The sequence below is a fragment of the Streptomyces sp. NPDC024555 genome (assembly GCF_055559335.1).
Map to the genome: position 1 here is coordinate 1 of NZ_JBVHKV010000036.1, position 42139 is coordinate 42139.

Genomic DNA, 42139 nt, shown 5'->3' on the forward strand with positions numbered 1-42139 from the left:
CCGGGTGCGGGTCCTCGTACTGGACGTACTCGGGCCTGTGCCCGGTGCGGCGAGAGCGCGTGCATGGCCCCGCGGGGCAGGCGGCAGTGTGACGACAGGACCTAGCCGACGGCCAGCAGCCGCTCGTACGCCCCGCGCAGCCCGTCGGACGCCTCGTGCCCGGCGGGCTGCAGCGGTTCGCGGACCGGCCCCGCGTCCAGCAGCGCCTTGGCCGTGACCGTGCCGGGCAGGCCCGAGGCCATCATCAGTTCCGTGAGCGGCGTCAGCCGCGCGTTGAGCCGCGCCGCCCCGGCCGTGTCCCCGGCGTCGAAGGCGTCCAGGACGGCCCGCAGCGCACCGGGCGCCACATTGGCCACGGTGCTCACAAATCCGGCCCCGCCCACCGCGTACAGCGGCAGGTTCCACTCCTCGCACCCCGAGTAGTACGCGAGCGAGGTCGCCGCGATCACCTTCGTGCTGCCGAGCAGATCCATCGCGCAGTCCTTCACCGCGACCACGCGCGGATGCTCCGCGAGCCGCAGCATCGTCTCCGGCTCGATCCGGGTGCCGGTGCGGCCGGGGATGTCGTACAGCATCACGGGCAGTCCGCTCGCGTCGGCGACCCGCCGGAAGTGCGCCTCGACGGCGGCCTGCGGGGGCCGGCTGTAGTACGGGGTGACGACCAGCAGCCCGTCGGCACCGGCCTGTTCGGCCGCGCGGGCCTGCGCCACGGTGTGCCGGGTGTCCGCGGTGCCGATGCCCGCGATCAGCGGCACCCCCGGCCCCACCGCCTCCCGGACCGCGCGCAGCAGTGCGGTCTTCTCGGTGTCGGAGGTGGTCGGGGACTCCCCGGTGGTGCCGTTGAGCACCAGCCCGTCGCAGCCGGCGGCGACCAGACGGGACGCGTGCGCGGCGGCGGCGTCCGGGTCCAGGGCCCCGTCGGCGGTGAAGGGCGTGACCATGGCGCACAGGGCGCGGCCGAAGGGGCGGGGGCGGGAAACGTCGTGCGGTGTCATGTCCGCAGTCTCGGGCCCATCGACCATGAAGGTCTACTTAGATCTGCTCTGGATGAAGGTGAAGCAGAACTCAACTATCGCGCTGTTCTGGCATGATCGGCCGCAGACGCGGGGCGGGGCGACCAGGGGCGGGTGCGTGGGGATGCGGACGGCGGCGGACACGGGTAGGCGCGGGGCGGCGGCGGCGCTGGCGCTCACCGGAATGCTGGGACTCTCCGGGTGCGCCGGATTCCTCGTCCCGGCCGGCGAGGGCGAGCCCGGCCCCAGTCCCTCGCCCACCTCCTCCGGGGCGGTGCGCGCGACACCCCCGAGCCCGATCGACGTGGCGACACCCGGGGCGCCCCGTCCGGGAGCCCCCACCCCGCCCGCCCCCACGCCCACGCCCACCGCCACCGGCTGCCCGTCCTCGGGCCTCGTCGTCACCATGGGCCCCGTCGAGGCCGCCATGATGCACCGCGCCGTCGGCCTCACCCTGACCAACTGCGGCAGCGAGCCCCGGCGCGTCGACGGCTACCCCTCCGTCCAGGCCCTCGACGAGAACGGCGACCCGCTCCCCGTCAAGGTGAACCCCGGCGGCTCGTACTTCGGACCGGACAAGGGCCCCGAGTCGGTCATGCTCGCGCCCGGGAAGACCATGCGCTCCCTGCTCGTCTGGGTCTCCACCCCGACGGGCGGCGACCTGATCGAGGGCGACGCCCTGGAGATCGCCCCGGCCCCCGGCCTGGAAGCCCGGACCTTCCCGCTGGAGGGCAGCGACGTACGGCTCCTCGACGAGTTCAACATGACGGGCTGGCGCACGAAGATCGCCGGCTGACCGTCAGGAGGCGGGTGCACGCGGTCCGCCGGGCGCTCAGCGCCTGGCCATGTACAGCCCGAACGCCCTGTGCAGCACCCTGTTCACCGGGAAGTCCCACTCGCCGACGTACTCGGCGGCCTCCCCGCCCGTTCCCGCCTTGAAGCGGAGCAGGCCCACCAGATGGCTGCCCTCGTCCAGGGTGTCGGTGATGCCGCGCAGATCGTAGACGGCGGCGCCCCGCTCGTGCGCGTCGCTCATCATCCGCCACTGGACCGCGTTGCTGGGCTGCACCTCGCGGCGGCGGGCGGTGGACGCGCCGTAGGAGTACCAGACGTGGGAGCCGACCGTCAGCATCGTCGCCGCGGACAGCACCTCCCCGTCGTGATGGGCGAGGTACAGCCGCATCCGGCCGGGGTCCTCGGCGCGCAGCTCCGTCCACATGCGCTCGAAGTACGCGAGCGGACGGGGGATGAAGCGGTCGCGCTCGGCGGTCTCGCGGTACAGCTCGTAGAAGACCGGAAGATCCTCGGAATCCCCCTCGACGACCTTCACACCCGCCTTCTCGGCCTTCTTGATGTTCCGTCGCCACTGCTGGTTCAGCCCCTCGCGGACCTCGTCCAGCGAGCGGCCGGCCAACGGCACCTGGAACACGTACCGCGGCTGCCCGGCGCTGAACCCCGAGCCGTCGCCGCCGTCCGACACGGGCCGCCAGCCCAGAGCGCGCAGTTGCCTCTCGACCTCGGCGGCGCGCGGGTCCGTCGTGTCCGCCGGCACGTCCCGCAGCCGCACCGCCGCCGGATCCGCGATCGCCTCCTTGACCGTCCGCGCCTCCCAGCGCCGCCCGATCACCGGCGGGCCCATCCGGACCGTGAACGCGCCCCGCGTCCTGGCATGCGCCACCAGCGGCTCCAGCCACCGGCCCAACCCGCCCTCGTGCCACGGGACGACCGGCCCCTCCGGCAGATACGCCAGACAGCGTTTCAGCCGGGGGACCGGGCGGTACAGCACCAGCCCCGCCCCCACGATCCTTCCGTCGGGACCGGTCCAGCCGATGCTCTCCGCCCGCCAGTCCGGCTTCACCCCGCCCCACGACGGGACCTGCATATGGCTGGCCGAACCCTGTCCGGCGACGAACGCCAGATGCTGTTCGCGCGTGATCTCCCCGACCCTCAGCGTCATACGGTGCTCCGTTCCTCGTCCGGCCGGCCGGCCGGTCCGCCGGTGGTCCCAGTCTGGTTCGGCACACCCGGATGAGAGCGCGGACGCACCGCAGGGGTCCGCCGGTTGCGCGCACCACCGCCTTCTCCTCCGGGTGCCGGGCGGCGAGGGGCGAATTGCGTCTACGCTGGGGGGCCGCCCGACCCCGTACGCGACCGGGCCGCGGCCCGGTGACGCGTACGTCCCGCACGTTCCGAGGAGACCCCCCTGATGTCCGCAGAGCGCCCCACCCTGCCGCCGGTACGGCTGCACACCGAGGCCGAGCTGGCACGGGACGCGCTCGCCGCGCCGCTGCTCGCCCGCGCCGCCCGGCTCGCCCGCTGGGCCGGTCCCGGGACGAGGGTCGGCGCCGGCGGCGAACTCGTCGACGCGCAACTGCCCGCGGCGGCCGAGCACCTCGGCCTCGCGGCGGACGAGGACGGCGCGGCCGAGGCCAGCGAGGCCTGGCGGCTCGCGGTCGACACCGGCCTCGTCGAGGTCGAGGACCCGTCGCCCGACGCGGACCGGGACGAGGACGGCTTCGACGCGCAGGCGGAAGGGACCGTCACCGCGGGCGAGAACCTGGCGCTGCTGACCGGCGGTTCGCCCCAGGACGTCCTGTCCATCTGGCTCGACGGCCTGGAGGCCGCCCACGCCGACGCCACCGCCCCGGTCTTCGACGACCTCACCGACCTCGTCGGCGAGGACGGCTCCATCGACTTCGAGGCCCTGGACTGGGACCCGGAGAGCGAGGCCGAGTTCCTCGACGGGGTGCTCGGCAACCTCTACCTCCTCACCGTCGGCGAGGGCGCGGGCGACGCCCCCGTCCCGCTGCCCGCGCTCGCCGCCTCGATGATCGTGCCCGACGACATGGGCGAGCCCACGGACGACGTCCTTGAACAGGTGTCGGACGCGATGATGCGCCTGGACGACCAGTTCCGGGTCCTCGAACCGATCGGCATCGTCGAGTACCGGCCGGTGGACGAGGCCCTGCTCGTCGAGGAGAGCGAGGGGGACGCCCCGCCCGCCGACGACGAGGACGTCTCCCGCTACGGCATGGTCCGGCTCACCCCGCTCGGCGTCTACGGCATCCGGGCCCGGATGCTGGAGGCCGGAGTGGACGCCCCGGCCATCGGCGACCTCGCGGACAAGGGCGCCGACGCCCTGCTCGCCGGGATCGCCCGGTACCCCGAGGCCGCCGCCCGGGGCGAGATCGAACTCTGGCTCGCCCGGCACGGAGCCGAAGGCGCCGCCGCCGGACTCCTGGAGGCCGCCCGCGGCAACGACCCCGAGGCCCCGCTGCGCCGGCTCCACTGCCAGCAGGCCCTCGCCCTGGTCGGCGCGGAGGCCGAGGACGCCGTACGCGGGGTGCTGGGCGATCCGGAACTGGGCGGCCTCGCCCGCGTCTGGCTCGCCGAACGGGGGGCGAAGGACGTCCCCGCCCCCTCCGAGACCATGATCTTCTGGCTGGCCATCGACACGATCGCCGCCCAGCTGGAGGCCGACGGCGACCTCGACGAACTCCAGGGCCTCGTCGAGGGGCTCTCCGGCCAGCACAGCGGCTTCTTCGACGAGGCCTGGCGGGTGGACCACCCGGCGACCGCCGACGTCCTGGAGGCCGTGGGGCGCCTGCACAGCGACAAGAAGCAGGCCAAGGACGCCCGCAAGGCCGCGTTCAAGGCCCGCTCCCGGAGCGGCTCGGCCGGCTGAGCACGCCAGGGCCCCGACCGGGGAGACCGGCCGGGGCCTCCGGCCCGGGGCCGGGTGCGGAACCGGGGATGTTCACGGAAGGGCTTCCCTCGAAGTCGTCCGCAGTTCAACTGGTGTTGGGGCGGGGACGGGACCGTGATCGGGCCAACAACCCGCCCCAGCAGCACCAGGAGTACGTGATGGCCTTCACGCGCAGGGAATTCACCAGACAGTCCGCCCTCACCGGCGCCGGTATCGCCCTCACCGGAACCGTCTCCGCCCTGGCCACCGCACCCGGCGCCCTCGCCGCCGAGGACTCGAAGCACGGCCACGGACACGGTCACGACGAGCACGGGCACGGCCACGGTCACGACCGCGAGCCGGGCTACGGCCCGCTGCTCCCCGACCCCAAGGGCCTGCTCGCGCTGCCCGCCGGCTTCTCCTACAAGGTCATCACCCACTGCGGCGTCACCAAGCTGGAGAGCGGCGAGTACACCCCCTCCAACCACGACGGCACGGCCGCCTTCGAGGGCGCGCGCGGCGTGACCCTGCTCGTCAACAACCACGAGCTGAGCGGCACCCGGGCCGGCTGGGACCACCCGGTCCCGCTCACCGACGGCCTGGTCTACGACCCGATAGCCGCCGGCGGCTGCACCGTCGTGGAGACCCGCCGCGACGGCCGCACCGCCGAATGGGTCGGCATCGCCGGCACGTCCACCAACTGCGCCGGTGGCGCCACCCCGTGGGGCACCTGGCTCACCTGCGAGGAGACCGAGGACAAGGCCGGCAAGAACGGCCTGCTCAAGGACCACGGCTACGTCTTCGAGGTCGACCCCTACGACAAGCGCGCCAACCGCGACCCGCGCCCGATCAAGGCGTTCGGCCGGTACGCGCACGAGGCCGTCGTCATCGACCCCAAGCAGGGCCACGCCTACCTGACCGAGGACGCCTCCGGCCCCAACGGACTGCTCTACCGCTGGGTCCCGCCGCACGGCTTCAAGCACGGCCGCGGCAAGCTCCGCACCCTCGCCGACGACGCCGGTGTCCTCCAGGCCTTCAAGTGCTTCGACAAGGGCGGCCGGTTCGTCGACGACCTCTCCCGCGCCACGGCGATCGGCACCGTGTACGGCGTGGACTGGGTCGACGTGCCCGACCGCGACGCCAGGACCGTCTCCACGCGCAAGCAGTTCGGCGACAAGGAGATCACCCGCGCCCGCAAGCTCGAAGGCATGTGGTGGGGTGACGGCGGCACGTACATCGTCTCCTCGTTCGCCCGCGCCGAGAGCCCCGTGCAGCACGACGGACAGGTCTGGTTCTACGACCCGAAGCGGCGCACCCTCACCCTGAAGGTGCTCCTCGGCGTCAACGCCGACCCGTCCAAGGACGGCGCCTTCGACGGACCGGACAACATCACGGTCTCGCCCTACGGCGGGCTCGTCATCGCCGAGGACGGCGAGGGCGTCCAGCACCTCTTCGGGGCGACCGAGAGCGGCCGCACCTACCCGATCGCCCGCAACGAGCTGAACATCGGCTCGGCGGACGACCCGGAGTACAGCGAGTTCACCGGCGTCACCTTCTCGCCCGACGGCAGGACGCTGTTCGCCAACATCCAGACCCCCGGCATCATGGTGGCCATCACGGGGCCCTGGAAGCGCCAGCACAACAAGTAGGACCCCGCGCGGTCCGCGGGCGCCCCGGCGGCGGGCGGGGCCGGGCGCCCGCGGACCACGCGCGTCCCTACAGGGACTGGGCGGCCGGCTTCACCATGCCGCGCACCGTCCGCGACTTCACGAACTCGCCCATGGCCGTCATCTCCCACTCGCCCGAATACTGCCGGATCAGCTTGGCCATCATCACGCCGGTCTGCGGCTCGGCGTTGGTCAGGTCGAAGCGGACCAGCTCCTCGCCGGTGGCCGCGTCGAGCAGCCGGCAGTACGCCTTGGCGACCTCGGTGAACTTCTGGCCGGTGAACGAGTTGACCGTGAACACCAGCCCCGTCGCCTCCGGGGGGATCCGGCCCAGATCGACGACGATCACCTCGTCGTCCCCCGCGCCCTCGCCCGTGAGGTTGTCCCCGGAGTGCTTGATCGCCCCGCCCAGAATGGTGAGCTTGCCGAAGTAGCAGCTGTCCAGGTGGTTGCGGTTGGGGCCGTAGGCGATCACCGAGGCGTCGAGGTCGATGTCCTTGCCCCGGAACGCGGGCTCCCAGCCGAGCCCCATCTTGACCTGGGAGAGCAGCGGACGGCCGCCCTTGACCAGGGACACCGTCTCGTTCTTCCGCAGATCGACCCGGCCCTTGTCCAGATTGATCCGCCCGGGGGCGGCGGCCGGGGCCGGGGGAGCGGGCGGGGCGGCGGGCGGTGCCTGCGGAACCGGCGGGGCGGCGATCCTCGGGTCCACCGGGGCGGGCGCCGGCACCGGGGGTGCGACCGGGGCGGGCGCCGCCGCGGGCTCCTCCTCCACCGAGACCCCGAAGTCCGTGGCGATCCCGGCCAGCCCGTCGGCGTAGCCCTGGCCCACCGCCCGGACCTTCCAGGCGCCGCCGCGCCGGTAGACCTCCATGACGACCAGCGCCGTCTCCGCGCCCAGCCGGGGCGGGGTGAACGTGGCCAGCGGGCTGCCGTCGTCCGCGTTGCGCACGGTCGCGGTCGGCTCGATGCCCTGGAAGGTCTGGCCCGCCCCGTCCGGGCTCGCCGTGACGACGATCTTCTCGATGGCGGGCGGCACCGCGGCGGTGTCCACCACGATCGCGTCCGGCGCGGTGCCGCCGCCGGAGCGGTACGTCACGCCCGCACCGGCCGGCTGGTTGTAGAAGATGAAGTCGTCGTCGGAGCGCACCTTGCCGTCGGCGGTGAGCAGCAGGCCCGAGACGTCGAGCCGCACGGGGGCGGCGACGTCCACCGCCACGCGGACGGCGGGGAGAGGGAGGTTCGAGCCAGGTGTCATTGCGGTCATGTCCGACGTAACGAACGACCCGGCTTTGCCGTTCCCTTACCTTCCGGCTCCTTCGCCCGGACGGAGGCAGCGGTCGCGGCGGCCGTTCAGTACGGCCAGACCGGCGGATGGGTGCAGAAGTGCCCGCCGAGGTGGGCGTGATCCGGATTGTCCGGGTCCAGTTCGCCCTGCTCGGCGATCAGCTTCTCCGCGAACTCCTCGGAATCGTCCCTCGGCGCGTACCCCAGCGACCGGGCCGACGTCAGGTCCCACCACAGCCGGGTGTTGTCCGACGAGCCGTGGACCACGGTGTGCCCCACGTTCTCGGCGGTGAGCGCGGCGTCGAAGAGCCGGGCCCCGTCGCCGGGGCTCATCCACACCGACAGCATCCGCACCGAGGTCGGCTCCGGGAAGCAGGACCCGATGCGCACCGAGACGGTCTCCAGTCCGTGCCGGTCCCAGTAGAGCTGCGCCAGGTCCTCCCCGAACGACTTGGACAGTCCGTAGAAGGTGTCCGGGCGGCGCGGGGTCCCGATCGGGATCAGCGGGTCGCCCGGAAGCGGCCGGGGCGTGAAGCCGACGGCGTGGTTGGAGGAGGCGAAGACGATCCTCCGCACGCCCTCGGCGAGCGCGGCCTCGTACAGGTTGTACGTGCCCTCGATGTTCGCCCGGAGGATCTTGTCGAACGAGGCTTCCAGGGAGATGCCCGCAAGGTGGATGATCGCGTCGACGCCCCGTACGGCCTCGCGCAGTGCCTCCTTGTCCGCGAGGTCGGCGGTGATCGCGTCCGGTTCGCCCTCGATCGGCATCATGTCGAGCAGCCGGAGCGTGTAGCCGTGGGCGGGCAGCAGGTCCCGCATCAGGGTGCCTAGGCCGCCGGCGGCGCCGGTGAGCAGGACGGTGCGGGGGGCGGGCATACGGGGGCTCCTCGGTACGGGGGCGGCTTGGCTCGCCGGGTCCTTGGATGGGGTTCACATGCGTGGACAAATTAGGGAGCGGTGAGGGTCGGCGTCAAGGGGGGTTCGCGGCGCGTACCTCGACCGTTGGGCGGTTGGTATCCGCCTTGACCCCGCCGACCCTCTGCTCTAGCGTGAAGGCGTTCATGAATATGGACGCTAATCAGAAACGTGCACGCCTGAAGCCGCTCAGGGAGCGCCCCGTGACCTCAGCCCCTCTCGCCGCCCGGCTCACCGCCGTCGCCGGGCCCCTCTTCTTCCCCGTCACCGCGTACGGACCGGACGGTTCCGTCGATCTCGAAGCCTTCCGCGCGCATGTGCGCGCCGGTGTGGACGCCGGCGCGGCGGCCGTCTTCGCCTGCTGCGGCACGGGGGAGTTCCACGCCCTGACCCCGGAGGAGTTCCGCCTCCTGGTCGCCGCCGCCGTCGAGGAGACCGCGGGCGAGGTCCCCGTCGTCGCCGGCGCCGGCTACGGCACCGCGCTGGCCGTGCAGTTCGCGCGGCTCGCCGAGGAGGCCGGTGCCGACGGGCTGCTCGCCATGCCGCCGTACCTGGTCGTCGCCGACCAACGGGGACTGCTCGCCCACTACACGGCGCTCGCCGGGGCGACCGGCCTGGAGACGATCGTCTACCAGCGCGACAACGCCGTGTTCACGCCCGAGACCGTCGTCGCCCTCGCCCGGACCCCCGGCATCATCGGGCTGAAGGACGGCTACGGCGACCTGGACCTGATGCAGCGGATCGTCAGCGCCGTGCGCACCGGACTCCCGGACGGGGACTTCCTGTACTTCAACGGGCTGCCGACCGCCGAACTGACCGGTCTCGCCTACCGGGGCATCGGCGTCACGCTCTACTCCTCGGCGGTCTTCGCCTTCGCTCCCGACATCGCGCTGGCCTTCTACCGGGCGCTGGAGTCCGGTGACGACGACCGTGTCAACGCCCTGCTCGACACCTTCTACCGCCCGCTCGTCGAACTGCGGGCCAAGGGCCGCGGGTACGCCGTCTCGCTGGTCAAGGCCGCCGTCCGGCTCCAGGGCCTGGACGTCGGGGAGGTCCGCAGCCCCCTCACCGAGCCGCCGGCCGCGCACCTCAAGGAGCTGACGGAGATCATCGCGGCAGGCCGGGCCCTGCTGGACGGCGGGGAAGCGGAGGCGCGCGGATGAGGGCGTCGGCCTTCCTCTACCCCTGGGACGTCGTCGGGGACCCGGGCGCCGCCGCCCGGATCGCTGAGCTGGGCGTCCAGCAGGTGACGCTGGCCTCCGCCTACCACTCCACCCGGGCGCTGACCCCGCGTCACCCGGACCACCGCATCGTCACCGCCGAGCACGCGGCGGTGCTCTACCCGCCGGATCCGGCGCGCTGGGCGGGGCGGGCGCTGCGCCCGTACACCTCGTCGTGGGTGGCGTCGCAGGACGCCTACGCGGAGGCCGCCGAGGCACTGGCCGGGGCCGGTCTGGACGTGCACAGCTGGGTGGTGCTCGCGCACAACTCGCGGTTGGGCGCCGAACATCCGGACACCTCCGTGGTGAACGCCTACGGCGACCGCTATCCGTGGGCGCCGTGCGTCGCCCGGCCCGAGGTGCGGGCGTATCTGGTGGAGCTGGCCGCTGAGGCGGCCCCGCGCGCCGGGGCGCGGGGCACCGAGCTGGAGTCCTGCGGCTGGTACGGCTTCGCCCATCTGCACGCGCACGACAAGGTCGCCGGCGTCGGACTCGGCGACGCGGCCCAGTACCTGATGTCGCTGTGCTTCTGCTCCGTCTGCCGGGACGGGTACGGCGCGCGGGGGCTGGACGCCGGGGAGGCGGCCCGTGCCGTGCGCCGGGCGCTGGAGCCGGTCTGGGCCGGCGGGGCCGACCCGGGGGCCGGCTGGGACGCGGTGGAGAAGCTGCTCGGCGCGGATCTCGCGGCCGCCACGCTCGCCTTCCGCACCGAGGTGGCCCGGGGGCTCCAGGAGTCGGTGGTCGCCGCGGTGCGGGCCGCCGCCGCGCCGGACTTCCAGGTGCTGCTGCACGCGGACCCCGCCCCGTACCGCTGTGGTGCCAACGCCGGGGTGGACGCCGGGCACATCCTGTCCGTGGCCGACGGCGTGGTGCTGCCCTGCACGGGCGGGGACGCCGCCCGCGAGGCGGTGATCGGCCCGTTCGCCGGCCGGGAGGGCGTCGTCGCGGCCAACTTCACCGTGGTCGGGGGGATGGGCGGCAGCCCGGACACCCTGGAGCGCGACGCGGCGCACGCCGTCTCGCTCGGCGCGAACCAACTGCGCCTGTACCACGCGGGCCTGGCCCCGGACCGTGATCTGGAGGCCGTGCGCGCGGCGCTGTCACACCTCGGCGGCTGACGGCGGGCCGGCGGCGGCGCGGTCCCGCCGGCCCGTGACCAGCAGCGCGGCGGTCAGCAGGGCCGCCGCGCCGATCAGGGACAGCAGGACCGGGAGGTCCGTCACGGCGACCAGCCCCGCCCCGAGGGCCAGCGCGGCGGCGTTCGGGGCCATCATCAGGGTGCCGGCGGTGGCGGACGTCCGGCCGAGGAGCGCGTCCGGGGTCTCCCGCTGGACGGCCGTCATCGCGGCGATCAGGACGCAGGGCAGCCCCGTCCCGACGAGCCCGCAGGCGACCAGGGCCACCGTGTCGTCCGGGACCGCGCGCGCCACCACCGCCACCCCGAACACGGCGATGCCCGCCGCCGCGAAGACCCGTTCCCGCATCCGGCGCATGAGCGGTCCGGCGAGCAGCCCGATCGCGACGGAACCGGCGCCCTGGGCTACGGAGAGCACCCCGGCGTACGAGGGGGAGCGGTCCAGGGTGCGGTCCAGGACGGCGTACAGGGTGGCCCCGTTGAGACCGGCGCAGAGCATCGTGGCCCCCGCGGCGAGGACCAGCGGACGCAGGCTCGGCGACTCCCGGATGTGGCGCAGGCCGGCCGCCCAGCCGCCGCGCCGGTCCGTACGGGCCTCCTCGGCCCTTCCGCGGGTCCTGAGCAGGGCGTACAGCCCGGCGGCCAGCGCGAAGGACGCGGCGTCCAGGAGGGCCACCGCGCCGCCCCCGTAGCGGGCGTAGAGCGCGGCGCCGGTCAGCGGCGCGATCAGTTTCATGCCCTCGTTGGCGGTCATCCGCAGCCCGTTGAAGTCGCCGAGCAGCCGGCTCTCCACGGCCTGGGCGACCAGGGCCGATTCGGCCGCGTCCGTGAGCACGAAGCTCGTGCCGTACACCACGAGGACCGCGAACAGCAGCCAGATCCACCCGGCCGAGTCCACGGCGGTCAGGGTGGTCAGCAGCACGGCCATGACCAGGTTCGACCCGACGAGCAGGGCCTTGCGGGGCAGCCGGTCGGCGAGCGCGCCGAGCGGGGGCCCGAAGAGGACCGGCAGCCAGACCGCGAAGAGGGCGAGCGCCGCCAGACTGCTCGAACCCGTCAGCGACTTGACCCAGACCCCGGCCGCCAGCGTCATCGCCGAGCTGCCGAATCCGGAGACGACGATCGCCGTCAGGAACAGCGCGGCCGTCCGGTCCCCCAGGACCCGCCGTGCCGCCGACTCCGCCACCGTACCCACCCGAACCTCCCTGACCTGCACGTCCGTTACGCAGTCAGGCTGCGGGCTGAGGCCCGGGGCGGGCATCGGGCGGATGCCCTAGCCGGCCGGGGCGGCCGGGTGCGGGTCCGGGGGCCGGATAGGGCAGTTGCCGCGTTCCGCGAAGTTCTTCTGCGAGAAGCGTTGACGAAACATTCCCGGCGCCTCTAGCTTCATCGCGTCGTACTTCGTACGTCATATATGAGACGCGATACGCGAGATGCGAGAGCCCTTCACCCATGACCTTTGCGCCCACCCCGATTCCGTCCCGCACCCAGTACGTGCTGGAGGCGATCAAGCACGCGATCCTCACGGCGCAGCTGAGACCAGGGCAGGCGCTCGTCGAGACCGAACTCGCCGCGCGGTTCGGGGTGTCGAAGACCCCCGTCCGCGAGGCGCTCAAGACGCTCGCCGGCACCGGACTCGTCGTCATGAGCCAGTACAAGGGCGCGACCGTACGCCTCGTGGACGCGACCATGGCCCGCGAGGTGTACGACGTACGGCTGCTCCTCGAACCGGAGGCGCTGCGCCGCTCCATCACCCGCAGGGCCTCGCTCGACGAGGCCCAGGAGGCGCTGGAGCGGGCCGACTCCTCGGGTGACCAGGCCGACCGCTCGCTGGCCAACCGGGACTTCCACCGGGCGCTCTACCTGCCCTGCGGCAATCCGCTGCTGGCCCGGATGCTGGACGAGGTCCGCGACCAGGCCGCCCTGGTGTCGACCGTGGCCTGGTCGGCCAACCCGTCCTGGGAGCGGGAGGCGGCCGAGCACCGGGAGATCCTGCGGCTCGCGCTGGCCGCCGACGCGGACGCGGCGGTCCGGGCTCTGCACGACCACATCGCGTCGTTCGTCCGCCGCGCGTTCCCCGACGACGAAGACGGGGGTGACGCGGCGTGAACCGGCACACCGACGAAAGGCCTGTCCGCATGGACCTCACCCCGCTGAAGGCGGCCCTCGCAGATGTCGTGGCGATCCCGGTGACCCCGTTCGCCGAGGACGGCACCATCGACACGGACCGGCACCGCGCCCTGCTGCGCAGGCTCCTCGACGGCGGCGTGCGCATCCTCACCCCGAACGGCAACACCGGGGAGTTCTACGCCCTCACCCCCGAGGAGCGGCGCACCGTCACCGAGCTGACCATCGACGAGGCCGGGGACCGCGCCACGATCCTGGTCGGGGTGGGGCACGACGTGCCGACCGCGGTCGCCGCCGCCGAGCACGCCCGGGACGCCGGCGCGGCGATGGTGATGGTGCACCAGCCCGTCCACCCGTACGTCTCGCAGGACGGCTGGATCGACTACCACCGGGCGATCGCCGAGGCGGTCCCCGGACTCGGGGTCGTCCCCTACATCCGCAACCCGCAGCTCGACGGCTCCTGTCTGGCGGTGCTCGCCGACAGCTGCCCCAATGTCGTGGGCGTCAAGTACGCCGTCCCGGACGCCGCGCGCTTCGCCGCCTTCGCCCGGGACGCGGGACTGGAACGGTTCGTCTGGGTGGCCGGCCTCGCCGAGCTGTACGCGCCCTCGTACTTCTCGGCCGGCGCCACCGGCTTCACCTCCGGCCTCGTCAACGTGGCGCCCGGCGTCTCCCTGGCGATGCTGGAGGCGCTGCGGGCCGGCGACCACGCGGCCGCGATGAAGGTGTGGGAGCGCATCCGCCGCTTCGAGGAGCTGCGCGCCGACCGGCAGTCCGCCAACAACGTGACTGTCGTCAAGGAGGCCCTGGCCTCGCTCGGACTGTGCGACCGCGCGGTGCGCCCGCCCAGCCGGGTGCTGCCCGAGGCCCAGCGCGCCGAGGTCGCCGACGAGATCGCCGGGTGGTCCATATGACCGCCCGCATCGCCCCCGAGGAGCTGCGCAGCCACCAGTGGTACGGCACGGACGGGCTGCGCTCGTTCAGCCACCGCGCCCGCACCCGCCAGCTCGGCTACCTCCCCGAGGAGCACCTGGGCAAGCCGGTCGTCGCGATCCTCAACACCTGGTCCGACATCAACCCCTGCCACGTCCATCTGCGCGACCGGGCCCAGGCGGTCAAGCGCGGGGTCTGGCAGGCGGGCGGCTTCCCGCTGGAGTTCCCCGTCTCCACGCTCTCGGAGACGTTCCAGAAGCCGACCCCGATGCTCTACCGCAACATGCTGGCGATGGAGACCGAGGAACTGCTGCGCTCCTACCCGGTGGACGGGGCGGTGCTGCTGGGCGGCTGCGACAAGTCGACCCCGGCGCTGCTGATGGGCGCCGCCTCCGTCGACCTGCCGGCCGTCTTCGTGCCGGCCGGTCCGATGCTGCCGGGCCACTGGCGCAACGAGGTGCTGGGCTCGGGCACCGACATGTGGAAGTACTGGGACGACAAGCGGGCCGGACTCATCGGCGACTGCGAGATGGGCGAACTGGAGAACGGCCTCGCCCGGTCGCCCGGCCACTGCATGACGATGGGCACCGCGTCCACGCTGACCGCCGCCGCCGAGGCGCTGGGCGTCACCGTCCCCGGCGCCTCGTCCATCCCGGCCGTGGACTCCGGCCACGACCGGATGGCCGCCGCGTCCGGACTGCGGATCGTCGACCTGGTGTGGGAGCAGCGGAAGCTGTCGCGGATCCTCACGGCGGAGGCGTACGAGGACGCCGTCGCCACCGTCCTCGCGCTCGGCGGCTCCACCAACGCGGTCATCCATCTGATCGCCATGGCGGGCCGCTCCGGGGTGAAGCTCACCCTCGACGACTTCGACCGCATCGCCCGCACCGTGCCGGTGCTGGCCAATCTGCGCCCCGGCGGGAAGTACCTCATGGAGGACTTCCACTTCGCCGGCGGACTGCCCGGCTTCCTGGCCCGGATCGCCGATGTGCTGCACCTGGACCGGCCCACCGTCGCCCACGACACCCTGCGCGAACAGCTCGACGGGGCGCTCGTGCACAACGACGACGTCATACGGGAGCGCTCCGACGCCCTGGCCGAGGAGGGCGGCGTGGCGGTGCTGCGCGGCAACCTCTGCCCGGACGGGGCCGTCATCAAGCACATCGCCGCCGAACCGCACCTGCTGCGCCACACCGGTCCCGCGGTCGTCTTCGACGACTACCGGGAGATGCAGCGGACCATCAACGACCCGGCGCTGGCGCTGACTCCGGACCATGTGCTGGTCCTGCGCAACGCCGGCCCCAAGGGCGGTCCGGGGATGCCGGAGTACGGCATGCTGCCGATCCCCGACTACCTGCTGAAGCAGGGCGTCCGGGACATGGTGCGGATCTCCGACGCCCGGATGTCCGGCACCAGTTACGGCGCCTGCGTGCTGCACATCGCCCCCGAGTCCTTCGTCGGCGGCCCCCTCGCCCTCGTCCGCACTGGCGACTCGATCACCCTGGACGTCGGGGCGCGGCTGCTGAGCCTGGACGTGACCGAGGAGGAACTGGACCGCCGCCGGGCCGCGTGGACCCCGCCGCCCGCCCGGTACGGGCGCGGCTACGGGGCGCTGTACCAGGACCAGATCACCCAGGCCGACACCGGCTGCGACTTCGCCTTCCTGGCCCGGCCGGGAGAAGTCCCCGATCCGTACGCCGGCTGAACGGCCCCACGGAATTCGGGCGCCCCGCCCTGTTCGGCATACCGAACACCATGCGGCAAGCGCTTGCGCACTACACGCATCACCCCGCACGACACCCCCTGTGAACCCCCGGCACCACCCCGCACCCCCGTACCAGAGAGAACGGAGACGTGTCATGGCCCAAGCCTCCGCCGCGGCCACACCGCCCAAGGTGCCCAGGCGCCGCTCCGCGAACCCCCGCAGCCTGCCGTATCTGCTGATCGCCCCGGCGGGGCTGCTGATGCTGGGCTTCATCGCCTACCCGGTGCTCAGCGTCTTCTACTACAGCCTGCAGAACTACAACGTCACCAAGCCGTGGCGGAACGGCTTCGCGGGCCTCGACAACTTCACCCGGATCTTCACCGAGGACGACCAGTTCTGGACGACCCTGGGCTTCAGCGCCCAGTGGGTGGTCACCCAGGTCGCGCTCCAGCTCGCCCTCGGCCTCGGACTCGCCCTGATCGTCAACCAGACCTTCATCGGCCGGGGCATCTCCCGGGCCATGGTCTTCTCGCCCTGGGCCGTCTCCGGCGTGCTGACCAGCACCATCTGGATCCTGCTGTACAACTCCTCGACCGGCTTCAGCCGCTACCTCGCGGACGCCGGGATCGGCGAGTACGGCACCTCGGTGCTCTCCGACACCGGCACCGTCTTCTGGGCCGCCACCGTCGCCGAACTCTGGCGCGGCGTCCCCTTCTTCGCCATCCTCATCCTCGCCGACCTCCAGTCCGTCTCCAAGGAGCTGTACGAGGCGGCGGCGGTCGACGGCGCCGGGCGGCTGCGCCAGTTCTTCCACATCACGCTGCCCCACCTCAGGGACGCGATCATCCTCTCCACCCTGCTGCGCGGGGTCTGGGAGTTCAACAACGTCGACCTCCTCTACACCCTCACGGGCGGCGGACCGGCCGGCGAGACCACCACCCTGCCGCTCTACGTCGCCAACACCGGCATCGAGGGGCACGACTTCGGGTACGCCTCCGCGCTCACCACCGTCGCCTTCGTGATCCTCCTCTTCTGCTCGATCGTCTATCTGCGCCTGAGCAAGTTCGGAGGCGACCACAAGTGACTGCCGCACTCGCCGAGAAGAACGGCACCGACACCACCCGGCCACCCGCCCCGGACCCCGCCGCCCGCGCCCCGCGCCGCCGGCCCCGGCCCGGCCGCGAACGCGCCTTCGACGACGTGCCGCGCTGGCAGATCTACGTCCCGCTCGGCATCTACCTGGTCTTCACCCTCGTCCCGTTCTACTGGATGTTCCTCTTCGCCGTGCGCCCCGCGGGCTCCACCTCGCTGGTGCCCTGGCCCATGACCGGGGAGCACTTCTCCAAGGTCTGGAACGAACGCAGCTTCGCCGTCTTCTTCCAGAACAGCATGATCGTCGGGGTCTGCACCCTGATCTGCACCACCCTCGTCGCCCTGGCCGGCGGCTACGCGCTCGCCCGCTTCGACTTCAGGATCAAGGGCGGCTTCATGCTGGCCCTGCTCTGCTCCCAGTTCATCCCCGGCGCGCTGATGCTCGTCCCGCTCTTCGAGATCTTCAAGAACCTCCAGATGATCAACTCGCTGGGCAGCGTGGTCATCGCCGAGACGGTCTTCCAACTGCCGCTCTCCATCATCCTGATCAGCGGATTCATCAAGAACGTGCCGCCCTCCCTGGAGGAGGCCGCCTGGGTGGACGGCTGCTCCCGCTTCCGGGCCTTCTGCGCGGTCGTCCTGCCGCTGCTGCGCCCCGGACTCATCGCCGTCGGCTCCTTCGCCTTCGTGCACAGCTGGAACCACTTCCTGTTCGCCCTGATGTTCCTCAGCGAACAGGACAAGCAGACGATCCCGGTCGGCCTGAACACCCTCATCGGCGCGGACAGCGTCGACCTGGGCGCGCTCGCCGCGGGCGGAGTCATCGCCGCGGTCCCCGTGGTGATCGTCTTCGCCTTCATCCAGAAGTGGCTGATCACCGGCTTCAGCGCCGGCGCAGTGAAGGGGTGACGGACATGACGTCCCTGCCCACCGCACCCGTCCCGATCGTCCTCGCGGGAGCCCGCGGCCACGGCCGCTGGCACCTCGCCAACATCCGCCGCCTCCAGCACCGGGGCCTGGTCCGGCTCGCCGGAATCTGCGAACTGCGCCCCCTGGACGCCACCGAACTCGCCGCCTTCGCCGACGAACCCCCCGCCCAGTCGGACGACTTCGGCGCGCTCCTGGACTCCACCGGGGCCCGCGCCGCCGTCGTCTGCACCCCCATCCAGACCCACACCGCACTGGCGCTCACCGCCGCCGCCCGCGGCGTCCACCTCCTCCTGGAGAAGCCCCCCGCCGCCTCCCGCGCCGACTTCGACCGCATCCTCACCGGAGTGCGCGAGGCCGGGACCGCCTGCCAGATCGGCTTCCAGTCCTTCGGCTCGCACGCCGTGCCCGCCATCCGCGCACTGGTGAGCGGCGGGGCCATCGGCACGGTCCTCGGCTACGGGGCCGCCGGCGCCTGGGCCCGCGACGACGCCTACTACCGGCGGGCGCCCTGGGCCGGTCGGCGCCGCATCGGGGAGACCGACGTCGTCGACGGCGTACTGACCAACCCGCTCGCCCACGCCGTCGCCACCGCCCTCGCGCTCGCCGGCGACGGCACCGCGCACGAGGTCGCCTCCCTGGAGACCGAACTCTTCCGCGCGAACCCCATCGAGGCCGACGACACCTCGTGCGTCCGGATCACCACCACCGCCGGGCTCCCGGTCACCGCGGCCGTCACCCTCTGCGCCGAACAGGCCGGGGAACCCTATGTGATCGTCCACGGCGACCGCGGCCGCGTCACCTTCTGGTACAAGCAGGACCGCGTCCTGGTCCAGCGCGCCGGACACGGCCCCGAGGAGACCGTCCACGGCCGCACCGACCTGCTGGAGAACCTGGTCGCCCATCTGACCGGGGACACCCCGCTGCTCGTACCGCCGCACCGCACCGGCGCGTTCATGGAGGTCGTCGAGGCCGTACGCACCGCCCCCGAACCGCGCCCCCTGCCGGACGGCGCCTGGCACACCGCGCCCGGCACCGCCCCGGGCACCACCCGCCGGGTGGTGCGCGGCATCGACGCCCTGGTCGCGGCGGGCGCCGACACCCTCACGCTCTTCTCCGAACTCGGCGCCCCCTGGGCGCTCCCCACAGAGGTGAGCTCATCGTGACCACGACCACGACCGCCCTGCTGAGCTGCGCCGGCCGCCCCGTCGGCCGCTACACCTGCCCGCCGGCCACGGAGGGCCGCCCCTACCTCCATCCGGTCACCACGCTCGGCGGCACCCCCGTCACCGAGGAACGCCCCGCCGACCACGTCCACCACCTCGGCGCCTCCGTCGCCGTGCCGGACGTGGCCGGGTACAACTTCTGGGGCGGACGCACCTTCGTCCGGGGCCGGGGACCCACCGCGCTCGACAACCACGGCGTCCAGCGCCACCTGGGCTGGAAGCTCCGCGACCCGGACGGCTTCGTCGAGGAGCTGAGCTGGGAGGCCGACGGGACCGAGCTGCTGCGCGAGCACCGCACCGTCGCCACCGCCGCACTGGGCGACACCGCGTGGGCGCTGGACTTCTCCTTCTCGCTCACCAACCGGGGCGCCGACGAGCTGTCGATCGGCAGCCCGGCCACCAACGGCCGCCCCGGGGCCGGCTACGGCGGCTTCTTCTGGCGGGCCCCGAAGGAACCGGCCGCCCCCCTCCTCCTCACCGAGGACGGCGAGGGCGAGGAGGCCGTCCACGGGCGGGCCGCCGACTGGATCGCGATGAGCGGCGAGGACTGGACCCTGGTCTTCGCCGGGGCGACCGAGGAGACCCGCCGCGACCCGTGGTTCGTCCGCGGCGCCGAGTACCCGGGCGTCGGCTCCTCCCTCGCCGCCGACCGGCGCCTCTCCGTCCCGGCGGGCGCCACCGTCGTGCGCCGGATCGTCACCGTCGTCGCCGACGGGCGGCTCGACCGCGCCGCCGCCGCGGCCCTCGCCCGCCGGGCGGTGACCGCGTGAGCGCCGCCGCGACCCGCCCCTGGACCGCCGACCAGGGCGACGGCACCTACCGCAACCCGGTGCTGAACGCCGACTGGTCCGACCCCGACGTGGTGCGCGTCGGCGACGACTACTACCTCACCGCCTCCAGCTTCGGACGGGTCCCCGGACTGCCCCTGCTGCACTCGCGCGACCTGGTCAACTGGACGCTCATCGGCCACGCACTGGACCGGCTGGAGCCCGCCGCCGACTTCGCCGCGCCCCGCCACGACCGGGGGGTGTGGGCGCCGTCGCTGCGCCACCACGCCGGACGGTTCTGGATCTTCTGGGGCGACCCCGACCACGGCATCCAGCAGATCAGCGCCCAGGACATCCGCGGCCCCTGGACCGCGCCGCACCTGGTCAAGGCGGGCCGGGGCCTGATCGACGCCTGCCCGCTCTGGGACGAGGAGACCGGCGAGGCCTATCTGGTGCACGCCTGGGCCAAGTCCCGCTCCGGGATCAAGAACCGGCTCACCGGCCACCGGATGAGCCCCGACGGACGCGAACTCCTCGACGAGGGCAAGACCCTCGTCGACGCCGACACGATCCCCGGCTGGTTCACCCTGGAGGGCCCCAAGCTCTACCGGCGCGACGGCGAGTTCTGGATCCTCGCCCCGGCCGGCGGGGTGTCCACCGGATGGCAGGGCGCCTTCCGCTCCCGGGACTTCTTCGGACCGTACGAGGAACGCGTCGTCCTCGCCCAGGGCTCCACCGACGTCAACGGCCCCCACCAGGGCGGCTGGGTGACGACCCCGTCCGGAGAGGACTGGTTCCTGCACTTCCAGGACCGGGGCCCCTACGGGCGGGTGGTGCACCTCCAGCCGATGCGCTGGGACGCCGGGGACGGCGGCTGGCCGGTCATCGGCGACCGGGGCGAACCCGTCCGGGCGCACCGGAAGCCGGCCGCCCCCGAACAGACCGTCACGGCACCGGCCTCCAGCGACAGCTTCCCCGGCGGCCGGTACGGCCGGCAGTGGCAGTGGACCGCCAATCCGCGCCCCGGCCGGACCGTCGAGCACGCCGGCGACGGGCTGCTGCTCAGCTGCGTACGGACCGCGCACGCGCACGATCTGCGGGCCCTGCCGCATGTGCTCGTCCAGCGGCTGCCCGCCGAGACCTTCACCGCCGAGGTGGAGCTGAGCCTCGGCAGCGAGGTACCGGGGGCCAAGGCCGGACTGGCCGTGCTGGGCGACGCGTTCAGCTGGATCGGTCTGGAGCGGGCGGCCGACGGCGAGGAGGGCGGCGACGGCGGCGTACGGCTCGTGCACCGCTACGCCGAGTCCGTCGCCGAACGCGAACGCGACGCCGCGTACGCCCGGCCGGTGCCGGGGGCGAGCGTCCGGCTCCGCGTCGAGGTGGGTACGGGGGCGCGCTGCCGCTTCCTGGCCGACACCGGGGACGGGACCGGGTTCCGGCCCTCGGGCCAGGTCTTCGCCGCGATGCCGTGGCGCTGGGTCGGCGCCCTGCTCGGCCTGTTCGCCACCGCGCCGGAGGGCACCGGACCGGCCGGCACGGCCCGCTTCACCGCGTTCCGCACCACCGCCTGAACGGCGTGGAGCCGGCCCCGGGCCGGCTCCACGCGGAGCACCGAACCCCCCACTCACGCGCACCACCCGAGAGAACACGAGAGAGAAGAGCCGATCATGAACATCTCGAAGACGCGGCGCGGGCGGGCCACGGCCGCCGTCTCGCTGGCCGCGGTGCTCGCGCTGACCGCCACCGCCTGCGGGGACGACGGCAGCGACACCGGCACCGAGGGCAGCGGCAAGGGCGAGATCACCTTCTGGGACAACAACGGTGGTCCGCGCACCGCGATCTGGAACGAGATCATCAAGGACTTCGAGAAGAAGAACCCGGACATCAAGGTCAAGTACGTCCCGATCCCGATCGCGGACGTGCAGTCCAAGTACGACACCGCCATCGCGGGCGGCGGTCTGCCGGACGTCGGCGGCGTCGGCACCGCCTACCTGGCCAACATGGTCTCCCAGGAGGCCCTGGAACCGCTCAACGAGCGGATCAAGGGCTCCTCCCTGGACGGGAAGCTCGTCGAGGGCATGGTCGCGAGCGTCAAGGACGCGGCCGGCCGGGGCGACGAGATGTACTCCGTGCCGACCTCCGCGAACAACGGCGCCCTCTGGTACCGCACCGACCTGTTCGAGGCCGCCGGCCTGGAGGCCCCCACCACCTGGGCCAACTTCTACAAGGCGGCCGAGAAGCTCACCGACTCCAAGCACAACAAGTTCGGCTACACCATCCGGGGCGGCGCCGGTTCCATCGCCCAGGCGATCGACGCCGCGTACGGCCAGTCCGGCATCACGGAGTTCTGGAACGGCGACAAGACGACGCTCAACGACCCGAAGAACGTCGCCGCGCTGGAGAAGTACGCCGCGCTGTACAAGAAGACGACGCCCGCCGCCGACGTCAACAACGACTTCACCAAGATGGTCGCCCAGTGGGACACCGGCACCATCGGGATGCTGAGCCACAACCTCGGCTCCTACCAGGACCACCTGAAGGCCCTCGGCAAGGAGAAGTTCGCCGGCATCCCCAACCCGGTCGGTGACGGCGGCACCCGCGTCCAGGTCTCCAACCCCGTCGACGGGCTCGGCCTCTTCCGGTCCAGCAAGAACAAGACGGCCGCCTGGAAGTTCATCGAGTTCGCCGCCTCGCACGAGTCCAACAGCAAGTGGAACGAGTCCGCGGGCGCCATCCCGGCCAACACCGAGGCCGCCAAGGACCCGTGGATCAGCGCCGCCGAGCCGACCGAACTGGCGGCGAAGGCCCTCACCGACGGCTCCACCAAGATCGTGCAGCTGCCGTACTACCTGCCGGACTGGAACAACATCAGCAAGGCGGACAACGAGCCGGAGTTCCAGAAGCTGCTGCTCGGCAAGGTCACGGCCAAGGCCTTCCTCGACAAGATGGCCGACGAGCTGAACAAGGCCCAGGAGGAGTGGAAGAAGATCGGCAACGGCTGATCCACTCCGTCCGACACCCCGGTGACCGGGGGCCGGCGGCGGCGGACCCGTCCCGCCGCCGGCCCCCACCTCGAAAGGCCCCGCGCCCGCAAGGCCCCGGCCCCGTACCGCCGTGCGCCCGCGCACGCCCCGCTACGCACCCCGAGAGAGGCAGCTTCACCGTGTCACTCACCCGCAGGCAGACCGCCGCCGCCCTGGCCGCCCTGCCCCTCGCCCTCGCCACGGCCCACGCCGTGCCCGCCGCGGCCGACGACCGGCGCGGCCGCCCCCGCCCCCGTACCGTGCACATCGCCGGGGACTCCACCGCCGCCCAGAAGTACGCCGACGCCGCGCCCGAGACGGGCTGGGGCATGGCCCTTCCCTTCTTCCTGGGCCGCACCCTCACCGTCGCCAACCACGCGATGAACGGCCGCAGTTCCAAGAGCTTCATCGACGAGGGCCGGCTCGCCGCCCTGCTCGACGGGGTCCGCGCGGGCGATCTCGTCCTCGTCCAGTTCGGGCACAACGACGAGAAGACCGACGACCCGGCCCGCGGCACCGATCCGTACACCACCTTCCAGGACTGTCTGCGCCAGTACCTGGACGGGGCGCGCGCCCGGCACGCGCTGCCGGTCCTGCTCACGCCCGTCGAGCGCCGACGCTTCGCGGCGGACGGTACGGCCAGGCCCACCCACGGCGCGTATCCGGACGCGATGCGGCAGCTGGCCGCCGAGGAGGGCGTCCCCCTGCTCGACCTCCAGGCCCTCACCCTCGCCCGCTGGCAGGAACTGGGCCCGGACGCCACCGAGGCGTACTTCAACTGGCTGGAGCCCGGCCGGTCGCCCAACTACCCCGAGGGCCGGCAGGACAACACGCACTTCCAGCCCCGTGGCGCCATCGAGGTCGCGCGGCTCACCGCGCGGGCCCTGACCGCCGCCCGGGTCCTCGCCCCGCGCGACGTGCGCCGCACCGACGAGCCGGTGCCCGCCGAGTGGATCAGCTGGCCGCAGCCGGTCTGAGGCACGCGCCCGGCCACCCCCCCACCCTCACGTCCTCATCACCTCATCACCTCACGAACGAAGGAACCGCCATGCCCGCACGCATGTGTCATGCTCGCGCCATAGCCCTGGTGATGGGCAGCGCCTCCCTGGCGCTCGCCCTGACCGTCCCCGCCCAGGCCGCCCCGAACGGGGGCGCCGCGCACCACCGGGGCATCGAACGCGCCGTCCTCCCGCAGGGCGACGGCTGGGCGTCCGCCGAGGGCTCCACCACCGGAGGCGCGGCGGCCACCCCCGACCACGTCTACACCGTGACCGACCGGGCCGAACTCATCGCCGCCTTCGAGGACGCCGGGGACGCACCGAAGATCATCAGGATCGACGGCACCGTCCACGGCAACGCCGACGCCGCGGGCGATCCCATCGGCTGCGAGGCCTACCAGACCGACGGCTACACCCTGGACAAGTACCTCGCCGCCTACGACCCGGACACCTGGGGCCGCACGGAGGTCCCGTCCGGACCCATGGAGGACGCCCGCCTGGCCTCCGCCAAGCGCCAGAAGGACGCCGTCAACGTCTACGTACCGTCCAACACCACCATCGTCGGCGTCGGCAAGGACGCCACGGTCATCGGCGCCAGCATCCAGATCCAGAACGTCTCCAACGTCATCGTCCGCAACATCACCTTCGAGGACACCTACGACTGCTTCCCCCAGTGGGACCCCACCGACGGGGACACCGGCCACTGGAACTCCGAGTACGACAACCTCGTCGTCTACGGCTCCGACCACGTCTGGGTCGACCACAACACCTTCAGCGACGGCGACCGCCACGACGCCGACCAGCCCCGCTACTTCGACGAGCTGTACCAGCAGCACGACGGGCTCTTCGACATCGTCAAGGGCGCCGACCTCGTCACCGCGTCCTACAACGTCCTCAAGGACCACGACAAGACGATGCTGATCGGCAACAGCGACAAGGCCGGGGACACCGACCGGGGGCACCTCCGCGTCACCCTGCACCACAACCTCTTCAAGGACCTCAACGAGCGCGCCCCCCGGGTCCGCTTCGGCCAGGTCGACTCCTACAACAACCACTTCGTCGCGACCAGGGGCAGCGTCTACGGCTACTCCTACGGCATCGGGGCCGAGTCGCACCTCGTCGCGGAGCACAACGCCTTCTCGCTCAGCGGCGAGTTCGACCGGGCGAAGATCCTCAAGAAGTGGTCCGAGTCCTCGCTCACCGCCGGGGACAACTACGTCAACGGCCGCCGGACCGACCTCGTCGCCGTCCACAACGCCGGAGTCCCCGCCGAGCAGCTCACCACGGGCGCCGGCTGGACCCCCACGCTGCGCAACCGCGTCGACCACCCGCTCCTCGTGCCCCTGGTCGTCGGGGTCTCGGCGGGCGCGGGCCGGATCCCCGGCGCCTGACCGGACGTCCCTCCGGGCCGGGACCCGTCCGCCGCCCGCGCGGCACCGGACGGGCCCCGGCCCCGCCCCCGTACACGCACCCCCGCCCCACCCGCGACCGTGCAAAGGATGGACCGCCCATGCCCAGCAGACGCCGTGCCCTGACCCTGTTCGCCGGCGGCGGCACCGCCCTCGCGCTCGCCGCCGCCCCCACCGCGCAGGCCCACGGCCTCCCCGCCTCCCGCCCCTTCGGGCGCCACGGCTCGCCCGCCCGCCGCCCCGACGCCGGCACCCTCTACGTCGACGCGCGCGGCCGGGGCGACCACACCACCGTCCAGGCCGCCGTGGACGCCGCGACCGGCACCGGCCGCACCCTGGTCATCGCCCCCGGCACCTACCGCGAGACCGTCGACATCCCGGCCGACCGCACCGGACTCACCCTGATCGGCGCGAGCGGCGACCCGCGCGACACCGTGATCGTCTTCGACCACGCCAACGGCACGCCCCGCCCCGACGGTTCGGGCACCTACGGCACCAGCGGCTCCGCCACCGTCACCGCCCGGCCCGCCGGACTCACCGCCTACGCGCTGACCTTCGCCAACGACTGGCTGCGCGCCGACCACCCGGCCTACACCGGGACCCAGGCCGTCGCGATCAAGGTGACCGGGGACCGCTCGGCGTTCCTCCGCTGCCGCTTCCTCGGCCACCAGGACACCCTGTACGCCGACTCCGCCTCCCTCACCGACGTCGCCCGCCAGTACTACCGCGACTGCTACGCCGAGGGGGACGTCGACTTCGTCTTCGGCCGCGCCAGTGCCGTCCTGGACCGCTGCCACTTCCGCACCCTCGCCCGCACCGACCTGGCCTCCGCCCCCTACGGCTTCGTCTTCGCGCCCAGCACCGCCGGGGCCAATCCGCACGGCTTCCTCGTGCTGCGCTCCCGCGTCACCAGCACCGCCCCGGACGGCTACTTCAAACTGGCCCGCCCCTGGGTCCCCTCGTCCGACCTCACCGCGCACCCCATGCTGACCGTCCGCGACAGCGTGCTCGGCGCGGGCATCGACACCGACGCGCCCTACGGGACCATGTCGGCCGGGTTCCCCTGGCAGGACCAGCGCTTCGCCGAGTACCGCAACACCGGACCCGGCGCCCGTGTCACCGTCCCCGCCAACCGCCCGCTGCTGACCGACGCCGAGGCCCGGCTGCACACCCCGGCCGCCTGGCTGGGCGACTGGCGGCCGTTCGCCTGAGCACGGCCGGAGCCCCGCCGGACGCCTCCGGCGGGGCTCCCGCCGCACGGGCACCGCGCCCCGGCCGTCACCGCGCGGGCGGACCGAACCCGTCGCCCACCGAGACCCGTTCGCCGGAGGCCCGGAGCGCGCGGACGGTCACGTAGTCGCCCGACGCGTCCCGCGCCCCCTCCGCGTGGTTGTACTGCCCGGCGAAGGTGTGCGTGCCCACGGGCACGGTCCGGCCCGGCCGCAGCGCCCACCGGTAGACCAGGAAGCCCCCGTCCTCGCTCGCCGACACGGTGAAGTCGTCCTCCGGCAGCGACCGCCAGGAACCGGTGGTGTTCACCCCGCCGGTGAGCGCGATCCGCAGCTCCACGGTGAGCGAGGTCAGCGGCTCCGCCGTTCTGACCGTCACATCGCTCTGCGCCCAGTACGCGTTGCTGTGCGGATCGACGACCGCGTCCGTCCACAGCGGCCCGTCCTCGGGACGCAGCGACCCCGGCCCGGGGGGCCGTGCGGCGTCGGGAGCGGGGGAGGACACGGCGGAGGACGGTGCCGGGGAGGACGGTGCGGGAGAGGACGGTGCGGGAGAGGACGCCGGGGGCGCCGCCACCCGCTTCCCGCTCCCCCCGTCCCCGTCGGCCGGGGCGACGACGAACGCCCCGAAGGCCAGCACCCCGCAGACCGCGGCCGTCGCCCCGGCGACCCGCAGCCACGGTGTCGCACGGCGCGGCGGGCGCACCGCACGGGACGGCCGGCGCGCCTCCTCCATCCCGCGCCCGACCCGGGCCAGCATCCGCTCGCGGTCCGGGCGGTGCGCCTCGGCGGCCACCCGCAGCCGGCCGGAAAGCTCCTCGTCGTTCACCGCTCTCCTCTGCTGCGCTGCGCCGCGACCGCCACCTCGACCTGGGCCGCGCCCGTGTCCGGACCCAGCAGCCGCTGGAGTTCCGCGACGGCCCGCGAGGTCTGGCTCTTCACCGTACCCACCGAGATCCCGAGCACCAGCGAGGTGTCCCGCTCCGAGAGGTCGAAGGCGTGCCGCAGCACCACGCACGCCCGCTTGCGGAACGGCAGCCGGCGCAGCGCGCCCTGCACGTCCACGACCGCCGACACGTCGGGCCCCTCGGCCGCGTCCCCGTCCCCGCCGTTGCGCGGTCCCCAGAACAGGGCGATCCGGCGCCGCTCGCGCACCGCGCTGCGGATCCGGGTGCGCGCCAGATTGGCGACGACCCCCCGCGCGTACGCCACCGGATGGTCGGCCTCCCTGACCCGGTCCCAGCGGTGCCAGAGCGCCAGCAGCGCGTCGGCCGCCAGATCGTCCGCCGCGTCCGCCTCGCCGGTCAGCAGATGGGCCAGCCGGGCCAGTTCGGCGTAATGGGCCTCGAAGAACGCGTGGAACTCGGCGGCGGCATCGGTGCGCTCCACGGACGTGCCCACGGCTCCCCCTCCTTGCGCTCGGATCCCCGTGCCCGCGCGATGCGGTTGTGTACGTTCCCAGTCCCGCTCCGGCGGGTGTGCGGGGCGAGAGCGTACCAGCGAGGCCCGGAAGCGCTTCGACGCGGGTACGCCTCCGGGAGGCGTACCCGCGCCGGGTCCGTCCGCACCCGCCCTACCGCCGGAGCGCGGCCTCCATCATCGCGCGGGCGACCGGGGCGGCCAGCCCGTTGCCGCTGACCTCGGAGGCGGCGGCGCCGGAGTCCTCCACGACCACCGCGACGGCGACCTCCCGGCCCGAGGAGTCCTTCGCGTACGAGGTGAACCAGGCGTACGGGGTGTTGCTGTTGCCCACCCCGTTCTCCGCCGTGCCCGTCTTGCCGCCGACCTCGGCCCCCGCGATCCGGGCGTTGGTGCCGGTGCCCTCCTCCACGACGGTCACCATCGCACTGCGCAACTGCCGTGCCGTGGACGCGGAGACGATCCGCTCGGTGTCGCCGTCGGCGAAGTCCTCCAGCGTGCGGCCGTCGGAGTCCGTGACCTTGGAGACCATGTGCGGCGCGGCCAGCTCGCCGCCGTTGGCCAGGGCCGCCGAGACCATGGCCATCTGGAGCGGCGTCGCGGTGACCTCGAACTGGCCGATGCCGCTGAGCGCCGTCTGCGCCTTGTCCATCCCGGTCGGGTAGACGCTCTTCCACGCCCGCACGGGCACGTCGAGCTTCTCGTCGTTGAAGCCGAACTTCTCCGCCATGGCCCGCACCTTGTCCTGGCCGAGATCGGCGGCGGCCTTGCCGAAGACGTTGTTGCAGGAGTACCGCAGCGCCACCCGCAGGCTGGCGTTCTCGCAGGGCGCGCTGGCGCTCTCGTTGGGCAGCGGGGTGCTGGTCCCCGGCAGGGTGTACGGGCTGGGGCTCTTCGTCGGCACGTCCACCGAGGCGTACAGCCCGTCCTCCAGCGCGGCGGCCGCCACCACCAGCTTGAACGTCGAACCCGGTGCGAGGGGCTGGCGCATCGCCCGGTTGGTGAGCGGCTTGTCCGGATCGGCGAGGAGCTTCTTCCAGGTGTCCCCGTCCGTCGTCCCGCTGATGCCGGAGGGGTCGTAGGACGGGGTGGAGACCATGCCCAGGATCTGCCCGCTCTTCGGGTCGATCGCCACGGCCGCGCCCTTGTCGTCGCCGAGCGCCTTGTACGCCGCCTTCTGGACATCGGGGTCGATGATCGTGACCACGTCGCCGGGGGCGCTCCGCTTGCCGGTCAGTGTGTCCAGCGGGCCGAGCAGCCCGGCGTCGGTGCCGTCCAGCACATGGCTGTAGATCCCTTCGAGCTGGGTGGACCCGTAGGCCTGGGAGCTGTAGCCGGTGACGGCGGCGTAGAGGTCGCCGTCCTTGTAGACCCGCTTGTACGCGAGATCGCTGCCCTCCGTCCTGCTGGATCCGGTGACCGGTGAGCCGGCCACGATGATGTCCCCGAGCGGCTGCGCGTACTGCGCGATCGTCTTCCGCCGGTTGTGGTCGTCGTCCGCGAGCGCCCGCGCCTGGTACGCCTGCACCCAGGTCGCCCGCACCAGGAGGGCGAGGACCAGCAGCAGCGTGAAGACGGCGGTGCGCCTGATCGTTTTGTTCATCCCGCTGGACAGACGTGCGAAACGAGGCCATCCGTTCCCCGCTGTGCCGCTTCTCACCGATTTCTCACGAGCGTGACCGCAGGGGGGAGGGCCGGTCACCCCGGCGTGATGAACCCGGTCTCGTAGGCCGCGATGACCGCCTGGGTGCGGTCCCGGGCGCCGGTCTTCGCGAGGACCCCCGCGACATGCGTCTTCGCCGTCGCCGCCCCGACCCGCAGCCGCTGTGCGATCTCCGCGTTGGTCAGCCCCCGGGCCATCAGCCGCAGCACGTCCGCCTCCCGGTCGGTGAGCCGGGCGGCCCACGACGGCGGCGCGGTCCGGCGGTGCCCGCCGTGCGCGGCGGCCAGCCCCCGGACCGCCGCCGGGAAGAGGAGCGAGTCGCTGCGGGCGACGAGCCGCACCGCGTGCACCAGTTCCTCGGCCGCCGCCCGCTTGAGGAGGAAGCCCGCGGCCCCGGCGCGCAGCGCCTCGTACACGTAGGAGTCGTTCTCGAAGGTGGTGACGACGACGATGCGCGGGGCCGGGTCGAGGGTGGCCAGGATCTGTTCGGTGGCGCGGATCCCGTCGGTCTCCGGCATGCGGACGTCCATCAGCACCACGTCGGGCCGCAGGGCGCGCACCACGGACACGGCCTCGGCGCCGGTCGACGCCTCGCCCACCACCTCCAGGCCGTCCTCGGCGTCCAGGATCACGCGCAGCGCGGTGCGGACCATGCGTTCGTCGTCGGCGAGGACGACGCGGACCGGGGTGTTCATGAGGGTCTCTCCTGGTTCGTCATATGTCCTCCGGGGCGGCGGGGGTGCGCAGGGGGAGGAGCGCGGTGAGCCGCCAGTCGCCGTCGTGCTCCCCGGCCGAGGCGCTGCCGCCGAGCAGGGCGGCGCGTTCGGCGATGCCGCGCAGCCCCCGTCCGCCGCCGGGGCGGACCGCCGCGGGCCGCGCGCCCCGAGGGCTGTCCAGGACGATCTCCAACTCCGCGTCGCGCACCGCGGTCCGCAGCCGCACCGGACCCTCCCGGCCGCCGTGGCGCAGCGCGTTGCTCAGCCCCTCCTGGACGATCCGGTAGGCCTCGCGGGAGACCGCGGCGGGGACCCGTGAGAGCTCGCCCTCGGGGGTGTGCGCGACGGGCAGTCCGCAGTGGTCCAGCAGCGCGTCCAGGGTGTCGAGCCCCGGTCCGGCCGGGCCCTCGCCGCCGTCCGGGCCGTCGTCGTCCCGGCGCAGCAGCCCCAGCACGGCGTCGAGTTCGCCGACGGTCCGGCGGGTGGTCTCCTCGATGGCGGTGAGCGCGGCCCGGACGAACTCGGGGTCGCGGTCCAGGACCCGGCGGGCGGCCCCGGCCTGGAGGGTGACGGCGCTGAGCGCGTGGCCGACGGAGTCGTGCAGTTCGCGGGCGAGCCGGTTGCGGGCGGCGAGTTCGGCGGCGCGGCGCTCGGCGGCGGCCAGCCGGTCCTCGGGCGTCGGGCCCAGCAGGACCGGGGCCCGTCCGGCGAGCAGCGCGCCCGCCGCCGCGGCGCAGCCGGCCAGCGCCGCGAGCATGGCGAGCGAGCAGAGCGGGGCGAGCGCGAGGACCGGGAAGCGGTTCAGCTCCGGGGGCAGACCGAAGGCGGCGGACTCGCGCAGCCCCGGGAAGAACGGCAGCCCCATGACGGCGACGGCGAACGGGACGAGCGCCAGCGTCGCGCCGCTGACCAGCGTGCCGACGCCGGTGTGCAGGGTGAACCAGGCGGCCGAACGGACCCTGGCCTGCCGGGTCCCCGCCGTCCCCTCGGCGAGCCGGACCCCGGGCGGCAGTCCGCACAGGGCGCGGGCGGCGGCCACCGACAGCGGCCGGGTGAGCGGCAGCAGCCCGCTCACGGCGGCCATGGGCAGCGCGCAGACGTACGAGAGCAGCTGGGAGGTGAGCGAGGTGAAGCCGTTGGCGTCCGGCCGGAACAGCCCGACGACCACCGTGCCGACCAGGTAGTACGGCATCAGCAGGGCGCCGCCGATGATCAGGTGCAGCCAGCGGCGACGGGCGCGCCGGCCGAGCAGGAGCCTCACCCGTGGGGCTTCCGCGACCGCACGGCGTGGGAGCGTTCCGCGAGGAAGTGGGCACCCGCCGTCATCACCATCGCCCCCACCAGCATCTGGACAGCGTAGATCAACACCATGACGGAGGTGGGGCGTTCGGCCGCGTTGTCCTGGGGGAGCAGGGCGGCGAGGCTCATCCAGCCGCCCCAGCAGGCGGTGGCTCCCGAACCGCCCCAGGCCAGGGCGAGCGGCACCCGCAGCGGCAGTTCCGTACGCCGGAAGGCCAGCAGCAGCACCCCGGCGGCGGTGGCGGCCACGAAGAGGGCGTAGACCGCTTCCAGCACGTAGAAGCCGCTGTCGCGCTGGGCGGCACGGGCCTCGCTGAGTCCGGCGGACGCGCCGGCGGCCCAGAGCAGATGGGCGGCGGCGGGGGCGAGCGCGATGAGCGAGACGGCGACGGCGGCGGCCCGCAGCGCGGGCGTCGTGGGCGTGTTCGGCAGTTCGCGCAGGGTGCCCCGCCAGAGGTGGCCCCAGCGGTCGCGGGCGTACAGGGCGAAGAGGGTGCCCAGGGCGAGGCCCTGGAGGATGAAGCCGCCGTAGACGACGCCGAAGACCCATTCGCGCAGGAACGGGCGGCCGGACTCGTCCTGGACGACCTGCCCGCCCAGCGCCCGGACCAGCAGTTGCAGCGGATAGCCGGTCATGATCGGCAGCAGCAGCCCGGTCGCCACCCACATCGGCAGGGCGAGCAGCCAGGCGGGCACCCGCCGCCCCCACGGCCGGGTCAGCAGCAGCGCGAGGACGACGACGGCGCTGTCCATCACCACCGAGCCCGCGTTGGCGACGACGAGCGCGGTGGCGTGGTCGAGGAGTTGGCTGCCGTCCGGGATGCCGACGCGGCTGCCGCAGATCCACGCCGTCTTGAGCGCCAGGTACGGGACGCAGGCGACGATCGCGACGGTGCGCAGGACGAGGCGCGTGCGGTCGGTGGCGGGCGGGGCGGAGGCCGCCGCGGGCGCGGGGGCGGTGGAGGTCCGTGTCATGCCGTCCAGGCTTCCGCGCGGGCGGCCGGGGCACCTCCTGCCCCGTGACGATCCGTCTCCGCCGCGCGGCGGAGACGGATCGCGGCCGGTGTCAGACCAGTTCGGGCCGCAGCTCCGGCTGCGGCGCCACGGCGGGCTTCGGGTCCCACTGCCGGACGGTGCGCACGTACAGCGAGATCACGGAGACCAGCGCCAGGATCAGCAACGGGCCGAACACCCACGGGTGGGCGGCGAACTGCGTCGAAAGGAAGCGGGCGGCCACCAGGATCGCGGTGAACACCGCCGTGCCGTAGCCGACGAGCCGGGTCGCGGACCGGTCCCAGCCGCGCTCCAGCGCGCGCAGCGCCGTCTCGATGGTGAGGGTGAAGATCACCCCGGTGATGATGTCGATGCCGTAGTGGTAGCCGAAGCCGAGCGTCGCGGCGAGCGTGGCGAGCAGCCAGAACGTCCCCGCGTACCGCAGCACGCGCGGACCCCGGCGGGAGTGGATGAAGATCGTGGTGGCCCAGGCCGTGTGCAGACTGGGCATGCAGTTGCGCGGGGTGATCTCGTCGAACGGCATGTGCTCCGGGCCGACGCGCGGCGGCATCACGTCCGGCCAGATGTCGGCCACGGCCCAGTGGCCGCCGTCGGCGCCGAAGGCGAAGATCGGCCCGACGACCGGATAGATCATGTAGATGGCCGGCCCCAGGAGCCCGATCACCAGGAAGGTGCGCACCAGGTGGTGGGGCGGGAAGCGGCGGTCGACGGCCACCTTGCGCAGCTGGTAGACGGCGACGACGACGGCGGCCACGGCGAGCTGGGTGTAGACGGAGTCGAGGAAGACCTCGCCGACGTGGCCCGTGGACCGCACCATCCGGCCGACCAGCCAGGAGGGGTTGCCCAGCGCGTGGTCGGCGGTCGCCACGTACTGGTCGAGCACCTGCGGCCGGGTCTTGGAGGTGATGAGCAGCCAGGCGTCACCGGTCTTGCGCCCGGTCACCAGCAGCAGCCCGAGCCCCACGCCCTTCAGCAGCAGGAGGCGTTCGGAGCCGGTACGCCGGGTGACGGCGAACACCGCGGTGCCGATGATCACCCACAGCGCGCCGCTGCCGAAGGGGTGCCCCTGGGTGACCGGGGCGTCCGCGATCCAGCGGATCAGCAGGATGAGGAGGTCGACGCCGATCGCCGCCCCGAGGGCGAAGGCCCGCTGGCGCCAGGTGAGCACCACCATCATCAGCCCCATGCTGCCGTACAGCAGGAACCCGGAGACGGGCGGGAGCACCACCTCGCGCGCCTGGTTGACGAGGGGGCCCGGCACTCCGTAGTGGCGTGCGGCGAACTCCAGGGCGACGAGGAAGCCGAGACCCACCACCCCCACCGCGGCCCACAGTGCCGTCCGGGGGCTGCGCCCCGTGCCGGGCTCGTCGCCGTCGGTTATTCGGGAGGACGCCCGTATTCGGGAGAGCACCCGCGATGCGTTAGGTATCAAGAGTCTGGCCGTTTTGTCAGGTGACGGGGGAGTACGTCACGAGGTGGGTCACTCGGCGCGCCGGGCAGCACGGTTCATCCGGTGGAGGGGTGAACGATGAGGTCAATCGTCATGAATTCGAGCATGTTATCGGAGGGGTGTACGAGGCCCTCGAAGGTCATGCCGAAAACGCGGCGGACCGGAGGGGTCCGCCGCGTGGGGGCTGGGTGGATGCGGGGCCGTCGTGTGCGGGTGGGGCGGGGCCGGGGCGTCGCGCGCAGGTGGGGAGGGGCCGGGGCGTCGTGCTCGGGCGGGGGCGGTCAGAGCCGCCGGGTGGCCAGGGTGAGCCGGTCGCGGGCGTCGAACAGGGCGTCCTTCACCATCTGCTCGTGCGCCGGGGTCAGCCGGGCGACCGGCACCGAACAGCTGATGGCGTCCCGGGCCGGGGTGCGGTACGGCACGGCGACGCCGAAGCAGCGCAGCCCCAGCGTGTTCTCCTCGCGGTCCACGGCGTAGCCCTGTTCGCGGATGACGTGCAGCTCCTCGATGAGCTTCTCGCGGTCGGTCAGGGTGTGCTCGGTCAGCGCCGGAAGCGTCTCGGGCAGCATCTTGCGGACCTGCTCGTCGCTGTGGGTGGCCAGCAGCGCCTTGCCCAGCGAGGTCGAGTGCGCGGGGAGCCGGCGGCCGACGCGGGTGAACGGACGCAGATAGTGCTGGGACTGGCGGGTGGCGAGGTAGACGACGTTCGTCCCGTCGAGCCGGGCGAGGTGGATGGTCTCCGTGGTGTCGTCGGAGAGCCGGTCCAGGGTGGGGCGCGCGGCCGCGACCACCTCGTCGCCGTCGATGTAGGAGGTGCCGACCAGCAGCGCGCGCACCCCGATCCCGTACCGCGTCCCCGTCGCGTCCGTCTCCACCCAGCCCAGCTCCACCAGGGTGCGCAGCAGCATGTAGAGGCTCGACTTGGGGTAACCGACGGCCTCCTGGACCGCGGCGAGCGAGTGCATGCCCGGCCGCCCGGCGAAGTACTCCAGCAGCTCCACCGTCCGTACCGCGGACTTGACCTGTGCCCCACCACCGGACTCGGCAACCGACATCGTCCTACGCCCCTTCCAGCACACCTACAGAACCCAGCGACTTCTTGCCAACACCGAACGCCCGGAAATAGAGTCGCTTCATATTCACGATCAGGAACTCTGTTCAGAATACCGAACAACTTCTGATGTGTGGCAGCGGAGCGGAAGGAAACACGGTGGCAGCAGCACCAGTCTGGAGCGTCGACCCCCGCACCGGGAACCCGCGTGAGCAGGTTGCCGTGGAGGCTACAGCGGAGGAGGTCGACCGCGCGGTCCGGGCCGCCCACGCCGTACGCGACGCGCTCGCCGACCGCACCGTACGCGCCGAGTTCCTGCGCACCGCGGCCGATCTGCTCGCCGAGGCGGGCGACCACGTCATCGAGGCCGCCGACGCCGAGACCGCCCTCGGCCCCGCCCGGCTGACCGGCGAACTCGCCCGCACCGCCGCCCAGCTGCGCGCCTTCGCGGAGGTCGTCGAGGAGGGCGCGTACCTCGACATCCACATCGACCACGCGGACCCCTCCCGCACCCCGCCCTGGCCCGACCTGCGCCGCTACAAGATCCCGCTCGGCGTGGTCGCCGTCTACGCGGCCAGCAACTTCCCGCTCGCCTTCTCCGTCCCCGGCGGCGACACGGCCAGCGCCCTCGCGGCCGGCTGCCCCGTCGTCGTCAAGGCGCACCCGGACCACCCCGCCACCTCCGAACTCTGCGTCTCGGTCCTGCGCCGGGCCGCCGCGCGCACCGGACTGCCCGAGGACGTCGTCGCGCTGGTCCACGGCTTCGAGGCCGGCGTCGAACTGGTCCGCCACCCGCTCGTCTCCGCCGCCGGCTTCACCGGCTCGGTCCGCGGCGGCCGCGCGCTGTTCGACGCGGCGGCCGCCCGCCCGGTCCCCATCCCCTTCCACGGCGAGCTGGGCTCCCTCAACCCCGTCGTCGTCACCGAGGCCGCCGCCGCCGAGCGCGCCGAGCAGATCGGTGCCGGGCTCGCCGGCTCGATGACCATGGGCGCGGGCCAGTTCTGCACCAAGCCCGGATTCGTCCTCGTCCCCGAGGGCGAGGCCGGCGACCAGCTCCTGAAGGCGCTCACGAGCGCCGTCAGCGACACCGAGGCCGGGGTCCTGCTCGACCACCGCATGCGCGAGGCCTTCCTCGCCGGCGTCACCGAACGCTCCGCCCTGCCCGAGGTCGACGCCCCCGTCACCCCCGGCGCCGGCGGCGAGCACACCGTCGCGGCCGGCTTCCTCACCGTCCCCGCCCGGCTGCTCACCGCCGAGGGCCCGCACGACGCGCTCCTGGAGGAGTGCTTCGGCCCGGTCACCGTCGTCGCCCGCTACGCCTCCGCCGACGAGATCACCACCGTCCTCTCCCGGCTCCCCGGCAACCTCACCGCCACCCTCCAGATCGCCGACGCCGAGGCCGACGGCTCCGCCGCCCCCCTCCTCGCGGCGCTCACCCCGCTCGCCGGCCGCGTCCTCGTCAACGGCTGGCCCACCGGCGTCGCCGTCGCCCCCGCCCAGCACCACGGCGGCCCCTACCCCGCCACCACCTCGACCTCCACCTCGGTCGGCGCCACCGCCATCGAACGCTGGCTGCGCCCCGTCAGCTACCAGACCACCCCCGAGCCCCTGCTCCCGCCCGAACTGCGCGAGGACAACCCGCTCCACCTGCCCCGCCGCGTGAACGGACGCCCCGCATGACCACCCCCGACCTCCCCGAACTCCCCTTCGCCCTGGAGCCGTTCGGCCCCACCGCCGACTGGGCCTACGAGGACGGCGTCCTCACCACCCGGGCCGGCGCCCGCCAGGACCGCTTCGTCCCGCCGGGCGGCGACGGCCTGGAATCGGTCAGCGACGCCCCCCGGCTCCTGGGCGCCGCACCCGAGGGCGACTTCCAGCTCATCGCCCGGGTGCGGGTCGGCTTCGCCGCCGCCTTCGACGCGGGCGTCCTGTACCTCCACGTCGGCGACCGGGAGTGGGCCAAGATCTGCCTGGAGCTCTCCCCGGACCGCCCCACCATCTGCACGGTCGTGACGCGCGGCCAGTCGGACGACGTCAACTCCTTCGTCGTGGACGGCGACACGTACTGGCTCCGCCTGAGCCGCACCGGCAACGCCTTCGCGTACCACGCCTCCCCGGACGGCGAGAAGTGGACTTTCGTCCGCGTCTTCGCCCTCGGCCCCCCGGAGCACACGGCCCCCGCCTCCATCGGCTTCCTCGCCCAGTCACCCACGGGCGAGGGCTGCGAGGTCGCGTTCGACCGGATCGCGTTCCGCGCGACGGGGGTGGCGGACCTGCGGGACGGGAGCTGAGGGAGGACACCGTCCCGGTCACGGTCCGGCCCCCGGTCATCGTCCCGCCCCGGTCACCGGTGCGGGACGGTGACCACGATCTTCCCGGTGTGGGTGTTGGACTCCATCAGCCGGTGCGCGTCCGGCATCCGCTCCAGCCCCTCGAAGACGGCCGCGATCACGGGATCGAGCGCGCCGGCGCGCAGCCCGGAGGCGATGAAGGCGGCGGCGCGCAGGCGGGCGGCGGGATCGCCGGAGAGTTCCAGGTTGCTGTAGCCGATGACGGTGAGCGGCCAGTTCATGGGCATCTCGGTGGGCCGCCCGTCCAGCCAGCCGTAGACGACGAGGGTGCCGCCGGGGACGGCGGCCTCGCCCAGCCGGGCGAAGTCCGGCCCGCCGACCGCGTCGAGGACGACGGCGGCCCCGCGCCCGCCGGTGATCCGGGCGACCTCCTTCACCACGTCCTCGTCGTCGGTCGTGACGACGTGCGCGGCGCCCGCGTCGAGCAGCCCCTGCTTCTTCGCCGCGCCGCGGGTGGTGGCGACGGGTACGGCCCCGATGAGCCGGGCCACCTGAAGGGCGGCCGTGCCGACGCCGCTGGACGCCCCGGTGATCAGGACATGGTCGCCGGGACGCAGCCCGCCCTTCTCCAGCAGGGCGCCGTACGCGGTGGAGTACGCGGTCCAGACGGCGGCGGCCCGCACCGCGTCGACGCCCTCGGGCACGGGGATCACCTGCGAGGCCGGGACGACGACGCGCTCGGCGTACAGACCGTGCCCGCTCAGCTCCCCGGCCGGGGTGGCGATCACCAAGTCCCCGGGGGCGATGCCGCTCACCCCGGGACCGACCGCCTCGACGGTGCCGGCGGCCTCGTAACCGTTGCGGGAGGCGGGGAGCGTCGGCCGGTAGAAGTACGTTCCGGCGCGGAAGAGCGCCTCGGCTCGGTTCAGACCGAGGGCCTCCACCCGGATCAGGACCTCGCCGGGCCCGGGGGCGGGAAGCGGCACCTCCTCGACGGTGAGGACATCGGGATCACCGGTGGTGTGAAAAAGAACGGCGCGGGTGGTGGCGGGAGTTGATATCTGTTCCTTCGTCATGTGCACCACCGTAGGAACGCGGGACGAGACGATCCATGTCCTGGAATCCCCGTTCCATGTCCGATCGTGCTCCCCGGGCCCCGGGTGGATACGCTCCCGCCATGGATGTCCTGAGTGACGTGATCACGGCGATGCGGGCGGGCCGTCCGCACTCCTCGCGCCGCCTCAAGCACGCCCCCTGGGGCATGCGGTTCCCGGCCTCGGAGGGAGCCGGGTTCCATGTGGTGCTGGAGGGAACGGCGTGGCTGATCCCGCCCGGGGACGACGCCGTGCCCGTCCGCCTCGGCGCAGGCGACGTGGTCTTCCTCGCCCACGGCCGCGGCCACGCGCTGGCCGACGACCCGGACACCCCGCTGGAGGACGTGGTCCCCGGCCCGGACGGCACCTGGCCGACCCCGGCCGACGTACCGCCCACGGACCGGGACGCCCCGACCACCCGACTCCTCTGCGGCGCCTACCAGTTGAACCGCTCCCGCGCGCACCCCCTGCTCACCCACCTCCCCGACGCGGTCCACCTCCCCGCCCGCGTGGGCACCCACCCCGCCCTGCGCTCCGCCATCGACCTCCTCGGCACCGAACTCCGCACCCCGCAGCCCGGCTCCGACGCCATCGTCCCCGCCCTCCTCGACACCCTCCTCCTCTACATCCTGCGCGCCTGGTGGCTGGACGAGAGCCACGCCCCGAGCCGCCCCGGTGAGACCGCCGGGGCGGGCACCCCTGCCGCCGGCCCCGGCGGGGCCACCGGCTGGGCGGCCGCCCTCGCCGACCCGCCCGTCTCCACCGCCCTCGACGCCCTCCACGCCGACCCCGCCCACCCCTGGACCGTCGAGGAACTCGGCACCCTCGCCGGCCTCTCCCGCGCCGCCTTCTCCCGCCGCTTCACCACCCTCCTCGGCCAGCCGCCCCTCACCTACCTCACCTGGTGGCGCATGACCACCGCCGGCCACCTCCTCCGCACCGACGACGCCCCCCTCCGCGTCATCGCCCAACGCACCGGCTACACCTCCGAGTTCGCCTTCGCCAAGGCCTTCAAGCGCGAGTTCGGAGTGGCGCCGGGGCGGTACCGGGGCGGGGTGGGGTGAGGGTGCGGGGCGGGGCTGTGCGCCACCGGGGCGGTACGTGTATCGGCCATCTTCGGGGCGTGAGGAACCACAGGGCGGCGGGCATGTGATTCCCGATGAAACCGGCACGGAAGCGAACGTGCATATATCTATCCCGCCTACTCCACGTGACCGACTGATACACGCTGGGCTCCCCACTCCTGTCTGACGTGGCCTGAACAAACCTCGCGCCCGAACGAGATGCCCCCTTCTCCCGTGCGAAGCCGCGCCTGTGAGTAGCTTGTGACCGCCTGCGCGGAAACTGCGGGTGTTCATGGGTCTTTCGTGACTCATGTGGGGGCTCTGGGGAGGGCGCAGTGCGTAAGCACGGAGAGCGGTTCGGCATGCGTGGGTCCGGGCGTTGGCGAACGCTGACGGTCGGTGCGCTGCTTCTGGCCCTGTCGGCCGGGACGATTTCCGCGGACAATTCTCCTGGTGCGCCGTCGTCGACACCCGCCGCAGATGCCTCGGCCCCGGCAATCGAGCCCCTTCCGTCACCGGGCGCGACCAAGGGAGAGGCGCCGACGGCACAGGTCGGGAAGCCCGGTCCCTCACCGGCGGCCACAGCCGCAGCGGACGCCACGACGACGAACAACGCCGTCTACGCGTACGACGCGACCGGCCGTCTGGTCGGAGTGAGCGACCCCGACGGTGAAACGGCGCGCTACCGCTACGACGAAGCGGGCAACCGCCTCGGCGTCGACCGCTTCCCCTCCAGCACGCTCTCCGTCCTCTCCCTGGTCCCCGTGCGCGCCAAGACCGGCCAGACCGTGACCCTGTCAGGTAGCGGCTTCGCCACGGCCGCCGCCTCCAACATTGTCAAGTTCGGCTCCGCGCAGGCCGATGTGGTGAATGCTTCCGCGACGCGGCTGGAGGTCAAGGTCCCTGCCGGGGCGGGCACGGGCAAGGTCGCGGTGACCGTGGGCGGCGTGACCGTGTCGTCGCCGGAGACCTTTACGCCTGCGTCGTCGGGGCCTGCTCTCACCGCCATGGCGCCGACGAGTGGCCTGGCGGGGACCCAGGTGACCTTGACCGGGTCGGAGTTCGCCTCCAGCGTGACGGACAACGTGGTGAGGTTCGCCGGTGGCTCTCTCGCGGAAGTGACGGCCCGAACCGACACGGCTCTGACCGTTCTCGTTCCGCCTGGTGCTGTCTCCGGGCCAGTAGTGGTGTCCACGCCCGACGGTTCAGCGTCGTCGACCACCTTCAGAATGCTCTCTGGTGGCGCATCCGAGTTCGAGACCACGGTCACGACCTCAGTGACCGACGAGACGCCCCCGACAGTGGCCGTGACGACGCCCGGCAACAAGGCGAGGGTCCTTTTCGACGGAGACGCCGGACAGGACATCAGCTTCGGCGTGTCCAGTTCCACGTTCAACAGCACCGTGAGCCTGCGTCTCACCGATCCGCAGGGGGCACAGGTCGGTACGGCTTCTGTGCCCGCGAGCGGCGGGGACTGGGACGTGCCGAGCCTGCCGGTCGGTGGGCGCTACTGGCTCGATGTGGAGCCGGGCGCGAACAACATCGGAGCCGCGACCATCACGGTTTCGGCCACCACCGGCGGTCCCCTCGACTTCAACGCCCCCACACTGCAGACCGCGATCACGCGCCCGGGGCAGGACGGACGATGGTCCTTCAGCGGTGTGATGGGCCAGTCGCTGAGCGTCGGGATCGGATCGTCGGGCTTCACCAAAACGCTGGCGGCGCACCTTTACGGCCCCGACGGCAAGCGCATCACCTCGGCGGACACCAATGTCCCGGCCGGGTCCACCGGTTCCATCGATCTCGACACCCTGGCAGAGTCGGGTACGTACGTGCTGGTCGTGGACCCGGATTCCGGTGGTACCGGAACTGTCAGCGTCACTCTGTCCAGCTTCGCTCAGCTCCCGGCGCTCGATCCCACCGCGCCCGGCGCCGATCTCGCCATCACCCGGCAGGGCCAGAACGGCCGAGCAGAGTTCGGGGCTGCGGCCGGCCAGCGTTTCCAACTCTGGTTGCAGTCCACAGGATTCACATCCTTTGTGAGTATCGGCATCCACGCGCCTGACGGATCGTCGTTGGCCGACTTCACCCTTCCTGTCGGAGCAGGCAAGGAATGGGACAGCCCCGCTCTGCCTGCCACTGGCACGTACACCATCGTCTTCTCACCCGACAAAGCGGCTACGGGAACACTGGGAATTACGCTCTCGCAATCGCTCGGGGTGGCCCAACTGTCACCGGCCGGGGACTCTGTCCTCGTCGAACTCAACCGTGCGGCGCAGAACGCGGAGTCGGTGCTTCAGGGGCAGATCGGGGACCACCTGTCTTTGGGCGTCACCGAGAACACCTTCATGAAGACGGTCTATCTGTCCGTGACGGCACCTTCGGGGAAGACCGTCGTCGACCAGCAGTTCATAGCCGCAGGCTCTGCGGCCAGAGTGGCGGTGCCGGCTCTGACGGAGTCGGGCACCTACTCCCTGGTGGTCAATCCGGCTCAAGGGGCGACAGGATCGCTGCGCGTCACCCTGTCCGCCGACGTACAGGTGTCGCTGTCCCCGGATGGGGCTACTGCGCCTGTTGCGGTTGAACGTGCTGGGCAACAGGCCACGGGGTCGTTGCCCGGCGCGGGCGGGGACCACCAGTGGGGGGGGATTTCGGGGGAAAAAATAAAGAAGTACCATTAAGTTTGCGTTTTGTGACCAAACCGCCAAACCCCGGTGGGA

General features: G+C 72.9%; 35 protein-coding genes. 21 read left to right on the forward strand and 14 right to left on the reverse strand.

The window, feature by feature from the left end:
* Positions 1-101 precede the first annotated feature (101 nt).
* Positions 102-995, reverse strand: coding sequence for a 4-hydroxy-tetrahydrodipicolinate synthase (dapA, locus tag ACZ4FH_RS36150; RefSeq protein ID WP_467310279.1), 894 nt, complete (start codon positions 993-995; stop codon positions 102-104).
* Here dapA and ACZ4FH_RS36155 point away from each other — a divergent pair.
* The gene (locus ACZ4FH_RS36155) at positions 994-1809 is read left to right on the forward strand and encodes a DUF4232 domain-containing protein (RefSeq protein ID WP_467310281.1); all 816 of its coding nucleotides are present in this window, start codon (positions 994-996) and stop codon (positions 1807-1809) included. The two genes, dapA and ACZ4FH_RS36155, sit on opposite strands and share 2 nt — an antisense overlap.
* A 36-nt stretch (positions 1810-1845) precedes the next feature.
* Here ACZ4FH_RS36155 and ACZ4FH_RS36160 read toward each other — a convergent pair whose 3' ends face one another.
* Complete coding sequence (locus ACZ4FH_RS36160; RefSeq protein WP_467310282.1) at positions 1846-2970, reverse strand: lipid II:glycine glycyltransferase FemX; 1125 nt, start codon at positions 2968-2970, stop codon at positions 1846-1848.
* 249 nt (positions 2971-3219) lie between these two features.
* On the opposite strand from ACZ4FH_RS36160, the gene ACZ4FH_RS36165 reads away from it, so the two are divergent.
* Positions 3220-4698 (forward strand): hypothetical protein, encoded by a 1479-nt coding sequence (locus ACZ4FH_RS36165; protein ID WP_467310284.1) that lies wholly within the window; start codon positions 3220-3222, stop codon positions 4696-4698.
* Positions 4699-4877: 179 nt separating this feature from the next.
* Positions 4878-6347 carry an alkaline phosphatase PhoX gene (locus tag ACZ4FH_RS36170; protein WP_467310286.1) on the forward strand — a complete coding sequence of 490 codons (1470 nt, stop codon included), beginning with the start codon at positions 4878-4880 and terminating at the stop codon, positions 6345-6347.
* Positions 6348-6414: 67 nt separating this feature from the next.
* On the opposite strand, the gene ACZ4FH_RS36175 is transcribed toward ACZ4FH_RS36170, so the two are convergent.
* Together ACZ4FH_RS36175 and ACZ4FH_RS36180 are read right to left on the reverse strand one after the other, a co-directional pair.
* On the reverse strand, positions 6415-7632 hold the full coding sequence (locus ACZ4FH_RS36175; protein WP_467310288.1) for a TerD family protein: 1218 nt from the start codon (positions 7630-7632) through the stop codon (positions 6415-6417).
* An 86-nt stretch (positions 7633-7718) separates the two neighbouring features.
* Complete coding sequence (locus ACZ4FH_RS36180; protein ID WP_467310290.1) at positions 7719-8528, reverse strand: NAD-dependent epimerase/dehydratase family protein; 810 nt, start codon at positions 8526-8528, stop codon at positions 7719-7721.
* Positions 8529-8770: 242 nt separating this feature from the next.
* Here ACZ4FH_RS36180 and ACZ4FH_RS36185 point away from each other — a divergent pair, with 242 nt between their 5' ends.
* Together ACZ4FH_RS36185 and ACZ4FH_RS36190 are read left to right on the forward strand one after the other, a co-directional pair.
* Complete coding sequence (locus ACZ4FH_RS36185) at positions 8771-9730, forward strand: 5-dehydro-4-deoxyglucarate dehydratase (RefSeq protein ID WP_467310292.1); 960 nt, start codon at positions 8771-8773, stop codon at positions 9728-9730.
* Positions 9727-10905 (forward strand): hypothetical protein, encoded by a 1179-nt coding sequence (locus tag ACZ4FH_RS36190; protein WP_467310294.1) that lies wholly within the window; start codon positions 9727-9729, stop codon positions 10903-10905. The genes ACZ4FH_RS36185 and ACZ4FH_RS36190 overlap by 4 nt, the downstream gene beginning before the upstream one ends.
* On the opposite strand, the gene ACZ4FH_RS36195 is transcribed toward ACZ4FH_RS36190, so the two are convergent.
* Positions 10888-12108: an MFS transporter gene (locus ACZ4FH_RS36195; RefSeq protein ID WP_467310338.1), complete on the reverse strand. Its 1221-nt coding sequence runs from the start codon at positions 12106-12108 to the stop codon at positions 10888-10890. The two genes, ACZ4FH_RS36190 and ACZ4FH_RS36195, sit on opposite strands and share 18 nt — an antisense overlap.
* 266 nt (positions 12109-12374) lie before the next feature.
* On the opposite strand from ACZ4FH_RS36195, the gene ACZ4FH_RS36200 reads away from it, so the two are divergent.
* From ACZ4FH_RS36200 to ACZ4FH_RS36255, 12 genes are all read left to right on the forward strand, one after another.
* A complete protein-coding gene (locus tag ACZ4FH_RS36200) occupies positions 12375-13031 on the forward strand; it encodes a GntR family transcriptional regulator (RefSeq protein WP_467310296.1) in 657 nt (218 codons plus the stop codon).
* Positions 13032-13060: 29 nt separating this feature from the next.
* Complete coding sequence (locus ACZ4FH_RS36205; RefSeq protein ID WP_467310298.1) at positions 13061-13963, forward strand: dihydrodipicolinate synthase family protein; 903 nt, start codon at positions 13061-13063, stop codon at positions 13961-13963.
* Positions 13960-15687, forward strand: a complete 1728-nt coding sequence (araD, locus tag ACZ4FH_RS36210; protein ID WP_467310300.1) for an L-arabinonate dehydratase — start codon at positions 13960-13962, stop codon at positions 15685-15687. The genes ACZ4FH_RS36205 and araD overlap by 4 nt, the downstream gene beginning before the upstream one ends.
* A 154-nt stretch (positions 15688-15841) precedes the next feature.
* Positions 15842-16771: a carbohydrate ABC transporter permease gene (locus ACZ4FH_RS36215; protein WP_467310302.1), complete on the forward strand. Its 930-nt coding sequence runs from the start codon at positions 15842-15844 to the stop codon at positions 16769-16771.
* Positions 16768-17688, forward strand: coding sequence for a carbohydrate ABC transporter permease (locus ACZ4FH_RS36220; protein WP_383649585.1), 921 nt, complete (start codon positions 16768-16770; stop codon positions 17686-17688). The genes ACZ4FH_RS36215 and ACZ4FH_RS36220 overlap by 4 nt, the downstream gene beginning before the upstream one ends.
* Positions 17689-17693: 5 nt before the next feature.
* Positions 17694-18872, forward strand: a complete 1179-nt coding sequence (locus tag ACZ4FH_RS36225) for a Gfo/Idh/MocA family protein (protein WP_467310304.1) — start codon at positions 17694-17696, stop codon at positions 18870-18872.
* A complete protein-coding gene (locus tag ACZ4FH_RS36230; protein ID WP_467310306.1) occupies positions 18869-19702 on the forward strand; it encodes a DUF6807 domain-containing protein in 834 nt (277 codons plus the stop codon). Before ACZ4FH_RS36225 ends, ACZ4FH_RS36230 begins: the two co-directional genes overlap by 4 nt.
* Positions 19699-21270, forward strand: coding sequence for a glycoside hydrolase family 43 protein (locus ACZ4FH_RS36235; RefSeq protein WP_467310308.1), 1572 nt, complete (start codon positions 19699-19701; stop codon positions 21268-21270). The genes ACZ4FH_RS36230 and ACZ4FH_RS36235 overlap by 4 nt, the downstream gene beginning before the upstream one ends.
* A gap of 96 nt (positions 21271-21366) precedes the next feature.
* On the forward strand, positions 21367-22701 hold the full coding sequence (locus tag ACZ4FH_RS36240; protein ID WP_467310310.1) for an ABC transporter substrate-binding protein: 1335 nt from the start codon (positions 21367-21369) through the stop codon (positions 22699-22701).
* A 161-nt stretch (positions 22702-22862) separates the two neighbouring features.
* Positions 22863-23699 carry a rhamnogalacturonan acetylesterase gene (locus ACZ4FH_RS36245; RefSeq protein WP_467310312.1) on the forward strand — a complete coding sequence of 279 codons (837 nt, stop codon included), beginning with the start codon at positions 22863-22865 and terminating at the stop codon, positions 23697-23699.
* A gap of 71 nt (positions 23700-23770) precedes the next feature.
* Entirely contained in the window at positions 23771-25111 is a 1341-nt protein-coding gene (locus tag ACZ4FH_RS36250; protein WP_467310314.1) for a pectate lyase family protein, read from the forward strand.
* Between the two features lie 119 nt (positions 25112-25230).
* The gene (locus ACZ4FH_RS36255; RefSeq protein WP_467310316.1) at positions 25231-26340 is read left to right on the forward strand and encodes a pectinesterase family protein; all 1110 of its coding nucleotides are present in this window, start codon (positions 25231-25233) and stop codon (positions 26338-26340) included.
* Positions 26341-26407: 67 nt separating this feature from the next.
* Here ACZ4FH_RS36255 and ACZ4FH_RS36260 read toward each other — a convergent pair whose 3' ends face one another.
* From ACZ4FH_RS36260 to ACZ4FH_RS36295, 8 genes are all read right to left on the reverse strand, one after another.
* Positions 26408-27187, reverse strand: coding sequence for a hypothetical protein (locus ACZ4FH_RS36260; RefSeq protein ID WP_467310318.1), 780 nt, complete (start codon positions 27185-27187; stop codon positions 26408-26410).
* Positions 27184-27759: a SigE family RNA polymerase sigma factor gene (locus ACZ4FH_RS36265; protein ID WP_383649551.1), complete on the reverse strand. Its 576-nt coding sequence runs from the start codon at positions 27757-27759 to the stop codon at positions 27184-27186. Before ACZ4FH_RS36265 ends, ACZ4FH_RS36260 begins: the two co-directional genes overlap by 4 nt.
* A gap of 172 nt (positions 27760-27931) precedes the next feature.
* Positions 27932-29380, reverse strand: a complete 1449-nt coding sequence (locus ACZ4FH_RS36270) for a penicillin-binding transpeptidase domain-containing protein (RefSeq protein WP_467310321.1) — start codon at positions 29378-29380, stop codon at positions 27932-27934.
* Between the two features lie 95 nt (positions 29381-29475).
* Positions 29476-30135, reverse strand: a complete 660-nt coding sequence (locus tag ACZ4FH_RS36275) for a response regulator (RefSeq protein WP_467310323.1) — start codon at positions 30133-30135, stop codon at positions 29476-29478.
* Positions 30136-30154: 19 nt separating this feature from the next.
* The gene (locus ACZ4FH_RS36280; RefSeq protein WP_467310325.1) at positions 30155-31417 is read right to left on the reverse strand and encodes a sensor histidine kinase; all 1263 of its coding nucleotides are present in this window, start codon (positions 31415-31417) and stop codon (positions 30155-30157) included.
* Positions 31414-32430 (reverse strand): hypothetical protein, encoded by a 1017-nt coding sequence (locus tag ACZ4FH_RS36285; RefSeq protein WP_467310327.1) that lies wholly within the window; start codon positions 32428-32430, stop codon positions 31414-31416. Before ACZ4FH_RS36285 ends, ACZ4FH_RS36280 begins: the two co-directional genes overlap by 4 nt.
* A 91-nt stretch (positions 32431-32521) precedes the next feature.
* Positions 32522-33802, reverse strand: coding sequence for a phosphatase PAP2 family protein (locus ACZ4FH_RS36290; protein ID WP_467310339.1), 1281 nt, complete (start codon positions 33800-33802; stop codon positions 32522-32524).
* Positions 33803-34200: 398 nt separating this feature from the next.
* Positions 34201-34974: an IclR family transcriptional regulator gene (locus tag ACZ4FH_RS36295; protein WP_383649533.1), complete on the reverse strand. Its 774-nt coding sequence runs from the start codon at positions 34972-34974 to the stop codon at positions 34201-34203.
* Between the two features lie 155 nt (positions 34975-35129).
* On the opposite strand from ACZ4FH_RS36295, the gene ACZ4FH_RS36300 reads away from it, so the two are divergent.
* Together ACZ4FH_RS36300 and ACZ4FH_RS36305 are read left to right on the forward strand one after the other, a co-directional pair.
* Positions 35130-36650, forward strand: a complete 1521-nt coding sequence (locus ACZ4FH_RS36300) for an aldehyde dehydrogenase (NADP(+)) (RefSeq protein ID WP_467310329.1) — start codon at positions 35130-35132, stop codon at positions 36648-36650.
* Complete coding sequence (locus ACZ4FH_RS36305) at positions 36647-37261, forward strand: DUF1349 domain-containing protein (protein WP_467310331.1); 615 nt, start codon at positions 36647-36649, stop codon at positions 37259-37261. Before ACZ4FH_RS36300 ends, ACZ4FH_RS36305 begins: the two co-directional genes overlap by 4 nt.
* A gap of 53 nt (positions 37262-37314) precedes the next feature.
* Here the strand turns inward: ACZ4FH_RS36305 and ACZ4FH_RS36310 are convergent, their stop codons facing one another.
* Positions 37315-38337: a zinc-dependent alcohol dehydrogenase family protein gene (locus ACZ4FH_RS36310; RefSeq protein WP_467310333.1), complete on the reverse strand. Its 1023-nt coding sequence runs from the start codon at positions 38335-38337 to the stop codon at positions 37315-37317.
* 101 nt (positions 38338-38438) lie between these two features.
* Here ACZ4FH_RS36310 and ACZ4FH_RS36315 point away from each other — a divergent pair, with 101 nt between their 5' ends.
* Together ACZ4FH_RS36315 and ACZ4FH_RS36320 are read left to right on the forward strand one after the other, a co-directional pair.
* Complete coding sequence (locus tag ACZ4FH_RS36315; RefSeq protein ID WP_467310335.1) at positions 38439-39419, forward strand: AraC family transcriptional regulator; 981 nt, start codon at positions 38439-38441, stop codon at positions 39417-39419.
* Between the two features lie 335 nt (positions 39420-39754).
* The gene (locus tag ACZ4FH_RS36320; RefSeq protein WP_467310337.1) at positions 39755-42100 is read left to right on the forward strand and encodes an IPT/TIG domain-containing protein; all 2346 of its coding nucleotides are present in this window, start codon (positions 39755-39757) and stop codon (positions 42098-42100) included.
* Positions 42101-42139: the final 39 nt, after the last annotated feature.

What these genes read in the sequence shown, in the direction of transcription:
- ACZ4FH_RS36270 (WP_467310321.1), bottom strand. Translation starts at nt 29,380, where the DNA reads ATGAACAAAACGATCAGGCGCACCGCCGTCTTCACGCTGCTGCTGGTC.
- ACZ4FH_RS36170 (WP_467310286.1), top strand. Translation starts at nt 4,878, where the DNA reads ATGGCCTTCACGCGCAGGGAATTCACCAGACAGTCCGCCCTCACCGGC.
- ACZ4FH_RS36190 (WP_467310294.1), top strand. Translation starts at nt 9,727, where the DNA reads ATGAGGGCGTCGGCCTTCCTCTACCCCTGGGACGTCGTCGGGGACCCG.
- ACZ4FH_RS36310 (WP_467310333.1), bottom strand. Translation starts at nt 38,337, where the DNA reads ATGACGAAGGAACAGATATCAACTCCCGCCACCACCCGCGCCGTTCTT.
- dapA (WP_467310279.1), bottom strand. Translation starts at nt 995, where the DNA reads ATGACACCGCACGACGTTTCCCGCCCCCGCCCCTTCGGCCGCGCCCTG.
- ACZ4FH_RS36215 (WP_467310302.1), top strand. Translation starts at nt 15,842, where the DNA reads ATGGCCCAAGCCTCCGCCGCGGCCACACCGCCCAAGGTGCCCAGGCGC.
- ACZ4FH_RS36255 (WP_467310316.1), top strand. Translation starts at nt 25,231, where the DNA reads ATGCCCAGCAGACGCCGTGCCCTGACCCTGTTCGCCGGCGGCGGCACC.
- ACZ4FH_RS36305 (WP_467310331.1), top strand. Translation starts at nt 36,647, where the DNA reads ATGACCACCCCCGACCTCCCCGAACTCCCCTTCGCCCTGGAGCCGTTC.
- ACZ4FH_RS36160 (WP_467310282.1), bottom strand. Translation starts at nt 2,970, where the DNA reads ATGACGCTGAGGGTCGGGGAGATCACGCGCGAACAGCATCTGGCGTTC.
- ACZ4FH_RS36240 (WP_467310310.1), top strand. Translation starts at nt 21,367, where the DNA reads ATGAACATCTCGAAGACGCGGCGCGGGCGGGCCACGGCCGCCGTCTCG.
- ACZ4FH_RS36250 (WP_467310314.1), top strand. Translation starts at nt 23,771, where the DNA reads ATGCCCGCACGCATGTGTCATGCTCGCGCCATAGCCCTGGTGATGGGC.
- ACZ4FH_RS36275 (WP_467310323.1), bottom strand. Translation starts at nt 30,135, where the DNA reads ATGAACACCCCGGTCCGCGTCGTCCTCGCCGACGACGAACGCATGGTC.
- ACZ4FH_RS36165 (WP_467310284.1), top strand. Translation starts at nt 3,220, where the DNA reads ATGTCCGCAGAGCGCCCCACCCTGCCGCCGGTACGGCTGCACACCGAG.
- ACZ4FH_RS36315 (WP_467310335.1), top strand. Translation starts at nt 38,439, where the DNA reads ATGGATGTCCTGAGTGACGTGATCACGGCGATGCGGGCGGGCCGTCCG.
- ACZ4FH_RS36205 (WP_467310298.1), top strand. Translation starts at nt 13,061, where the DNA reads ATGGACCTCACCCCGCTGAAGGCGGCCCTCGCAGATGTCGTGGCGATC.
- ACZ4FH_RS36285 (WP_467310327.1), bottom strand. Translation starts at nt 32,430, where the DNA reads ATGACACGGACCTCCACCGCCCCCGCGCCCGCGGCGGCCTCCGCCCCG.
- ACZ4FH_RS36175 (WP_467310288.1), bottom strand. Translation starts at nt 7,632, where the DNA reads ATGACCGCAATGACACCTGGCTCGAACCTCCCTCTCCCCGCCGTCCGC.
- ACZ4FH_RS36200 (WP_467310296.1), top strand. Translation starts at nt 12,375, where the DNA reads ATGACCTTTGCGCCCACCCCGATTCCGTCCCGCACCCAGTACGTGCTG.
- ACZ4FH_RS36225 (WP_467310304.1), top strand. Translation starts at nt 17,694, where the DNA reads ATGACGTCCCTGCCCACCGCACCCGTCCCGATCGTCCTCGCGGGAGCC.
- ACZ4FH_RS36295 (WP_383649533.1), bottom strand. Translation starts at nt 34,974, where the DNA reads ATGTCGGTTGCCGAGTCCGGTGGTGGGGCACAGGTCAAGTCCGCGGTA.
- ACZ4FH_RS36180 (WP_467310290.1), bottom strand. Translation starts at nt 8,528, where the DNA reads ATGCCCGCCCCCCGCACCGTCCTGCTCACCGGCGCCGCCGGCGGCCTA.
- araD (WP_467310300.1), top strand. Translation starts at nt 13,960, where the DNA reads ATGACCGCCCGCATCGCCCCCGAGGAGCTGCGCAGCCACCAGTGGTAC.
- ACZ4FH_RS36155 (WP_467310281.1), top strand. Translation starts at nt 994, where the DNA reads ATGTCCGCAGTCTCGGGCCCATCGACCATGAAGGTCTACTTAGATCTG.